Source organism: Streptomyces sp. NBC_00122, assembly GCF_045160845.1.
Taxonomy (GTDB): domain Bacteria; phylum Actinomycetota; class Actinomycetes; order Streptomycetales; family Streptomycetaceae; genus Streptomyces.
Map to the genome: position 1 here is coordinate 6,484,466 of NZ_CP108191.1, position 57,671 is coordinate 6,542,136.

Below are 57,671 nucleotides of genomic sequence, written 5' to 3' on the forward strand. Positions count from 1 at the left end.
GCCACCTCGGGCAGGCCCTCAAGGGCCGCCGGGACCAGGTCGTCCTCGCCACCAAGTTCGGCTTCGCCGGCATGGACATGAAGTACGGGCCCGCAGCCGGCGCCCGCGGCAGCCGCGCCTACATCCGCCGGGCCGTCGAGGAGTCCCTGCGCCGCCTCGGCACCGACCACATCGACCTCTACCAGCTGCACAGCCCCGACCCGGCCACCCCCATCGCCGAAACCCTGGCCGCCCTCACCGAACTCGTCGCCGAGGGCAAGGTCCGCTACATCGGCCACTCCAACCTCACCGGCTGGCAGCTCGCCGAAGCCGCCCACGTCGCCCGCGAGACCGGCTCGGTTCCCTTCGTCTCCGCGCAGAACCAGTGGTCGCTGCTGGAGCGGTCGGCCGAGCGCGAGCTCGTCCCGGCGGCCCTGCACTACGGCGTCGGCGTGCTCCCGTACTTCCCGCTGGCCAACGGCCTCCTGACCGGCAAGATCCGCCGCGGCGCGGCCGTCCCCGCCGGCTCCCGCCTCGAAGGCCGCGACGCGTACCTCACCGAGGAACGGCTCGACGTCGTCGAAGCGCTGGCCGCCCTCGCCGAGAAGTACGGCCGTACCGTCCTCGAACTCGCCATCGGCTGGCTCTCGGCCCAGCCCGGCTGCGCCTCCGTCATCGCGGGGGCCACCTCGGCCGAACAGGTACGCGCCAACGCGGCCGTCGCCGACCGACCGCTCGACGCCGGGCTGCTCGCCGCGATCGACGCCATCCCGGGGGCGCGGAAGCCGGAATGACGCCTCAGACGGGCGCCCCCGTCAGGACGCAGGCGGGCGCTTCCGGCCGCGGCTCCGGGGCCGCGGCCGGTCGGCCGGTGGGCCGCGGGCCGCCGTGCGGACTCAGGACACGATGTCCTTGCGGGAGAACCCCCGGAAGGCGAGGGCGAACAGCACCAGCGCGTACGACACCGACACCGCCGCCCCCTTGACCATCCCGCCCCACTCCAGCTGCGGCTGCAAGGCGTCCGCCCAAGCGAACTGCCAGTGCGCCGGGAGGAACTCGCGCCACGACCCGAGCGCGGTGACCGCGTCCAGCACGTTCCCGACGATCGTCAGCCCGACCGCGCCGCCCACCGCGCCCAGCGGCGCGTCCGTCCGCGTGGACAGCCAGAACGCGAGCCCCGCCGTCACCAGCTGCGACACGAAGACGAAGGCGACCGCCAGCGCGAGCCGCGGCACCGTGTCCCCGGCGGGCAGCGCGCCGCCCGCCGGGAGCTTCAGCGGCCCCCACCCGTACGCGGCCGTGCCCGCAGCCAGCGCGACCACCGGCAGCAGCACCATCGCCGCCAGGCTGAAGCCGAGCGCCACCACCAGCTTGCTCCACAGCAGCCGCGCCCGCGGCACCGGCGACGCCAGCAGATAGCGCAGCGAGGACCAGCTCGCCTCGGAGGCCACCGTGTCCCCGCAGAACAGCGCGACCGGCACCACCAGCAGGAAGCCCGCCGACACGAACAGGCAGGTCGCGGCGAAGTTCGCGCCCGAGGCCGTCGCCGTGTCGATGAGGGTGATCCGGCCGTCTCCGCCGCTGCGGCTGCCGGGCCCGCCGCCCACCGCGAACGCGATGATCAGGATGAAGGGCAGCGCGGCCAGCACCCCGCCCATCACCAGCGTCCGCCGCCGGCGCCACTGCCGCAGCGCCTCCACGCGCAGCGGCAGCGTACGGTTCGCCCGGTAGCCCGGGGCCACCTCCTGGACGGTCCCTGCCTCTACCGTGCTCATGCCGAACCTCCGATCAGGGTGAGGAACGCGTCCTCGAGCCGGCGGTGCGGCCCGACTCCCGCCACCGGCACCTCCAGCCGTACGAGTTCGGCGATCAGCCCTGCGGCCGTCGCGCCTTCGAGCCGTACGAGGAGCCCGTCCTCGGCGGACACCACGGAACCCACTCCCTCCAGCGCCGCCACCTTCTCGACGGCCGTCTCGTCCACCGGCTCCGCCAGCGTCACCAGCAGGGTGTCCCCGCCGCCGGTGATCTCCGCGACCTCGCCCGCCTGCACCAGTCTGCCGCGGTCCATGACCACCAGGTGCGTACAGGTCTGCTCCACCTCCGACAGCAGGTGGCTGGAGACGATGACCGTCCGTCCGCCCGCCGCGTAGCGGATCATCACGTCCCGCATCTCCCGGATCTGCGGCGGGTCCAGACCGTTCGTCGGCTCGTCGAGGATCAGCAGGTCGGGCATGCCGAGCATGGCCTGCGCGATCGCCAGGCGCTGCCGCATGCCCTGCGAGTAGGTGCGCACCGCGCGCTCCAGCGCGTCGCCGAGCCCAGCGATCTCCAGGGCCTCCGCCATGTGCGAGTCCCCGGCCGGACGGCCGGTGGCCTGCCAGTACAGCTCCAGGTTCGCCCGGCCCGTCAGGTGCGGCAGGAATCCGGCGCCTTCCACGAAGGCCCCGACCCGCGACAGCACCGGCGCCCCGGCCCGTACCGCGTGCCCGAACACCCGGATCTCCCCGGCGTCCGGCGAGATCAGCCCCATCAGCATCCGCAAGGTGGTCGTCTTGCCGGCGCCGTTGGGCCCGAGGAGCCCCAGCACCTGCCCCTTCTCCACCCGGAACGACAGGTCCCGTACCGCGTACCGGTCCTCCGCCTTCGCGTACCGCTTCGTCAGTCCGGTGATCTCCAGCGGTACGTCGGCCAGCGCGGGCTCCGGCTGCGGTACGCCGCCCCGCGCCCCTGCCGGCCCCCGCCCGGTCCGCCGGATCCCCAGCAGCGCCGCGGCCAGCGCCGCCGCGCCCAGCGGCAGCCACCACGTCCAGGCGGGCAGCCCGGCCGAGGCGGTCCGCACGTCCGCGGCCACGGGGACGGCCAGCGGACCCTCGGCCGAGACCGTGTAGGTGGCGGGCGCGGCCGGGGTCGCGTAGCCGAGATCGGTCGCCGCGACCACGAGCCGCAGCCGGTGCCCGGCCTCCACGGCGTGGTCGATCGCGGGCAGCCGGAGCTCGACGGACCTGCCCTGCTGCGCGTCCTCCACCCGCACCGGGGCGACCAGCTGACTCGGCAGCACCTGCTGGCGACCGTCGGGCCCGACGTCGTACACCTTGCCGAAGAGCACGGCCGAACCGTCCTGCGCCGTCGACCTCACCTTCAGGGTGACGGTCGGAGTCCCGGTGATCCGTACGTCCTCGGTCAGCGGCTCCGACTCGAAGCGGGCGCTCTGCCCCGGGAAGTCCAGCGAGAACCCGGCTCCGAAGGCGGCGAGCTGCCCGCCGATGCCGGGCAGCGAGGACAGCGCGGGGGGCGCCCCGCCCGCCGGATTGGCGAAGCCCTGCTCGCGCCCGGTCAGCGCGAACCGCTCCGGGCCGGAGGTGAGTCCGGGGTACCGCTCGCCGCTCGCGCCGCGCAGCTGTACCCGCCCGTCGGTGGAGTCGATGCCGCCGGAGCGCGAGACGCGGAACGCCGGGCCGGTGTCCGTGTTCTCGCCGGCCCCGCCCCCCTTGAGGTAGCGGTCGAACCAGGCGGCGACCCGGGCCTCGGTCCGGTCCGCCTCGCGCATGCCGCCGTCGTGCCCGCCGGCCGCCCAGTCCACGGAGACGGGCGCGCCGTTCGCCGCGATGGCCTTGGCCATGGCGTCGGCTTGGTCCAGCGGGAAGAGGGAGTCGTCCTGGCCCTGCACGATGAGGGTCGGCACCTTGATGCGGGCACCGACGGCCGACGGACTGCGCTGCTCCAGCAGCGCGCGGGCCTCGGGGTCGGGCTTCCCCGCCACCGCGACCCGCTCGTACATGGAGCAGAGTTCGGGCTGGAACCGCCCGCAGCCGGGGGCGGACCGCGCATCGGGCGCCTGCGGCCCCGGCTGGGCGGGCTGCATGCCGCCGACGGAGCCGGAGGTGAAGAAGATGCCCGCCCACAGCTTCTTGAAGACGCCGTTCGGGAAGAGGGAGTCCGCCAGATTCCAGTAGGTGATCTGCGGGGCGATCGCGTCCACCCGCCGGTCGTACCCGGCCGCGAGCAGGGAGACCGCACCGCCGTACGAGGCGCCGGACACGCCGACGCGCGGATCGCCGTCCGCGTCGAGCTGCACCTCGGGCCGGATGGCGAGCCAGTCGATGAGCCGGGAGACGTCCTTGACCTCGTACTCCGGGTCGTTCAGCCCGATCCGGCCCCCGGAGCGGCCGAAGCCGCGCGCCGACCAGGTCAGGACGGCGTACCCGTCGCGGGCCAGCCGCTCGGCCTGCGCGCGCACATCGTCCTTGCTGCCGCCGAAACCGTGCCCCAGCAGCACGGCGGGACGTTTCTTCCCCTCGCCGTCCCCGCCGCCGGCCGTGAAGTACGAGGTGTCGATCGCGGCGTCGGGCATGTCCAGCACGGCGTCCTGGCGGTGCACGGCCGGAGCGTCACCGGCGGCCGAGGCCGCGGCCGTCCACGTGCCGGCTCCCGCGACGACAGCGAGCGCGGCCGCGCCGGCGAGCAGGCGGTCCCGGCGTCGCCTGGGCAGTCGGAGCTTCATATGGGAACCCTAAACGCCAGGTGCCCCCCGGCCCGAGCGCCCACAGGGGGATGTCCCCACCTTCCGGGGGAGTACACGGACCGCCCCCCTGTACCGCACCCGCGGTATGCGGCCACCCGGCTCCCGACCTGCGGGGCGCTCCGCCCGGCGGGAGGATGGCCGCATGCTGCTGGCCGAGGTCGCGCGCGTGTCCCAGGAGGTCGCCGACACCTCCGCCCGGTCGCGGAAGACCGCCCTGCTCGCGGAGCTCTTCGCCGCCGCACCCCCGCAGGAGGCCGCGCTGGTGATCTCGTACCTGGCCGGGCGCCTCCCACAGGGCCGCCCCGGCATCGGCTGGCGCGCCCTCGCGCAGGAGGTGGAACCGGCGCCGGAGCCCGGCCTGACCGTCCGGGCCGTGGACGAGGCGGTCACGGAGCTGGCCGCCGTCGCCGGCCCGGGATCGCAGGCCCGGCGCCGCCGGATCCTGGACGGCCTGCTCGGCGCGGCCACCGAGGCCGAGCAGCGGTTCCTGCGCAGCCTGCTCTCCGGCGAGGTACGCCAGGGCGCACTCGACGCGGTGGCCCTGGAGGGCGTGGCCGCGGCCGCCGGAGTTCCGGCCGAGGACCTGCGCCGCGCCGTGATGCTCGACGGGTCGCTGCCGCGCGTGGCCGCCGCCGTCCTCGCCGACGGGCCGCAGGCGCTGCGGGACGTCACCCTGCGCGTCGGGCAACCCGTACAGCCCATGCTGGCGGCCACCGCCAAGACGGTCGCGGAGGCCCTCGCCGCGCTCGGGCCCTGCGCGGTGGAGGAGAAGCTCGACGGGATCCGGGTCCAGGTCCACCGCGAGAGGGACGAGGTACGGGTGTACACGCGCTCCCTGGACGAGATCACCGACCGGCTGCCGGAGGTGGCCGCGCTGGCCCGGTCGCTGCCGGGGGAACGGTTCGTCCTCGACGGAGAGGTCATCGGCCGGGCCGCGGACGGCCGTCCGGTGCCTTTCCAGGAGATCGCGAGCCGGGTCGGCTCGCGCGTCGACGTGGAGGCCGCCCGGCGGACGCTCCCGGTGGTCCCCTTCTTCTTCGACGTCCTGGTCGCCGGGGACGACGTGCTGCTCGACCTCCCGGTCCGCGAGCGGTACGAGATTTTCGCCGCGCTCGTGCCCGAGAGTGCCCGGGTCCGCCGCCTCGTGGTCGAGGACGCGTCGGCGCAGGCCGCCGAGGCGGAGGAGTTCTGGGCCGAGACCCTGCGCCGCGGCCACGAGGGTGTGATGGTCAAGGGTCTCGGCTCCGCCTACGCGGCGGGCAGGCGCGGCAGGAACTGGCTCAAGGTGAAGCCGGTGCACACCCTGGACCTGGTCGTCCTCGCCGCCGAGTGGGGCCACGGACGGCGCACCGGGCTGCTGTCCAACCTGCACCTCGGCGCGCGGGCCGCCGACGGGACGTACGCCATGCTCGGCAAGACCTTCAAGGGGCTCACCGACGAGATGCTGCGCTGGCAGACCGGGGCGCTGGGCGCGCTGGCGACCTCGGACGACGGCTTCACCGTCCGGGTGCGCCCGGAACTGGTCGTGGAGGTCGCCTACGACGGTCTGCAGCGTTCCCCGCGCTACCCGGCCGGGGTGGCGCTGCGCTTCGCGCGGGTGCTCCGGCACCGCCCGGACAAGCGCGCGGACCAGGCCGACACGGTGGACACGGTGCTCGAACAGGGCAGGGTCCGGTGAATTTGCCTCAGAGGCAAGACGCATTGCCGGAAAGGCAAATCTCTGGCTCAATCGGGGCATGACATCCGGTCCTGCCCCCGGTCCCGAAGACCGGACCGACCCCGCAACCGGCCCCGAAGCGGTGGCCGACCCCGCCGAGCCCGCCGACGAGCTGCCCGCCGTGGCCCCGCAACTGCGTGACCTGCGCCGCCGCGCCGGACTCACCCTGGAAGCCGCCGCGGCGAGGGCCCGGCTCTCGCCCGCGCACCTGTCCCGGCTGGAGACGGGACGGCGTCAGCCCTCGCTGCCGCTGCTGCTCGCGCTCGCCCGCACCTACGGTACGACCGTCTCCGAGCTGCTCGGCGAGACCCCGGCCGTCGCCGATCCCATCGTACGGGCCGGCGGTCCGGGTGCCCGGGAGGCCGACGGGTGGACGTACTGGCAGGCCGGAGGCTCCGGGCGCGGGATGCAGGCCTTGCGCGTGCACGTCCCTCAGGGCCGCAGCCAGGGCGAGCTGGTCCGCGTACATCCCGGCGAGGAGTGGTTGTACGTCCTCGCCGGGAGGCTGCGGCTGCACCTGGGGGAGGCCGAGTACCTGCTGGAACCGGGGGACAGCGCGCACTTCGACTCGCTCACCCCGCACCGGATCGGCGCGGCCTCCGCGGGCGGAGCCGACCTGCTGTTCGTCCACACCCTGCTGCAGAGCAGCCTCGCCGGGCTGTGCCTCGGCGGAGCCACCACGTCCACGCACCCCCGATAGCCCCCCTGCGCCACAGACAGCCGAGGAGTCCCAGCCATGTCCCAAGGAGAGAACCCCGTCACCATGCGGGCGCGCATCGAATCGAAGTTCCCGCGCGGTCTGCTGATCCGGCTGATCGCCTACTTGTTCGTCGGCCACCTCTTCGCCTTCTTCGTCTACCTGCTCTTCGTCCTGGGCGGCCAGAACCAGTAACGCTCTGGGCCGCACGGCTCTGGAAAGGTGCAGGTCCTGTAGCTACCCTCCGCGCATGATTTCCACGGTTGTCTGGGGTACCGGCAACGTCGGCCGTTTGGCCATCCGCGCCGTCGAGGCCCATCCCGAGCTGAAGCTCGCCGCAGTCATCGTCCACGATCCAGCCAAGGTCGGCCGCGACGCGGGCGAACTCGGCGGACTCGGCCACCCGTTGGGGGTCGAGGCCACCGACGACATCGAAGCCGTCCTGGCCGGACGCCCGCAGGCCGTCGTGTACGCGGCCTCCGGGGACGTCCGTCCCGACGACGCCCTCGCCGACATCACCCGGGCGATCCGGTCCGGCGCGGTGGTCGTCAGCCCCGCGCTGTACCCGCTCTACGACCACCGCAGCGCACCGCCGGAGTTCCGCGATCCGGTGCTGGCCGCCATCGCGGAGGGCGGCGGCTCGCTGTTCGCCTCCGGAGTCGACCCCGGCTGGGGCAACGACGTACTCCCGCTGCTGCTCAGCGGACTGGGCGCCACCATCGACGTGATCCGCTGCCAGGAGATCTTCGACTACTCCACCTACGACCAGCCGGACTCCGTCCGTCAACTCGTCGGCATGGGCCAGCCCATGGAGCACGAGCCGATGATGCTCATGCCCTCGATCCCGACCATGGTGTGGGGCGGCCAGATACGCATGATGGCCCGGGCCCTCGGGGTCGAACTGGACGAGATCCGCGAGACGTCGGAGCGCCGCGCGCTCGACACCACCGTGACCACCAGGACGATGGGCGCCTTCGAGGCCGGCACCCAGGGGGCGATCCGTTTCGAGGTGCAGGGCATCGTCGAGGGCGAGCCCCGCATCGTCATCGAGCACGTCACCCGCATCCACGCCGCGTGCGCTCCGGACTGGCCGTCGCCGCCGAACGGCGGCGACGGCGCCCACCGCGTCGTCATCGAAGGCCGTCCCCGCATCGAGGTCACCATCGAGGCCACCGACGAGGGCGAGAACCGCTCGGCCGGCGGCAACGCCACCGCCGTCGGGCGCCTGGTGAGCGCCATCGACTGGCTCACCGAGGCCAAGCCCGGACTCTACGACGCCCTCGACATCCCGCTGCGCCCCGCCGTCGGCAAACTCGGAAGGAAACAGTCATGAGGATCGACATCCCCGAAGGCCAGCACCCGATCGAGTACGTGTGGGGCGACATGGTCCCGGGCATCGGCATGGCCGCCGCCAACTTCTCCCTCTCGGTGTACGCCCACACCACTCTGGGCCTGCGCGAGTTCGAGGCCGCCCGGCTGCGCGTCGCGCAGATCAACGGGTGCGTCTTCTGCCTGGACTGGCGTACCGAACGGGAGGGGGAGAAGGTCGAGGAGGAGTTCCCCGACGCGGTCACCGAGTGGCGCACGACGAAGGCCTTCGACGACCGCACCCGGCTGGCGGCGGAGTACGCCGAGAGGTACACGCTCGACCACCACGGACTCGACGACGAGTTCTGGGACCGGATGACCGCGCACTACAGCCAGCTGGAGATCGTGGAGCTGACGATGAGCATCGGGTCCTGGCTGGCCTTCGGCCGGCTCAACCACGTGCTCGGCCTCGACAGCGTCTGCATGCTGCCGGGTCACTGACATGGATCCGGGGCCGCTCGGTGGATCCGGTCGGCCCCGGCTTCGGTGTGCCCGGCCCCGGCTACAGGTCGGTGGCGATGATCTTCTCGATGTTCCGCTCGGCGAGGGCCGTGATGGTGACGAACGGGTTGACGCTGGTGTTGCCGGGGATGAGCGAGCCGTCGATCACGTACAGGCCGGTGTAGCCGTGCAGGCGACCGTAGTTGTCGGTGGCCTTGTCGAGGACGGCGCCGCCGAGCGGGTGGTAGGTGAGGTGGTCGCCCCAGATCTTGTTGGTGCCGAAGAGGTCGGTCCGGTAGATCGTCCCCTCCTTCGAGTTGATCTTGTCGAAGATGGTCTTGGCCATGTCGATGGACGGCTGCTTCCACGCCGTCTGCCAGTCGAGTTCGACCTTGCCGGCCGCCGCGTTCCAGGAGAACTGGGCGCGGTGCGGGTTCTTGGTGATGGAGAGGTAGAAGGACGCGTAGGTCTCGATCCCCGTCGGGAGCGGGGCGACCTCGGCGAAGGCACCGCCCGCCTCCCAGTTGTCGATGCCGCCGCAGGGGATCGCGGCCTGCACCTTGCCCGTCGCGTCCCACATGTGGTTGGCGCGGCCGCACATGACGTTGCCGTTGTCGCCCCAGCCCTTGCCGATCTCGTCGTTCAGGTTCGCCAGGGCGCCGGTGGCCTTCAGCTTGACGAGCAGCTTGCTGGTGCCGACGCTGCCGGCGGCGAAGAACACCCGGTCGGAGGTGACGGTCTTGGTCGCCGTGACGGTGCCGTCGGTGGCCAGCTGGCTGATGCCGACGGTGTAGCCGCCGCCGGGGGCGGGCGCGACCGAGGTGACCTGGTGGAGGGGGGAGATGGTGACCTTGCCGGTGGCCTTGGCCGCGGCGATGTAGGTCTGCTGGAGCGACTTCTTGCCGTGGTTGTTCCCGTAGAGGATCTCGCCGTCGACCGCGGACTTGGGTACGGTGCCGGCCGCCTCCTGCTTCATGTAGTCCCAGTCGTACACGTCGGGGACGAAGACGAAGGGGAAGCCGGAGCGCTGGGCGTGCTTGCGGCCGACGCGGGCGTACTGGTAGCAGGCGACGGTGTCGAACCAGGCCGGGTCGACGAGGCCCACGCCGAGTCCGGCATTGGCCCGGGGGTAGTAGGTGTCGTACATCTCGTCGGCGTTCACCGAGGGCAGGACGGCGCTGAAGTTCTGCCGCTTCGGGGTGACGGCCATGCCGCCGTTGACGAGCGAGCCGCCGCCGACCCCGCGGCCCTGGTAGACGATGATGCCGCCCATTTCCTCGGCGTCGAGGATGCCCGTGTACTTGGGGACGGTCTTGTCGATCGGGAATCCGAGGAAGTTGCTGAGCGGCGCCTTGGTCTTGGTGCGCAGCCAGTAGGAGCGGTAGTCCGGGTTGGTGGTGTGGGCGAAGATCTTGCCGTCGCTGCCGGGGGTGTCCCAGGCCATGCCCATCTCGACCATGTGTACATCGACGCCGGCCTGAGCCAGGCGCAGGGCGGCGACGGATCCGCCGTATCCGGTGCCGATCACCAGGACGGGGACGCGGGCTCCGTCGCCGATCGGGGCGGCGGAGGTGGCGGCCTGCGCGGCTGAAGCGGGGGTGACGTGAGCAGAGAGGGCCACCGCCCCCAGAATAGAACCTGTTCTTGCGAGGAATCCGCGTCGGGAGAATCCGTTGGGACCGTTTCTGGGCACGCCGTTCTCACTCATGTGACGTTCCTCACTCTTGGCTGAATGAGAACGAGTTCTACTGCTATGGGCGTGTGAAGTCACTACATACTTGTGAGTAACTTGGCGACTTCAGGCCGGTCATGTCATCGGCTCGGTGGGCTCCGGGCGGCCCGTCCAGCCCAGGACCAGCAAGGACGGGACCGCGGCGAACGCGCACCAGGTGGAGGCGAATTCAAGCCTCCACAGGGCCGCGCAGGCCACCGCCCCGGCGGCCGTCACGGCCCCCGAGCAGCCGCAGCCGGCGGTCGCCCGCGAGCAGCAGGGCGCCGAGGGTGGCGAAGAGGTAGCCCGTCACGAGGAGCGGCGCGTACGGGACGTCCATGCCGTAGCCGACCGTGTGGCCGCGGATCTCCGCGGTGACCGGCCGCGTCGCGAGGGCGCACGAGAGGACCGCGCCGGTGGCGAGGCCGACGGCGACCGGCCCCCACAGGCGGCGCCCGACCGCGGGCGCGGCCGCGCACAGCACGCCGAGCGGCACTCACACGGCCAGCAGGGGCAGGGCGATCACCGCCCAGGCGGTGGTGGCGGGGGAGCGGCCGCCGTCCGAATCCCAGACGGCGGCCTCCACCAGCTGGTGCGCGCCCAGCAGCAGGGGCAGCGCGGCGACCGGAAGATCCCGGGCGCGTCGTGCGCGTACCGTGCGCGCCACGCATACGACTCCGACGGCGGTGATGGCCGTGCCCGCCGCCAGATCGGCCGTGGCGCTCCAGCACGTGGCGCTACGTCACCGGGCGGCCGGCCGCCGCGCCGTCGGGCAGTGCGGGCTGGGGCATCGACTGATTTCGGTCAAGCTCCGCTCTCCTCTCGCGGGGGTTCGAGCGGCGGAGCGGTCATGGCGCACTGGGTACGGCACTGCGGGTGCGGCGCCCAGGGCGCGGGTGTGCGTACGGTCGTCCAGGCCACGGCCGCCCCGAGCAGCAGCAACCCCGCGCACCAGGGCATGGCCCGGCCGAAGGCCGCGTCGAACTGGTCCGCCGAGAGGTACGCCTCGGGCCCCATTCCGGCCAGCAGTGGCAGCGCCGCCACCGCGAGCAGCCCGGCCACCCGCGCCGCGGCGTTGTTGATGCCGCTCGCCAGCCCCGCCCGGCCCGGGTCCACCGAGGCCAGCACGGTCGCCGTCAGCGGGGCCACCAGGGTCACCATGCCCATGCCCATCACGACCATCGCGGGCAGCACGTCCGCCGCGTACGAGGCGCCCGGCCCCACGCGCAGCATCAGCAGCGTCCCGGCGGCGCAGAGCAGGGGCCCCACGGTCAGCGGGATCCGCGGCCCGATCCGCTCCGCGAGCTGCCCCGAGCGGGCCGAGAGCAGCAGCATCAGCACCGTGGTCGGCAGCATCGCGGCCCCGGCGGCCAGCGCGGAGTATCCGGCCACCACCTGGAGCTGGAGCACGACGAGGAAGAAGAAGCCGCTGAAGGCCGCGTAGACGCACAGGGTGACCAGATTGACGGCCGTGAACTGCCGGGAGGCGAAGATCGACGGCGGCACCATCGGATCGGCCCGCCGCCGCTCGACGTAGACGAACGCGACGGCCAGCGCCACGCCGCCCACGGCCGCGGCGATCACCGGCGCGCCCGCGGCCTGCGCCTCGATCAGCGCGTAGGTGATCAGCGCCAGGGACGTCGCGCACAGCGCCGCGCCGAGCACGTCGAACCGCCCGCGCGCGTCGGGATCCCGCGATTCGGGTACGTGGCGCAGCGCGACCGGGACGCACAGCGCGGCCAGCGGCACGTTCAGCAGGAACACCCAGCGCCAGCCGGGCCCGTCCACCAGCCAGCCGCCGAGGAACGGGCCCACGGCGGCCCCGACCCCGCCCAGTCCCGACCACAGGCCCACCGCCCGGGACCGGTCCCCGGACCGGATCGAGCCCTGGATCAGCGCGAGGGAGCCGGGGGTCAGGAGGGCGCCGCCGATGCCCTGCAGGGCCCGGGCGCCGATCAGGATCCCGGCGTTCGGCGCGACGCCGCAGAGCAGGGAGCCCACCGCGAACCACGCGACGCCGAGCACGAAGATCCGCCGGCGCCCGAAGCGGTCGCCGAGCGCCCCGCCGACCAGGATCAGCCCGGCCAGGGTCAGCGCGTAGGCGTTCACCGTCCACTGGAGCACGGCCAGATCGGCGTCCAGGTCCTGCCCGATGCGCGGGAGGGCGACGTTGACCACCGTCGAGTCCAGCATGGCCATGCTCGACCCGAGCACGGTGGTCAGCAGGATCCAGCGGCCTCGTGCGGACGCGAGCGGGACGCCTGGCTCGGGCGGTTCGGCGGGGGAGGTCATGCCTTCAGGCTGGCCCCGGCCGGGGGGAAGGGCCAGCGGGCGCGACGGGCGGCTCATTAGGCCCTCTTGTAATGAACATGGCACTCAATCACCATGACCCGCGCACATCCCGCACATCTCGCACGTCTTTCCCGCACAACCCGCACCCGGTGTACGAGGAGACAACACGTGGCCCAACGCAACAGGCGATACTTACGCACGGCGCTCGCCGCCCTCACCTCGGTCCTGCTCCTGCCCCTCGGCGCGGGCGTCGCCGCCGCCGCGCCGAGGGCGGACCCCGCCCGCGGCGTACCCACCCCGGGTGCGGCCGAACGCAAGATCGAACCCAAGCTCCGCACCCAGCTCGACGGCTCGGCGAAAGCCGTCTTCTGGGTCTACCTCGACAGCGCGGCCGACCTCGGCGCAGCGGCGAAACAGCAGACCCGCGCCGCCAAGGCCGAGACCGTGCTCCGGGCCAAGAAGGACCACGCCGCGCGCAGCCAGGCCGAACTGGTCAAGGCCCTCGACGGCGCCAAGGCCGAGTACACCTCGTACTGGATCGTGAACGCGCTGCGCGTCGTCGGCAGCGAGAAGCTCGCCGGCACCCTCGCGCAGCGCCCCGAGGTGTCCCGGATCGACGCCGACGACAAGGTCGACCTGCCCAAACCCGCCGAGGGCAAGCGGGAGCAGACCGCGGCCGACGCCGTCGAGTGGAACATCGACCGGGTCAAGGCGCCCCAGGTCTGGGAGCAGGCCGGGGTACGCGGCGAGGGCATCGTCGTCGCCAACATCGACAGCGGGGTGGACTACACCCACCCGGCCGTCAACAACCAGTACCGCGGCAAGAACGCGGACGGCAGCTACACCCACGCCTACAACTGGTTCGACCCGGCGGGAGTCTGCGCCGCCGCGGCCCCCTGCGACAACAACGACCACGGCACCCACACGATGGGCACGATGGTCGGCGACGACGGCGGAGCCAACAAGATCGGTGTCGCCCCGGGCGCCAAGTGGATCGCCGCCAAGGGCTGCGAGACGAACTCCTGCTCCGAGGCCTCCCTGCTCGCCTCCGGCCAGTGGATCGTCGCCCCGACCGATCCGAGCGGCCAGAACCCGCGCCCCGACCTCGCCCCGCACATCGTGAACAACTCCTGGGGCAGCGCCGCGCACGACGACTGGTACCAGCAGATCGTCGACACCTGGCGCGCCGCCGGCATCTTCCCGGCCTTCTCGAACGGCAACGCCGGGCCCGGCTGCGCCACCAGCGGCTCACCCGGCGACTACGCGAGCTCCTACAGCTCCGGCGCCTTCGACATCAACAACGCCATCGCGCCGTTCTCCTCGCGAGGCGCCGGGCCCGGCGGCATCATCAAGCCGAACATCGCCGCACCGGGCGTGAACGTGCGCTCCTCCGTCCCCGGCGGCCGGTACGAGGCCTTCTCCGGCACCTCCATGGCCTCGCCGCACACCGCGGCGGCCGTGGCCCTGCTCTGGTCCGCCGCGCCCGCCCTCGAAGGCGACATCGCGCAGACCGAATCGCTCCTGGACGGCACCGCCCAGGACACCGACAGCGGCCAGTGCGGTGGCAACGCCGCCGACAACAACGTCTTCGGCGAGGGCAGGCTCGACGTCCTCGCCGCCGTGAACGCCGCCCCTCGCGGCGCGATCGGCGCGCTCGCCGGCACCGTCCGCTCCGGCAGCGGCGAGCCCGTCGCGGGCGCCAAGGTGACCGCCGACGGCCCGATCGACCGTACGACGACGACCGCCGCCGACGGCACCTACAAGTTCGCCGCCCTGTCGGTGGGCGACTACAGCCTGACCGCCGCCAAGTTCGGCTACGGGCCGCAGAACGCGACGGTGGCGGTCGCCGAGAACGCCACCGCCACCGGCGACTTCACCCTCACCCAGGCCCCCTCCGGCAAGCTCAGCGGTACGGTCTCCTCCGCCGCCGGACCCGCGGCGGGCGCCTCCGTCACCATCGCGGACACCCCCGTGACCGCGACCGCCGATGCGCAGGGCCGCTTCGAGGTCACCCTGCCGCACGGCACCTACGACGTGAACGCCACCCACTCCTCCCGCTGCGTCACCGGCGGCACGGCCAAGGCCACCGTCGCCGGCGACACCACCGTCTCCGTCGCCCTGCCCGAGCGCACCGACGGCTACGGCTACGCCTGCGCCACCGCGAACGGCCGCCCGTACACCCCGGGCAGCCGCCAGCTCGCGCTGACCGGCGACAACACCACCGAGCGCGTCGACCTCCCCTTCCCGCTGCCGCTGTACGGCAAGACGTACGGCCAGGCCTGGATCGGCACCAACGGCACCGTGAGCTTCGGCGGCAACAACACCGCCGACGTCAACGGGGACCTGCCGAGCGCGGCCACCCCGAACGCCGCGCTCTACCCCTTCTGGGACGACCTGGTCGTCGGCGCGGCGGGCAGCGGATCCGGCGTCTTCACCGCCGTCACCGGCACCGCCCCGCACCGCGCCTACGTGATCGAGTGGCGCGAGGTCTCCCACTGGTCGGCGCAGGCGGAGAAGTTCTCGTTCGCCGCGGCCATCGGGGAGGACGGCACCGTCTCGTACTCCTACAAGGGGACGGGCGGCACCGGAATCAAGGGCGGGTCCACGGCCACGGTCGGCGTGGAGAACGCCACCGGCACCGACGCCTTCAAGTACTCCTTCAACACCGCGGTCATCACCGACGGTCTGTCCATCGCCTTCCGCACCACCAAGAGCGGTGTGGTGGCGGGCCGGGTCCTCGACGCCAACGACGGCAACGGCGTCGCCGGTGCCACCGTGACCGTCGGCACCGGCGATTCGGCGGTCTCCGCGACCACCGCGGCGGACGGCGGCTACGTGGTCCAGAGCCCGTCCGGCTCGCGGGCCGTCTCCCTCGCCGCGCCCCAGTACGAGTCCGCGCAGGCGACGGTCGACGTCAAGGCGGCCGACGTCACGACGGTGACGCAGTCGCTGCGCACCGGCAGGGTCACGGTCTCCCGGCCCTCCGTGGAGATCGTCCTCCCGGCGGACCAGCAGCGGACCCGGACCCTGGACCTGACCAACCCGGGCCTCGGCACGGCCTTCACGGTGGCCGAGGACGCGGCCTGGCTGACGGCCACACCGGGGAACGGCAGCCTCCCGACGGGCGGGAAGACCTCGCTCACGCTCGCGGTGGACACGGCCGGACTGACCCCGGGGGCGGTCCTGACCACGGACCTGAAGATCTCGTCGGCGAGCGGCCGGACCCCGGTGCTCACGGTCCCGGTCAAGGTCGTCGTCCCGCGCTACCAGGTCGCCCTGGACGCGGGCTCCGGATCCGCGAGCACGGACGCCCTGGGCGACGGCTGGTCCCCGGACCGCAAGTACACCGCGGGCTCGTACGGCTACCAGGGCAACTCCTCCGTCCAGTCCACCGGGCGCACCATCACCGGCACGGACGAGCAGCGGCTGTTCCGCAACGCCCGTGAGGGCATGTACGAGTACCGCTTCGACAACGTGCCGAACGGCACCTACACGGTGGAGCTGGGCTTCGCGGAGCTCTCCTCCACCAGGCCGAACAAGCGCGTCTTCGACGTCCTGGCCGAGGGCGCCCAGGTCCTGCCCTCCCTGGACATCTCCCTGGAGGCGGGCACGTACAAGGCCCTGACCCGTACGTACACCGTCACCGTGACGGACGGGGTGCTGAACATCCGCTTCGTCACGCACACCGGATTCGGCAAGCCCCTGCTGAACAGCCTGCGGGTGACCGACCGCCCCGACAAGAACCAGTAGCGGCCGCGCTCCACGGGGCGGGGCGCCCGCGGGCGCCCCGCCCTCCGCGGCGCATTCGGGTGGGCGGGTCCCGATTCCGCTCCGACGCGCCGCGCAACCCGCGGCGGGCTCGTTAACGTGAGGAACCATGACGCTCCTGAGCGACCAGGCAGACGACATCCGGGCTCTCGTGGGCTCCGCCGATCCCGGGGCGGTCTGGGCCGTCGGCGGCCCCGAGGGCGTCGAGGCGGCCTCGCATTCCACGCGTTCCACGGATTCCGCGTACCTCGCTGACGCCGGGGACGCCGGGGACGCCGGGGACGCCGACCTCGACGTCGGCGGGCTCACCGCCGTCCTCGCCCTGTGGCCCGCCATCGGCAGTCTCGTCGAGGAGGGCGCGCTGCGGCTGCACACCCCGCTCGCCGCGTACGGGGACGAGGCCGCCGCCGGAGCCGAGGCCGGCACCACCGCCCACCACCTGCTCACGCACGCCGACGGAACCGCCGCCCTCGCCCGCCTCGCCGAGGTCCTGTCCGGCAGCCCCCTCGCCGAACTCGCCGCCACCCGCGTCTGGCGACCGCTGGGCATGACCCGCACCCGGTTCGCCGACGACACCCTCCGCGCACCCCTCACCGACCTCGTCCGCTTCCTGCGCCACCTCCTCTCCCCGGCGGACCCGGACGGCTCGGGCGGCCCGGGCAGTCCGGCGGGCATCACCCGTGCCTGGACCACCGAGTCCCTGCGCATCCGCACCGGCGAACTGACCCCCTCCCGCGGCCTCCTCTGGCACCCGGCCCCGCACGGCGTCTGGACCCACCCCGCCCCGGCGCCCGGCGGACCGGCCCTGTGGATCTCCCCGCGCCACCACCGCTGGGCCCTCCTCCTCCCGACCAGCCCCGCCACCCAGCTGCGCACCGCGTTCCGCACCGCCGCCTTCGCCCTGCCGTAGCACTCGGAGCGCGGGGTCCGCGGGGGCGACGTACGGTGAAGCCGATGTCACCGACCGTTGTCGTCCCAGCTGCGGAGGTACACGGATGCGTACGGTGCAAGGGGCCGCCCTCGACGGGCTCCGGGCCCGGGTACGGGCCCTCGCGGAGCGGACCGGGCTGCCGGTGCGGACCGCGCCGGGCGCCGCTCGGCTCAGCGTCGCACCGGCCGCCGGATACCGGTGGCCCCGCCCGGTCGCCGGGGGAGCCGGCCGGCCGCCCCGCGCCGGGACCCCGCTCGCGGACCGTGGGCCGGCCGTGCGAGGCCTGCGCGCGGAATCTCCCGGCCGGCTGACGTCCGTAAAAGAATCGTTTCCGCGAACCGCCGCCCTCGTCCGCGACTTCGTCACCGCCCGGCCCCGCCCCGGCACGGCACGCGCCTCCGCCACCGTGCTCCGCGCGCTGCGGGCCCGCTACGGAGACGCACCCGTGCTCGTACGGGACCGGTCGGGCAGGGCGGTCCTGGTCCTCCTCGCCCCCGACGACGTCTACCGGTTCTACGCCGAACCCCAGAGCGTCCTCGCGGCGGATCAGCCGCAGACCGCCGGCCTCGGCTGCGCCCACGCCGAACCCGGCCCGGAACAGCGGCAGACCGCCGCCGAGGTGCTGGCCGCCGGCGTCCCCGTACACCCCGCGTGCGGGCCCTTCCTGGCGGCCGTCACCGAAGAGGCCCTGCACCTGACCGCCTCCGGCACCCTCGAACTCGCCCGCGCCCGGTACGCGGTCGGCCGCGCCGCCCGCCGCATCGTGCTCGGCGAGGCGGCCGCCGCCGACGAGGAGCTCGCGGGCTGGCTCGGGCAGTCCCGCGCCAAGAGCAGGGCGCGCGCCGCGCGCCGCATCCAGGAGTACGCCCGCCACGCCGGCGCGGACACGCTCCTCGGCCGGGCCGCCCGCCACGCCGGGCCGGCCGGCGTCCCGGACCCCTCCGGCCAGGCCCACCAGTGGCTGCAGGCCCTGGACTCCCTCCCCGCCACGCTGCTGCGCACCCTGCTCCTGCTCGGCGCGCACCCCGCCGAGCAGGACGCCACCGCCGCCGAGGCGGCCGGGGGCGCGTCCCGGGGCGAACTGCCCCGGCTGCGGTCCTGCGTACGGGAAACGCTGCGCCTGTACCCGGTGGTGCCCGACCTGATCCGGGTCACCCGTACCGAGACCGAGTGGCAGGGCGTGCGCTACCCGGCGGGCACCTCCGTGCTGCTGCCCGCCGCGTTCCACCAGCGCGACCCCGAACGGGTACCGGCCGCGCACGTGTTCGTGCCGGGCCGGTGGAAGAACCCGGGTGCGGACCAGGACACCCGGATGGCGCCCTTCGGCCACGGCGGCTCCCGGTGCCCGGGCGACCAGCTGGGCCTGCTGCTCACGGCCGCGTTCTGCGCCGAGGTGCTGCGGGACCACCGGGTCGCGAGCGGGCGGCCCGCCCTGGACCCGGTCGGACCGCTGCCCGCGACGCTCGACCCGCACGGCATCCGGCTCACCCTCACCCGACGCTGACGCCCCACACCCCCCCCACACACACCACCCCACCAGGAGAGGACGCCATGCCCGACGCCGCGACCTCCGCGTCCAGCGACGCGGACGTCGACCTGCTCGACGACCTGTGCCGCGAACTCGCCGCCGCCGCCGACGCGGTCGGCGAGGCCGCCCGCTACGCCTCGGGGCTGGCCCTCGGCGGCCGCCTGCCCGCGGCCGCCCTCACCCGGGGAGGCCATCGCCGGGTCGGCTGGCGCACGCTGCTGCGCACCCTCACCGACCCGGCGGGCCTCGGCTGGGCCCCGCGCGGCCGGGGAGTGGCGCGGGCGGGGCGGCTGGCGGGGATGCTGGCGGGCCGTGAGAGCCTCGCGATCAGCGTCGCCGTGTGCGGGCTGCGGGTCCGGATCCGGGCCGCGAGCGCCGCCCGCCCCGAACTCCTGCGTGATCCCGGCGCGGCGGCGGTCCTCAGAGCCGTCGAGGAGGGCCGGCAGTCGCAGGCCGCCCGCCTGTTCCGCGGCATCATGCGCGACCGGGGCGCCGGGCACGCCTTCTCCCTGCTGGCCCCGGCGTTCGCCGACGTCCTGGCCTGGAAGGCCCTGACCGACGCGAATCCCTTCAACGACCACGCCGGCTGGCAGGTCGCCACCGGCCGGGCCGTGCCGGCCGAACCGCTCCTGGGACTCGGCGCCGCCTTCTGGGCCTTCTGTGACCGAGGGCCCTCACTGCCCGCCGACGAGGCGGGGCGGGCGCCGCGGTCCGATCAACGCGCTCAAGGCCGGCCGGCGCTCCGGCCGTGGGCGCCGCACCCGCACGTCCGCCCGCACGCGCACCCGCACCGGCCCGCCAGTCTGCGCGGCCACGCCACCGCGCTGCGCTCCCACGCGGTACGGCTGCGGGCGACGACGGCCGGACCGGTCTGGCGGGGCCCCCGGTCCGAGGCCCTGCGCGCGGAGGTGGAGACCCTCGCCGGCCGCTGCGCCACCGCGGCGACCGGTCTCGCCCTGGCGGCGGCGCAGCTCGGCGACGAGCGCTGATCCGGCGGATCCGGGAGGGTTCGGGAGGACGCCGCAGGACGTCAGAGGACCAGCGACAGCAGCAGGACGCAGCCGAGGCCGACCACCGAGATGATGGTCTCCATCACCGACCAGGTCTTCAGGGTCTGGCCCACGGTCATCCCGAAGTACTCCTTGACCAGCCAGAATCCGGCGTCGTTGACGTGGCTGAAGAACAGCGAGCCCGCCCCGACGGCGAGGACCAGCAACGCCGTCTCGGTGGTGGACATGCCGGCGGCCAGCGGAGCCACCAGTCCGGCCGCCGAGATCGTCGCCACCGTTGCGGAGCCCGTGGCGAGGCGGATGGCCACGGCGATCAGCCAGGCCAGCAACAGGGTGGGAATGGCCCAGTTCTTCGACAGGTCCAGGATCATCTGGCCGACACCCGCGTCGATCAGGGTCTGCTTGAAGCCGCCGCCCGCGCCGACGATCAGCAGGATGCCGGCGATCGGGGCCAGGGACCTGTCGACCGTCGTGGCCAGGCGGTCCTTGGTGAAGCCCGCCGCCCGGCCGAGGGTGAACATGCCCACCAGCACCGCCGCGAGCAGCGCGATCAGCGGGGAGCCCGCGACGTCGGTGACGCGCTGCAGCGGGTCGGCGGGGTCGTTGACAACGATGTCCACCAATGCCTTGACCAGCATCAGCGCCACCGGGAGCAGCACCGTGAAGACAGTGGCCCCGAACCGGGGACGGTGCTCCGGGTCCGCCGAGGGCCGCTGCGCGATCATGTTCTCCGGCGCCGGGATGTCCACCCACCGCGCCGCGTACCTGGAGAACAGCGGCCCGGCGATGATCACGGTCGGGATGGCGACGAGGATGCCGAGGGCGAGGGTGACGCCCAGGTTCGCGTGGAGCGCGTCGATGGCGACGAGCGGCCCGGGGTGCGGCGGGATCAGCCCGTGCATCACGGACAGGCCGGCGAGTGCCGGTATGCCGATCCGCATCAGGGAGCAGTTGCCGCGCTTGGCCACCAGCAGCACCACCGGTATCAGCAGCACGATGCCGACCTCGAAGAAGAGCGGCAGCCCGATCACGGAGGCGATCAGCACCATGGCCCACGGCATGGCCCGGCCCTTGGCCCGGGCGAGGATCGTGTCGACGATCTCGTCAGCGCCGCCCGAGTCCGCGAGCAGTCGGCCGAGGACGGCACCGAGCGCGATGAGTACGCCCACGCCCGCGACCGTGGCGCCGAGTCCGGAGGTGAAGCTGGAGATCGTCTTGGCCAGCGGTGCGCCGGCGAAGACCCCGAGGGCCAGCGAGCCGACCGTCAGCGCCAGGAAGGGGTGCAGCTTGAGGCGGGTGATGAGCAGGACGATGACGGCGATGCCCGCGAGGACGGCGATCCCCAGCTGGGTGTTCCCGGCCGAGGTGATCGGTCCGGTGCCGGCCGCTGCCAGGGTCTCGACGCTGAGACTGGTCAAAGTGACGTTTCCTTAGTTCGCGGGTGTCTCGGGTGTCTTGGGTGACTTGGGTGTCTATGCGGTCTCGGTCGTCTCGGACGTGGGGATCCGGCGCAGGGCGGCCAGCGCCCGTTCGGTGATCTCTTCGGGGGAACCGGACACGTCGACGACGACGCCGGCCTCGTCCTCCTGGAGCGGTTCCAGCGTGGCGAACTGCGAGTCCAGCAGGGTGGCGGGCATGAAGTGGCCGGTGCGGTCCGCCATCCGCCGCTCGATCAGGGGCCGTTCACCGGTCAGGTGGACGAACACCGCCCCGGGGGCCGCGGCGCGCAGCCGTTCGCGGTAGGCGCGCTTGAGGGACGAGGCCGAGACCACGCCGCCGCCGAGTTCGGCCCGGCCGCGGATCCACTCGCCGACGGCGTCGAGCCACGGCCACCGGTCGGCGTCGTCCAGCGGGACGCCGGCCGACATCTTCGCGACGTTGGCCGCGGGGTGGTAGGCGTCGCCTTCCGCGTACGGAAGGGCGAGCGCCTCCGCGAGCAGCCGGCCCACGGTCGTCTTGCCCGTGCCGGCCACGCCCATCACCACAATGACGCGCTGGGTGCTCACGCCTACCTCGCTGTCCTCGTCGACATCGGTTCGTGCGGGCATCACTGAAGCCCATTAAGTAGTACTTATTCAAGGGTCTGATGGAAAACGTCACATCTTTGGGTCGCCCGGGGCGTCACCGTACGCTTACGCCATGACCACCGACGGCAGCTCCGGGCAGGGGCTCCACTCCCACGTGCTGGACACGCTCGGGCTCGCGATCACGGCGGGGGAGTACCTGCCGGGCAGCGTGCTGCGCACGGACGAGATCGCGGAACGCTTCGACGCCTCCCGCACGGTGGTGCGCGAGGTCGTCCGCGTGCTGGAGTCGATGCGGCTGGTCGAGTCCCGCCGGAGGGTAGGGGTCACCGTGCGCCCCACCGCCGAGTGGAACGTCTACGACCCGCGCGTCATCCGCTGGAGGCTGGCCGGCGCCGACCGCCCCCGCCAGCTGCGTTCCCTCACCGTGCTGCGATCCGCGATCGAGCCGGTCGCGGCCGGGCTCGCGGCGGCCCGGGCCACCCCGGAGCAGTGCGCCGAGCTCACCGAGGCGGCCCTCGGCATGGTCAGCACCTCACGGGGCCACCAGCTCGACGTCTACCTGCGCCACGACATCGCCTTCCACCGCGTCGTGCTCAACGCCTCCGGCAACGAGATGTTCGCCCGCCTCGGGGACGTGGTCGCCGAGGTGCTGACCGGGCGCACCGAGCACGCGGTGATGTTCCACGACCCCGACCCGGCGGCCGTCACCCTGCACGTCCAGGTCGCCGAGGCGGTACGGGAGGGCGACGCGGCCCGCGCCGAGGCGCTGACCCGGCAGATCGCGGTGGGCGCCCTGGAGGAGCTGGACGTACTCGCCCCGTAGGCGGTGCCCGCCCCGAGGGCGGAGGCGGACACCCCGGCCGGTCAGGCGTCGAGTGCGGCGATCTCGATCTCGCGCAGGCGATCCGGTTCCGCGATCACGTCGATCCCGGTGATCAGGCCGTCCTCGATGGTGAAGGTGAGTACCAGGAACAGCCGTCCCAACGGGGCCATCGCCAGGCCGACGACGCCGTCGACCAGAGCCGGCTGCGTGGACTGCGCCCGCCGCATGGCCGCCATCGCGCCCCGCGCGACGGTGACGGCGCCGCTGATGAGGAGGGGAGCGGCGGTGGGTCCGACGGCCTTGTCCGCCCGCAGCACCACGTCGGGATCGAGCAGCGCGACCAGCGCGTCGAAGTTCCCGCCGCGGGTGGCGGCCAGGAAGGCGTCCACGACGCGGCGCTGACGGGTCAGATCGGCCTCGGGCACCAGCGGGGCGCCCTTGACCCGGCGGCGGGCGCGGCTCGCGAGCTGCCGGGTCGCCGCCGGGGAGCGGTCGATCATCGGGGCGATCTCGTCGAACGGCACCGCGAACAGGTCGTGCAGCACGAACGCGATCCGCTCGGCCGGCGTCAGCGTGTCGAGCACCACCAGCAGGGCCAGCCCGACCGAGTCGGCGAGCACCGCCTCCTGCTCGGGATCGACCGTGTCCTCGCGGCTGACGACCGGGTCCGTGGCATACGTCTCCATGGAGTCCTCACGCCGGGACTCGCGGGAGCGCAGCATGTTCAGGCACACGCGCGCCACGACCGTGGTCAGCCACCCGCCGAGGTTCTCGATGTCGCCGGTGTCCGAGCGGTTGAGGCGCAGCCACGCTTCCTGGACGGCGTCGTCGGCCTCGCTGAGCGAGCCGAGCATCCGGTAGGACACCGCTCTCAGGTGAGAGCGGTGCCCTTCGAAACGTTCCGTCAGCAATGAGCTGTCGTTCACCTGTCGCAATCCCTTCCCCACAGCAGGTTCTCAAGATAGATCACCGGGAAAACGCCACGGTGAACGGGGCGTTGGAGCCGTGGTCCCGGGGTCCCACGCCGGTTCGGTCCGGGGCGAGGGGCTGCTGGATAATGGCGGTGCACAGCTGAAGCACTGAGGACGCCGGGTACGCATCGTGGTCCGGCAGAAGAGGGAGCCCCCGATGGACGTGCAGCACTTCGAGCGGATCACCGCCTTCATCGAGGCGCGGCTCACCCCGCTGTTCGACGCGGAGACGGGCAGCGAGTACGGCTTCGGGATGGACGACACCTCCCGTGCGCTGCGTGCGCTGCGCAACGCCGTCCTCGAAGCCTCCGCCGTCAAGGGCCTCATCGAGCAGCGCAAGTCGGCCGAGCCGGCCACGCGCCGCGTCATCGACCAGTCGGTGGAGCACAACTGGGACGTACTGCGCGGCATCGCCCGCCAGTGGGAGGACCACGAGGACTTCCGCCACGAGTTCAAGCACCACGCGTGGGAGCTCGACCACCACCACGCCGCCGCGGCGGGCTGAGCCCACGGATCCGGGACCCCGCCCGCAGACGCCGCCACCGTGCCCCGCCGGGCAGGTCCCCCCGGGGCGGCGGTGGCGGGCCGGGGGCCGTACGGTGCGCTACTCCGACGCCTTGCGGGGCGTGGTCTGCTGGACCGCCCAGCCGTTGCCGTCCGCGTCGGAGAAGTACACGAAGGAGCCCCAGGGCAGGTCCTGGATCTCCGTCACCTCGATGCCCCGGCCGCGCAGGTCCTCGTACGCCTCCTCGATATCGGTGACGACGACCTGCAGGTTGTCCAGCGATCCCGGGGTCATCCGGGTCAGCCCCTTGCCGATCGCGATCGAACAGGCCGACCCCGGCGGGGTCAGCTGTACGAAGCGGATGTCCTCGCTGACGGTGACGTCGTGGTCGGCGTTGAAGCCGAGCTTCTCGTAGAAGGCCTTGGCCCGGTCGACATCGGTGACGGGCACGGCGACGAGTTCCAGCTTGATGTCCATCCCGGCATCATGCTCCCGACGCCGCTGCCGCGCCGTCCGACGCCACGTCGGCGGGCGTGTCCGCGGCCGCGAACTGGGTGCGGTACAGCTCCTCGTACCGGCCGCCCGCCGCCAGCAGCTCGGTGTGCGTGCCGCGCTCCACGATCCGGCCGTCCTCGACCACCAGGATCAGATCCGCCGCCTGTACGGTCGACAGCCGGTGCGCGATCACCACGGCGGTCCGTCCCGCCAGAGCCTCGCCCAACGCCTCCTGCACCGCGGCCTCCGAGGTGGAGTCCAGGTGCGCGGTGGCCTCGTCGAGGATCACCACCCGCTGCCGGGCCAGCAGCAGCCGCGCGATGGTCAGCCGTTGCCGCTCGCCGCCCGACAGGCGGTAGCCGCGCTCGCCGACGACCGTGTCCAGCCCGTCGGGCAGCGAGGCGACGAGTCCGTCCAGGCGGGACCGGCGCAGGGCCTCCCAGATCTCCTCCTCGGTGGCTCCGGGCCGGGCCAGCAGCAGGTTGGCCCGTACCGACTCGTGGAAGAGGTGCCCGTCCTGGGTGACCATGCCGAGCGTCTCGCGGATCGAGTCGGCGGTGAGGTCCCGTACGTCGATCCCGCCGATGCGGACGGCGCCCGCGTCGGCGTCGTACAGCCGCGGCAGCAGCTGCGCGATGGTCGACTTGCCGGCGCCGGACGAGCCGACCAGCGCGATCATCCGGCCGGGTTCCGCCCGGAACGACACCTCGTGCAGTACCCGCGTACCGCCCCGGGCGTCGAGGGTGGCGACCTCCTCCAGGGAGGCGAGCGAGACCTTGTCGGGCGAGGGGTAGCCGAAGGAGACCCGGTCGAACTCGACGGCCACCGGCCCCTCCGGTACGCGGCGCGCGTCCGGCTTCTGCGTGATGAGCGGCTTCAGGTCGAGGATCTCGAAGACCCGCTCGAAGCTCACCAGCGCGCTCATCACCTCGACGCGGGCGCCGGCGAGCGCGGTCAGCGGGGCGTAGAGCCGGGTCAGCAGCAGCGCGAGGGCGACGACGGATCCGGCGTCCAGGGTCCCGCGCAGGGCGTAGTACCCGCCGAGCCCGTAGACCAGGGCGAGGGCCAGCGCGGAGACCAGGGTGAGGGCGGTGATGAAGGCGGACTGGGCCATCGCCGTACGGATCCCGATGTCCCGCACCCGGGCCGCCCGGGCCGCGAACTCCGCGGACTCGTCGGCGGGCCGCCCGAACAGCTTGACGAGCGTCGCGCCGGGAGCGGAGAACCGCTCGGTCATCTGGGTGCCCATCGCGGCGTTCAGCGCCGAGGCCTCCCGCTGCATGGCCGCCATCCGCGCCCCCATCCGGCGAGCGGGCAGGACGAACACCGGCAGCAGCACGAGCGCCAGCAGGGTGATCTGCCAGGAGATGCTCAGCATCACGGCGAGGGTCAGCAACAGGGTCACGGTGTTGGCGGCCACCCCGGACAGGGTGTTGCTGAACGCCCGCTGGGCGCCGATCACATCGTTGTTGAGCCGGCTGACCAGGGCTCCGGTCCGGGTCCGGGTGAAGAAGGCGACCGGCATCCGCTGCACGTGGTCGAAGACCGCCGTCCGCAGATCGAGGATCAGCCCCTCGCCGAGGGTGGCCGACAGCCGCCGGGTCAGCAGACCCAGGCCCGCCTCGGCGACCGCGATCAGCGCGATGAGGAGGGCGAGCCAGGTCACCGTGCCGCTGTCCCGGCCGTCCACGATGGCGTCGACGACCCGGCTGGCGAGCACCGGCGTGGCCACCGCCAGCAGCGCGGTCACCACGCTGAGCAGGAGGAAGAGGGCGAGCCCGCGGCGGTGCGGGCGGGCGAAGGCGGCGACCCGGCGCAGGCTCGCCCGGGAGACCGGGCGGCGGTCCTGCTGCGCGTTGATCGCACTGTGCAGCGATGTCCAAGCGGTGACTTCCATGTCCATGGCGGAAACGGTAGGACCTCAACCGAAGTCGAGGTCAACCTTTCGGCCGGCCCTCGCCCTCCCGGGTCTCCAACTCCCGTTCGTACGGGGGATTTCCGCGACTCGCGGCCGCTGTCGGTGCCCGGTGTCATCATCGGTCCATGACGCAGGGATCCGAGTCCGTACGCTTCGGCAAGAGCACCACCGACACCGTCCTGCACCGCTTCGAACAGTGGGCCCGCGACACCCCGGGGGCCCGCGCCGTCACAGCCGGCTCGGAGAGCCTCACCTACGGGCAACTCGACACGCGGGCCAACCGGTTGGCGCACCACCTGCTCGCCTCCGGCCTGCCGCCCGGCGGCCTCGTAGCCATCGGCACCACCCGGCAGACCGAGCTGGTCGTCGGTATCCTCGCCGTCCTCAAAGCCGACGGTTCCTACGCCGTCGTCGACGCGCAGACGCCCCGCAACGGCCGCCGGCAGCTCGCCGCGCTCGCGCCCCTCGCACCCTTCGCGCTGCTCACCCACGCGCCGCACCGCGCCGCCCTCGACACCGGTACGGGCCTGCGCACGATCCGGACCGACGACGACACCGCCGCGATCGTCGCCCGGCCCGGCTACGCGCCCGATTCCGCCGGGGCGTTCGGCCGCGCCGCCGTCCTGTTCACGGCGAGCCCCGAGCAGCGCCCCGTGGCCGTCGGCCACGCCCTGCTGCTCGCCGCCCACGAGGGCTGGGCCGAGCTGGCACAGCTGACCCCGCAGGACCGGCACCTGATCACCGCCCCGCCGGACGTCACCGCTTTCGCCGCAGGCTGGACCCGTGCCCTGTGCTCGGGCGGCAGCCTCGTCCTCCCCGCGAAGGCTCCCTGGCAGGCCGAGGGAACGGAGCGGGCCCGTCGGGCCATTGCCGCCGAGCGGGTCCGCCAGGCGGTCGCGGCGGAGCGGGTCAGCGTGCTGCACACGGACCCGGCCGGTGCCTGCGCCCTGCTGATCGACGGCCGCAGGCCCGCCGCCGAAACCCGCAGGACCGGTCCTCCGGCGCTGAGGTCGCTGCGGCTGGCCACCGTCACCGGGGACCGCCTGCACCTCGACGAACTGGACGCCCTCAGCGGCCGGCTGCGTCCCGGCGTGCGGATCCTCAACGTCTACGGGCTCACCGAGACCGCCGGTGTGGGCACCTGCTTCGAACTCCCGCAACTGACCGCCCCCATCGACGCACCGGAGCTGCACTCGCTGCTCGGTACCCCGTTCGCGGGCTGCCAGGTCCACGTACTGGACGGGGAGATACACCTCACCCCGCCCGGCGGCGGCGACGCCGTGCCCACCGGGGACCTCGGACTGATCCGCCCCGACGGGCTGCTGGAGTACGAGGGCCGGGTCCGGCACAGGATCGCCGTCCCCGGAGGCTCCCTCGACCCGTATCCCGTCGAGGCAGCGATCCGTACCCACCCGGGGATCGGCGCGGCCGTCGTCACCGGCGTCGACAAGGACGGCGGCCGGCGGATCGTCGCCTACGTGTCCCCGCCGCCCGGCGATCCGGCCTGGGACGCGACCGCGCCGCTGCCCGAGATCTGGGGCCTGCGCAACCACCTGGCCGGCGTCGTCCTGAAGGACGAGATGCCGCACATCCTCGTCCGGCTCTGGGCCCTGCCGCGCGGCCGGGCCGGCCAGGAGGACCGGACGGCCCTGCCGCTGCCCACCCAGCCCCCCTCCGAGCGGCCCGCCGTGCACGGCAGCAAGTTCTCCCGGGCGGCGGGCAAGGGCGACCGGCGCGGCTCCAGCCTGGCCGTCGGCGGATGCCTGTCGGTCGTCCTGGCCCTCTTCACCCTGCTGCTGACCAACGTCCTGTGGCCCGGATCCACGGACCTCTCCGCCGTGCCCCAACCCTGGGCGTTCCTCTTCTTCGTCCTCTACCTGTTCGAATGCCTGTCCTTCGGCGTGGGCCTCGCCTTCCTCTTCACCGGGCACTGGATGATGCAGAGCCGGGAGCGACCCCGCTCCGACGGACTGCCCCGCATCGGTACCCGGGTCGCCCACATCGCCGCGAGCTACCTGCTGCTGGCCTGGTGGCCGCAGGACAACGCCTACCGGCTGGCGGCCAAACAGGAGTGGGCGCTCCAAGCCCTCCTCGTCTACACCTTCAACATCCCCCTGATGATCGCGGCCGTCATCGTGGCCCGCTACCTCACCCGGAAACCGGACTCACCCTTCGACTTCGAGGACAGGACCTGAGCCCGCCCGGCCGAACATCGCGCCGACGGCCTCCGCCTCGGACCGCACCAGCGCCTCGGCCGCGTCCAGCACCTCCCTGCTGCGCGCGGCCACCAGCACGCCCAGCCAGGGCGCCGGATCGAAGGCGCCCGTCGGGATCGCGGGGACGAACACCGCCCCGAGGTCCGCGCAGCCCCGGGCCAGGGCCGCGCACAGCTCGTCCAGCTGCGCCTCGGGCAGCCGCGCGCCCAGCTCCACCCGGTCGGCGATCCGTACGAGGTGACCCGCGCCCCGCAGCGCGTCGAGCCGGGCCGCCACCATGAAGGCGATCGACGGCCCGGTCAGCCGCAGGTTCGTCTCGGTCGGCGCGAGCCGCCCCGCGCCGTCGGTGACGAAGTCCACGTCGAACCAGCCCCGGTAGCCGGAGTCCGCCAACTCCCCGCCCACCGCCCGCCCGAAGGCCAGCAGCGGCTTCTCCGCCCACCCGGGCACCGCCCCGTGGCCCACCGTCGCCCCCCGGTAGCAGCCGGCCCGCACGTCCATGAGTGCCGCGCCGGCCTCGTGCAGCCTGCCCTCGGCGTCGACGAAACCGTCGTACGTGAGGTCGCGCGGGGCGTCGTCCTCCTCGGGACCGGCCGGGGCGCCGACGAACGCCTCCACCAGCAGCGGCCCGCGCGGCAGCCGCCGCAGGGCGGCGCGGGCCCCGCCCGCCGCCCGGACCTCGCCCGGGGTGAGCACCGTGGTGCCCGAACCCCCGACACCGTGCTCCGATTTCAAAACAGTGCTCTCGCCCGCCTTGGCCCGGGCCGCGACGAGGCGGACCGCCGCCCGCCGCGAGCCCGCCCGCCACTGCGCGGGCAGCACGATCCCGGGATGCCCGCCGTCCGCCAGGATCCGGGCGAACAGCTCGTGCGCCGCGGACTTCGACTCGTACCGCAGCTCCCCCTCCCGCCACGGCCGGTCCGCCAGCATCCCGAACGACCGCGTCCGCCCCCACGGCACGAGGGGCAGCCCGGCCCCGGTCAGCATCTCGGCCAGCGCCGGCCGGGCCCGTACGGCGTCCGACAGGCCCGGTCCCCGCTCCACCAGGCCGTCGTACACCTCCACCCCCGTCCAGCCCAGCTGCCGGCAGACCAGCTCGGTCCAGCCCCGCGGCACGGCCCGGGGCAGCACCAGCGCCGCCGGGTCCGGACTGTAGAAGGCGGCCAGGCAGGCGTAGTCGTGCGCGGCCCGCTGCTCCCGGTCCAAGGAGGCGTCGGCGAACTGCGCGTTGAACTCCGCGACGTTGCCCACGTGCACGGCCCGTCCGCCCCCGGTCCACGCCCGCGCCCAGTCGGCGAGCGGGACCGGGGACACCTCGAACCGCACCAGCCCCTCGGGGCCGCCCGGCGCGCCCACCGCCTGCACCGCCTCCACCGCTCCCATCGCCCGGTAGAACCCGGCCGCGTGCGGATCGGCGTCGATCACCAGGGCGCGCACCCCCAGCTCCACGGCCCGGCGCAGCGCGTCCTGGTACAGCAGCCGCCCCACGCCCCGGCCGATGGCCGACGGTTCCACGAAGAGCAGCCCCAGCGAGGCGCGCGGGGCGGGCCCGTCCAGGGACGCGAGCCCGAGCACCGTCCCCCGCTCGTCCTCGGCCACCACGATCCGGCGGGCCGTCACGTCGAGGGGCCGGATCCGCAGGTCCGGCGCGCAGGAGGCGAGGAACTCCGGCCCGTACCCCCAGTGCGCCTTGGAGCGCATCACCAGCTGCGTCAAGGACTCCGCCTCGGCCGGCCGCGCGGCTCTGACCTTTACCATTTCCTGGTCTCCCCATGGTCTGCGCCAAGGCCGTGAGATAGATTCGGCCTCCCCACGGCCCATCCTTTCCCACCCACGCGGAGACAGGCTTCTCAATGAGCGACATCATCAACGGACTTGGCCGCACCAGCGCCTTCGGCGCCCTCGGCCTGGTGCTGCTGATCCTCGGCATCGTCCTCGTGGACGTGCTGACGCCCGGGAAGCTTCCGAAGCAGATCTGGGAGGAGCGCAACCGCAATGCCGCCCTCCTGCTCAGTTCCGCGCTGCTCGGCATCGGCGGCATCGTCTTCACCTCGATCTGGACCACCTACGACGACTTCGGCAAGGGCCTGCTGTCCACCGCGGCCTTCGGGGTGCTCGGCCTGGTCCTGATGGCGGTGGCCTTCCTGGTGCTCGACCTGGTGACCCCGGGCAAGCTCGGCGCGATCGTCGTCGACCCGGAGCCCCACCCGGCGGTCTGGGTCACCGCCTCCTGCAACCTCGCCGTGGCCGCGATCGTGGCGGCCTCGATCGCCTGACGCCCGGACAGGGCGTGGCGTAGCACCCCTGGATGACGAGCGCGCCGCTCCCCGGTGGGAGCGGCGCTCTCGTCGTACTCCGGTGCTACGCCAGGCCCAGCGCGAACACCGCGAACCCCGCCGCCAGCAGTCCCGCCACCGTCCGGCGCACCGCCGTGGCCTTCCGCCCCTCCACCGGCGGACCCTCGAACCGCCGCGCGTACCGGGCGATGCCCACCAGCAGCGCCGCGAACACCGGAATCCACGCCAGCCGCGCCGCGATCCAGCCCAGACTGTCCGGCGCCGTCGTCAGCCCCGCCAGCTCCCCCACGAACGAACCGGGAACGGCCGCGGCCAGCATGGCCGTCTGGTGCCAGCACAGGATCGTCATCGCGCACAGGTTGATCACGACCACCGGCGCCCACAGGGCCGGCCGGGCCAGCAGCCGCGCCAGCCGGTCGCGCAGCAGGATCGCCGCGCCCGACTGGGCCGCCGCCAGGGCCAGTACGAGCAGCGACGGCGGGTGGGAGTTGGTCCGCTCCGCACCCGGCACCCCCACCATCGACGCCGGGTAGTGGAAGACCGCCAGCAGCGCCGCGAACAGCACCGTCCCGCCGGCCAGCAACAGCCAGGCCCCGCGCCGCCCGATCCGCCCCTCGCCCCAGCTCACGCCCAGCTGGTACGCGAACAGCCACCCCGGCAGGATGTTGATCAGGGACAGCCAGGACGGCACCGAGTCGGCGAGCGGTCCGTAGCGCAGGAAGTCCACGACGGCGACGGACACGAGCAGCGGAGCCGCCGCCCAGCCCCCGAGGCGGCGCGCCGCCCGCACGCAGTACGGGGTCAGCGCGGTGACCACCACGTACACCCCGACGAACCACAGCGGCTGGATCACCAGCGTCGCCCCGGTCCGCAGCGTCGCCTCCGGCACTCCGGCCGCGTAGAGCACGGGCGCCGCCAGCGCCCACACCGCCGTCACTCCCAGCACGGGCCGCCCCAGCCGCACGACGCGGCCCTTCAGCCACGCGCCCGTCGACCCCTTGTGGCGCCGGAAGGAGAGCACCGAGGCGTACCCGCCGACGAGGAAGAAGATGCCGAGCATCTGGAGCACCCAGCTCGCCGGGGCCAGCCCGCCGAAGGCCGACAGCGGGCTGGCGTTGTGCAGGCCGCCGTCGGGGTCGAGGGCGAACCCGCCGAGCAGCCAGTGCCCGGTCGGCACGGCCAGCAGTGCCAGGGCGCGCAGCCCGTCGACCGCCCGGTCGCGATGGGCGGGCGTCTGCCGCTCGATCCGGTCGGCCGCGCCCTTGAGCAGCGTGAGCGTACGGGGCGTCGTCATCGGAACTCTCCGTTCGCGATCGCGGCGAAGGCCGCCAGGGACTGGGTGCCGGGCGCGAAGTAGCCGGTGTGGCCCTGCACGTCGGCGGCGGGCACGCGGCGGGCGCCGAAGCCCGCGGAGGTGGGGTCGGCGCCGTGGCCGATCCCGGCGAACTCGACGTTCGGCACGTCGGCGATCCAGTCGGAGGGACCCCGGGCCGCCCACACCCGGGCACCGGTGCGCAGACCGGCAGCGGTGGCGGCGCGCATGCCGGGGGAGCCGAAGGCCACGACGTCGACGGCGTCCGTGTGCCGCGCCGCCAGCCCGCAGACCACCGAGCCGTAGCTGTGGCAGAACAGCACCGGATCGGGCGCGCCGACGGCGTCGAGGCCCGAGGTGAACCGGGCCAGGCGGACCGCCCCGGCCTCGGCCAGCCGGCCGTCGGCCACGTCGAGGCCGACCCCGACCGGGGTGGTGTAACCGGTCCAGGAGATCACCGCGGTGGAGCCGCCGGCTACGGCGCGCAGCGCCCGGGCCATCCCGGCCGGACCGGTGGCCGGTTTGCGCCGGGCGTCGTGGTTGGCGGCGTCGTTGTCCGAGCCGGGCACGATCACGGAGACGTGCGCCGCGTGCTCCAGGTCTCCGAACACCTCGGCGACCTGGCCCCGGCCGCGCGGGTCGAAGGCAAGGATCTGCCGGTCCGGCGCGCCGAGCGAGGCGTAGCGGGCCTCACCCGTGGCGGCGACGGCGATCCGGTTGGCCTCGTACCGCAGGGGGAGCGGCGCCCCGTCCAGGTTGCCCACGACCAGCGGGTGGGCCCCTGCGAGTTCCCGCCGCGCGGCCTCGTCCAGCCCGGCGAAGAACCGGGCCACCTCGCGCGGCGTCGCGCTCGCGGGATCGGGCAGCGCACGGCCGGACACCGCGTCGGCCCGCCAGGCGGCGGTGCCGGGCGGCGGCCCGGTGACCGCCCGCTGGCTGTCGCCGGAGGCCCATCCCGCGGTCCCCCCGACGACGGCCACCGCCAGCGCGGCCGTGACCATCGTCCTTCCGAAGCGGCGCATGCCCCTTCTCCTCTCCTCGTGACGAGGAGGAAGGTAGGAAGGAGGTGCCCGCGCGGACGTCCGACCGTGGAGCCAAGTCGGATGTCATACCCCGGTAGGGGGTGGAGGAGAGGGGGTCAGCCGGCGTCGCCCGGGCGCACCAGGCCCGCCTCGTAGGCGAAGATCACCGCCTGGGCCCTGTCCCGCAGGTCGAGCTTGCCGAGCACCCGCCCGATGTGCGTCTTGACCGTCTGCTCCGCCAGCACCAGATGGCCGGCGATCTCCTGGTTCGACAGCCCGCGCGCGATGAGCTCCAGTACCTCGGTCTCACGCGGGGTGAGCCCGTTCAGCCGCAGCGCCGGGTCCTTGCGCGGCGCCGGCCGCTGCTGGACGAAGTCCGCGATCAGCCGCCGGGTCACCGAGGGCGCCAGCAGGGCCTCGCCCGACGCGACGACCCGTACCGCCGCGATCAGATCGGCCGGCGGGGCGTCCTTCAGCAGGAACCCGGAGGCGCCCGCGCGCAGCGCCTCGTACACGTAGTCGTCGATGTCGAAGGTGGTCAGCATCAGCACCCTCGGCCGGTGCACCACTCCGGGCGGGGGGTCGAGGATCTCGCGGGCCGCCGTGAGCCCGTCCATCTCCGGCATCCGCACGTCCATCAGCACCACGTCGGGATGCGTGGTGCGGGACACCTGGACGCCCTGCCGCCCGTCGGGAGCCTCACCGACCACATCGATGTCGGCCTGCGCCGACAGCAGCGCGGCGAACCCCGCCCGCACCATGGCCTGGTCGTCGACGATGATCACGCGGATGGTCAACTCGGATCCTCGCTGCTGGAGTTCAGGGGCAGACGGGCGGCGACCCGGAAGCCGCCGTCGGGCAGCGGACCGGTGTCCAGCGTCCCGCCGGTCAACCGTACGCGCTCCCGCATCCCCACCAGACCGTGCCCCGTGCCCGAACTCTCCAGCACCACCACGGCGTCCCGGGCCGGACCGTTGACCACGAGCACGAGCACCTCGTCCTCGTCGACGGTCACCGACACCCGGGTCCGCGCCCCGGGCGCGTGCCGCACCACATTGGCGAGCGCTTCCTGCACGATCCGGTACGCCGACAGGTCCACGGCCGGCGGCGCCGCCCCGGCCGCTCCGGCCGCCAGGGACAACTCCACCGGCTGGCCGGCCCGTACGGTCGCCTCCACCAGCTGCTGCAGCCGGTCGATCCCCGGCTGCGGGGCCCGCTCGCCGTCCGCGCCGCCGCCCGCGCCGTCCCCGCGCAGGACGGTCAGCAGCCGCCGCATCTCGCCCAGCGACTCGCGCGCGCCGGCCGCGATCGCGGCGAACTCCTCCCGTACCGGCTCCGCCATGCCCGGCAGCCGGTACGGCGCGGAGTCGGCCTGGACGGTGATGACCGACATGTGGTGGGCCACCACGTCGTGCAACTCCCTGGCGATCCGGGCCCGTTCCTCCAGCAGCGTCCGCCGGGCCCGCTCCGCCTCGCTGATGCTCTCCTGCTCGGCGATGCGCTGCTGCGCGTCGCCCAGCCCGCGCACCGCGCCCGTCAGCGCCAGCATCACCCCGCCGAGCACGAAGAGCAGCGCCGCGGTGTTCATGGTGTCCGCCGGCTGGAAGAAGCCGAGCACGGCCCCGACCCCGCCGGTCACCAGCCACACCCCGACCAGGGTCCGGATGGACTCGCGCAGCCCCAGGCAGGCCATCAGCACCAGGTAGCCGACGATGGCCATCGGTGTCCACGGCCAGGCGTGCCCGGCCACCTTGTCGGCGTGGATCAGCAGCACCCCGCCGATCGTGTCCGCTGCCAGGACCACGGCCCAGGCGTGCAGCGGGCGGGTCACGGCGAGCATCAGCGGTACGGTCTGCGCCACTCCCAGCGCGCCCGCCCAGCCGCCGCCCAGCGCGTAGTCGTTGGTCAGCACCGCGATGGTCACCGGCAGCAGCGTCACCACGAACACGCCGACGACGGCGAACGGCAGCACCCGCTGCCAGGCCTTGGGCGCCTGTGCGAACAAGGGCTGCGCCGCGCGCGCGGGCGTGCGCATCACCACGGCGAGCTGCGCCAGCGCGCCGGGCACCCGGGCACCGGCGGACGGCTCGGCGGTGCGTTCGCGGGTCCGGCGGGGCAGGCGGGGCAGGCGGGTGCGGGCTCTGTCGCTCATGATCGGTCCAGCCTATGTGCCGCGCGCCGTGGAGGTAGGCTGCATCCCGGTCGATCTGGGGGAGCCGGTACACATGGGTGGGGCAGCCGCACTGGAGAAGCTCGTGCCGGTGCTGCTGGCCTTCGGCGGCGGGGTGCTGCTCGCCCGCCGCAAGGTCGTCCCGGCCGAGGCCTCGAAGGCCTTCTCCGACTACGCCTTCCTCTTCGCCGTGCCCTGCTACCTGTTCGGCAACATCTACGCCGGTGATCTCGCGGCCCTCTTCGACTGGCAGGCGATCGGCGGCTACGCCGGTGCGGCGGCCCTCGCCGTGGCCGTGGTCGCGGCGGCGGCCGTGGCCCACGGGATCCGGGAGCCCCGCGCGGTCGCTCTGCGCGTGATGGCCGGGGTCCAGGTGAACACCGCCTACTTCGCCGTCCCCGTCTTCATCACCGTGTTCGGGACGGCGGCCCCGATCTTCCCGATCCTGCTGTTCCAGGTGTGCGTCCTGTCCCTGGTCGTCATCTCCCTGATGGAACTGGGCCGTGCGGGACCCGAGGCGGGCGGTCCCGGCCGGCGCCTTGCCCGCGCGGTCGGTGCCTCGCTGGCCACGCCGCTGGTCCTCGCCTGCAACGCGGCCATCGTGCTCAACCTGCTGTCGGTGCACATCCCCACGGTGGTCCTGGACGGCGCCGCCTTCGTGGGGGACAGCGCCTCCCCGGTGGCCCTGTTCGCCCTCGGCCTCCACCTCGGCGGCCTCGGCCTGGACGTGCGGGGCACCACGCGCGAGGAGATGGCCCTCATCGCCTTCAAGTGCCTGGCCTTCCCGCTGCTCACCTGGGCGGTGTGCGGGGCGGTGTTCGGGATCCGGGGCGAGTGGCTCGCGTACCTCGTCGTGATCGCCGCGATGCCGACCCCGCAGAACCTGTTCATCTTTGCCCAGCGCTACGACGTCGGCGTCGCGCTCTCCGCGTCCGTCGTGATCAAGAGTTCGGTCGTTTCCCTCCTGTTGCTGCCGGTGTGGCTGCAGACTGTTGCCTCCTGAACACATCTCGACCCGCCGCGGTGGCCTCGCGGGGCGTGCGGATGACGGTGACCTGCGTCCTCACGGCGGGCCGGAGACGCCGAAGCGGGGGTCGGGCACGGGGCTCTGCGGGGTGTGGGCGGGCGGCTCACCGGATGGCTGCCGACGGCCGCGGCCGTGGTCCAGGCGTCGACCTCGCTGGCGCGCTCCAGCAGGGCCGCGGAATCCATGGAGAAGGTCTCGCGGAGCCGTTCCAGCAGGGCGTCGAGGGAGTCCTCTCCGCGCAGGACGCTGCCGGCGAGGAAGGAGAGGATCTCGGACTCGGCCCGGAGCCGGGCGGCCTGGTGGGTGCGGCGGGCCGCGAGGTCGACCACGGACGCCACCGAGACCGCCACCCCCACGAAGATCGCGATGGCCACGATGTTCTTCGGGTCGGCGATGGTCAGCTGGTAGAGCGGTGGCGTGAAGAAGTAGTTCAGGAGCAGCGATCCGAAGGCCGCCGACGCGAGCGCCGACAGCAGCCCGCCCAGCAGGGCGGCCGCGACCGTGCACGTCAGGAACAGCAGCATGTCGTTCGCCAGCCCGAGTTCGGGGACGACCTGGCTGAGCAGCAGGGTCAGCAGGGCCGGGCCGGCGATGCCCGTCACCCAGCCCCAGATGATCCGGGACCGCCCCAGCCGCGCCCTGCGGGCGATCGGCAGGCCGCGGCCCTTGGCCGCGGCGTCGTGGGTGACGATGTGGACGTCCAGGTCCGGCCCGGACTCGCGCGCGACGGTCGCGCTGACCCCGGGTCCGAACACGTACTGCCAGGAGCGCCTGCGGCTCACACCCAGGACGATCTGGGTGGCGTTCACCCCCCCCGGGGCGAACTCCAGCACGTCCGCGTCCCATGATTGCGACTCTGTTCCTGTTCCTGTTCAGGGTTCGAAGCGGTAGCCCATGCCCGGTTCCGTGATCAGGTACCGGGGGTGGGAGGGGTTCGCCTCGAGCTTCCGCCGGAGCTGGGCCATGTAGACGCGCAGGTAGTTGGTGTTCTCACCGTAGGTCGGGCCCCAGACCTCGAGCAGCAGCCGGCTCTGGGAGACCAGGTGACCCGGGTGGGTGACGAGGATCTCCAGCAGGTGCCACTCGGTCGGGGTGAGCCGTACGGCGCGGTCGCCGCGCTGGACCTTCTTGGCGAGCAGGTCGATGGTGAACCCGTCCGTCGTGACCAGCGTGACCTCGCCGGTCCGCTGCTCCGGATCCGCCTGGCGCCGGGTGGCCGCCCGGAGCCGGGCCAGGAGCTCGTCCATGCTGAAGGGCTTGGTGACGTAGTCGTCGGCGCCGGCGTCCAGCGCCCGGATCTTGTCCTCCGAGGTGTGCCGGGCGGACAGGACCAGGATCGGGACCCGGCTCCACCCGCGCACCCCCTTGATGACGTCGATGCCGTCCATGTCGGGCAGCCCGAGGTCGAGGACGATGACGTCGGGCTTGCGGGCCGCGGCGAGCCGCAGGGCCGAGCCGCCGTCGGGAGCCTCCTCGACGTCGAACTTCCGCGCCTGGAGATTGATCTTGAGCGCGCGGACGAGCTGGGGATCGTCCTCCACCACCAGCACCCGGGGCATCGGTGTGCAGCCTTCCTTCGTCGTGAGCGGAGCGGTGAGGAGCCGGCGGGGTGCGAACGGTGCGCACCCAGCCGGCTCCCGGTTCGGGCGAACCGTCAGTTCCCGGTCAGTGCCTTGAGCGCGGTGTTGAGCTCCAGGACGTTGACGCGGGGCTCGCCCATGAAGCCGAGGGTGCGGCCCTCGGTGTGGTCGGCGACGAGCTTCTCGACCCGCTCGAGGTCCAGGCCGTTCTTCTCGGCGACCCGGTGGACCTGCAGTTCGGCGTACGCGGGCGAGATCTGCGGGTCCAGGCCGGAACCGGAGGAGGTGACGGCGTCGGCCGGCACGTCCTCGGGCCTGACCTTGTAGGTCGCCGTGGAGTTGTCGGCGACCACGGCCTCCTTGGTGTCCGTGACCAGCTTGACAAGGTCCGGGTTGTCGCCGGCCTTGTTGGTGGCGCCGGAGAGGATGAGGGAGTACTGGGTGTTGACGCTGTTGGTGCCGAGGCCGCCCGAGAGCCGGGGCTGGAACCACTTCAGGTCCGGCTTCGCCGCCTCCTCCGGGTCGTCCGGGTCCTGCTTGGGCAGGTTGTAGGTCTGCCCGATGAGGGAGGAGCCGACGACGTTGCCGCTCTTGTCCTTGATCTCGGAGCCGTTGGCCTTGTCGTGGAACAGGGCTTGGGCGATCCCGGTGACGGCGAGCGGGTAGAGCACGCCGCACACGATCGTCAGGACGAGCAGGGCCCTCAGACCCGCACCGATCAGACGTGCTGTGTTGCCTACGGAGTTGTTCATGGCTCAGCCGATTCCGGGGATGAGGGAGATGAGGAGGTCAATGATCTTGATGCCGATGAACGGGGCGACGAGGCCGCCGAGTCCGTAGATGCCGAGGTTGCGGCGGAGCATCTTGTCGGCGCTGGTCGGCTTGTACTGCACGCCCTTGAGGGCGAGCGGGACGAGCGCGATGATGATCAGCGCGTTGAAGATGACGGCGGACAGGATCGCGGACTCGGGGGAGGCCAGGCCCATGACGTTGAGCTTGTCGAGGCCCGGGTAGACCACGGCGAACATGGCCGGGATGATCGCGAAGTACTTCGCGACGTCGTTGGCGATGGAGAAGGTGGTCAGCGCGCCCCGGGTGATCAGCAGCTGCTTGCCGATCTCGACGATCTCGATGAGCTTGGTGGGGTTGGAGTCCAGGTCCACCATGTTCCCGGCCTCCTTGGCGGCCGAGGTACCGGTGTTCATCGCGACGCCGACGTCGGCCTGGGCGAGTGCGGGCGCGTCGTTCGTGCCGTCGCCGGTCATGGCGACGAGCTTGCCGCCCGCCTGTTCCCGCTTGATGAGGGCCATCTTGTCCTCGGGCGTGGCCTCGGCGAGGAAGTCGTCCACACCGGCTTCTTCCGCGATGGCCTTGGCGGTCAGCGGGTTGTCGCCGGTGATCATGACGGTCTTGATGCCCATGCGGCGCAGCTCGTCGAACCGCTCCCGCATGCCCTCCTTGACGACGTCCTTGAGGTGGATGACACCCAGGACCCGGGCGCCCTTCTCGTCGTCGACGGCGACGAGCAGCGGGGTGCCGCCGGCCTGCGAGATCGTGTCGGTGAGCGTCTGCGCGTCGTCCGCGACGTCGCCACCGCGCTCGTTCACCCACGCGATGACCGACCCGGTCGCACCCTTGCGGACCAAGCGGCCGTCGACGTCCACACCCGACATGCGGGTCTGGGCGGTGAAGACGATCCATTCGGCGTGGGCGAGCTCGCCCTGGTGGCGTTCGCGCAGTCCGTACTTCTCCTTGGCCAGGACCACGATCGAGCGGCCCTCGGGGGTCTCGTCCGCGAGCGAGGACAGCTGAGCGGCGTCGGCCAGTTCGGCGTCGGTGACGCCCTTGACGGGTACGAACTCGGAGGCCTGCCGGTTGCCGAGGGTGATGGTGCCGGTCTTGTCGAGCAGCAGTGTGGACACGTCGCCGGCGGCCTCGACCGCGCGGCCGGACATGGCCAGGACGTTGCGCTGGACGAGCCGGTCCATGCCGGCGATGCCGATGGCCGAGAGCAGCGCGCCGATGGTCGTCGGGATCAGGCAGACCAGCAGCGCGGTGAGGACGATCATCGACTGCTTGGCGCCGGCGTAGATCGCGAAGGGCTGGAGGGTGACGACGGCGAGCAGGAAGACGATGGTGAGGGACGCGAGCAGGATGTTGAGCGCGATCTCGTTCGGAGTCTTCTGCCGGGCGGCGCCCTCGACCAGGTTGATCATCCGGTCGATGAAGGTTTCGCCGGGCTTGGTGGTGATCTTGATGACGATCCGGTCGGAGAGGACCTTCGTCCCGCCGGTGACGGCGCTGCGGTCGCCGCCGGACTCCCGGATCACGGGCGCGGACTCGCCGGTGATGGCGGACTCGTCGACCGAGGCCACGCCCTCGACGACGTCGCCGTCGCCGGGGATGGTGTCTCCGGCCTCGCAGACCACCAGGTCGCCGATGCGCAGATCGGTGCCGGGGACCTGTTCCTCGCCTGTGCCGTCCTTGGTCAGGCGGCGGGCGACGGTGTCGGTCTTGGCCTTGCGCAGGGTGTCGGCCTGGGCCTTGCCGCGGCCCTCGGCCACGGCCTCGGCGAGGTTGGCGAAGATCGTGGTCAGCCACAGCCAGGCGGTGATGGCCCAGCCGAACCAGTCCGTCGGGTCCTTCAGCGCCAGCACGGTGGTGACCACCGAGCCGATCAGGACCACGAACATCACCGGTGACTTGACCATCACGCGGGGGTCGAGCTTGCGCACGGCGTCCGGGAAGGACTTCAGCAGCTGCTTGGGGTCGAACAGCCCCCCGCCGACGTGGCGGCCGTCCGGCTTGTGGCCGGTGGGTACGTCCTGGTGCGGAGCGCGGGTCGGAGTCACGGTCGACATGACGTCCTCTTGATTCCTGGTGTCGGAGGTCATGACGCCAGCCCTTCGGCGAGCGGACCCAGCGCGAGCGCCGGGAAGTAGGTCAGACCCGTGATGATGATGATCGTGCCGACGAGCAGGCCGGCGTAGAGGGGCTTGTCGGTGCGCAGGGTTCCCGCCGTCTCCGGTACGGGCTTCTGCTCGGCGAGCGATCCGGCCAGCGCGAGGACGAACACCATCGGGAGGAACCGGCCGAGCAGCATCGCGATGCCGATGGTGCTGTTGAACCACTGCGTGTCGGCGTTCAGGCCCGCGAAGGCGGAGCCGTTGTTGTTGGCGCCCGAGGTGTAGGCGTAGAGGATCTCCGAGAAGCCGTGCGCTCCCGGGTTGGCCATGGAGGTGACCGGGGTGGGCAGGGCCATCGCCGCGGCGGTGAAGCACAGCACCAGCGCCGGGGTGATGAGGATGTAGCAGGCGGCGAGCTTGATCTCGCGGGTGCCGATCTTCTTGCCCAGGTATTCCGGGGTGCGGCCGACCATCAGACCCGCGATGAACACGGCGATGATCGCCATGACCAGCATGCCGTACAGACCGGAGCCCACACCGCCGGGCGCGATCTCGCCCAGCTGCATGCCCAGCATCGCGATACCACCGCCGAAGCCGGTGTAGGAGGAGTGGAAGGAGTTGACCGCGCCGGTGGAGGTGAGCGTGGTCGCCACGGCGAAGATGGACGAGCCGCCGACGCCGAAGCGGGTCTCCTTGCCCTCCATCGCCCCGCCCGCGATGTCGAACGCGGGACCGTGGTGGGCGAATTCGGTCCACATCATCAGCGCGGTGAACCCGAGCCAGATGACGGCCATCGTCGCCAGGATCGCGTAGCCCTGCTTGACCGAGCCGACCATCTTGCCGAACGTGCGGGTGAGCGCGAACGGGATGACGAGGATGAGGAAGATCTCGAAGAGGTTGGAGAAGGGGGTGGGGTTCTCGAAGGGGTGGGCGGAGTTGGCGTTGAAGTAGCCGCCGCCGTTCGTACCCAGTTCCTTGATGGCCTCCTGCGAGGCGACCGCACCGCCGTTCCACTGCTGCGTGCCGCCCAGGAACTGTCCGACCTCGTGGATCCCGGCGAAGTTCTGGATCGCGCCGCAGGCGACCAGGACGATCGCGCCGATCACGGAGATCGGCAGCAGGATCCGGACGGTGCCGCGCACCAGGTCCGACCAGAAGTTGCCGAGCTCACCGGTACGGGAGCGTGCGAAGCCCCGTACGAGGGCCACCGCGACGGCCATGCCGACCGCGGCCGAGACGAAGTTCTGCACGGCGAGGCCGCCGGTCTGTACGACGTGGCCCATGGCCTGCTCGCCGTAGTACGACTGCCAGTTCGTGTTCGCGACGAAGGACGCGGCGGTGTTGAAGGCCTGGTCCGGGTCGATCGACTGGAAGCCGAGCGAGCCGGGCAGGCTGCCCTGCAGGCGCTGCAGCAGGTAGAGGAACAGGACGCTCACGGCCGAGAAGGCCAGGACGCCGCGGAGGTAGGCGGGCCAGCGCATCTCGGCGTTCGGGTTGGCACCGATGGCCTTGTAGATCCACTTCTCCGGCCTGTAGTGCTTCTCGGAGGAGTAGACCCGGGCCATGTAGTCGCCGAGCGGACGGTACGCCAGCGCGAGCGCGGCGATCAGCGCGAGCAGCTGGAGCACACCAGCGATCTGGGGACTCATGTCAGCTCAGAACCTCTCCGGGTACACAAGGGCGAGGACGAGGTAACCCAGCAGGGAGACGGCCACGGCGAGGCCGACGATGTTCTCGACGGTCACAGCTTGGCCACCCCTCGGGCGATGAGAGCCACCAGCGCGAAGACCGCGACCGTGGTGACGACGAAGGCCAGATCGGCCATCGTGAGCTCCTGATGAAGTGATGAAATGGAATCGGCCGGTGTGGCCGAGACCGAGCAAACCGCGCGTCGCCCCCCGCGTTAAGAGGCTTTGATGACCTCCATACGGGCACACGGGAACCTTTAACGCCCCCCATACGCGGACCGCCGCCGACCTCCCGTGAAGTGCGGCTTTCATGCCTTCCGGGCCAGTCCGGCGGTGTCCAGGGCCGCGCCGGCCTGGGCGGCGAGGGCGACGGCGACCAGGCGGGCCTCCTCCGGGGGCAGGGGACCCGGAACCGGGTCGAGGAGGAACGGGCCGTAGTAGTGCCCGCCACCCACGACGCGGAGTTCGGTCTCGCCGTCGGGCCAGGCGTCGTAGTCGACGATCCGGCCCCGTGGCGGAGCCAGACCCCGGCGCCGTGTTCCAGACGGGGGCGGTGCCCGATCAGGCTGCCGTACTCGAAGCGGCAGCCGCGCAGGCCCAGCAGGCCGACGAGTTCCCTGCGCACGTGCTCGACCACGGCCTCGGGCGAGCCGCCGTCCTCGGCCAGGCGGGCGGCCGCCTGGAGGCGGGCCAGGTGCCCGGCGTCGGTGACGACCACGGCCTGGAGCCGTCGGACCCGGACGGCGAGTTGGGAGACGATCAGGCCGAAATGCGGTACGCCGGGACACCGATGCGGTGATCTGCCGACTGCGGTTCCGCATCACTGCCGACGCCCGCTGACGTGCTCTTGACGGCCGTTTGGCGCGTCCCGTGCGCCGTCGTCAAGATGCCGCCAATTCCCCTCCCCGTACGACCGGTTGACCCAGAATCGGCAGTAGGTTCCTGCCTGTCGCGCTGCCGGAGGCCCCGATTTCGCATACGACGGCCGAGGGGGTCCCATGTGCGGGGCCGCCGGCAGCGCTCCTTCAATCCCGTGCCCCTGCCCGCCGTCGTGCGGGCAGGGGCCGCCCTGTCGAATCCGCTCCTCAGAAGGTCATCCGATGTCTTCCGCTGCCACGCGGCACGTTCCCCCGGGTCTCGGGAATCCTCCGCAGCCCCCGGTCACCCGGCCGCCCCGCAGGCGCCCCGGACCGGCGAACATGCTGGAGCCCGGCCAGCTCGCTGCCTCGGCCCGGGAGGCCGCCGCCAAGCTGCACCCGCGCGAACTGGTCGGGAAGCCGGTGCTGTTCGTCGTCGCCGTGGGATCCGTACTCACGACGCTGTCCGCGCTCATCCACCCGTCGGTGTTCACCTGGGTGATCAGCGTCTGGCTGTGGCTGACCGTACTCTTCGCCAACTTCGCGGAGGCCGTCGCCGAGGGCCGCGGCCGTGCCCAGGCCGCCTCGCTGCGCAAGGCCCGGACCGACACGGTCGCGGTCCGCCTGAAGCACTGGACGTACGGGACGAACCTGCGTACCGCGGAGACCGAGGTGGTCACGCCGGCCGAACTCCAGCCGCTCGACTTCGTGCTCGTCGAGGCCGGGGAGCTGGTCCCGGCGGACGGTGACGTCGTCGACGGTGCGGCGATGGTCGACGAGTCGGCCGTCACCGGCGAATCCGGCCCGGTCCTGCGGGAGTCGGGTGGCGACCGGTCGGGCGTCACCGGCGGTACGACCGTCCTGTCGGACTCGGTCGTCGTACGGGTCACTTCCCGTCCCGGCGAAAGTTTCATCGACCGGATGATCGCCCTGGTCGAGGGCGCCTCCCGGCAGAAGACCCCGAACGAGATCGCGCTGAACATCCTGCTGGCCGCGCTCACGGTCATCTTCATCCTGGTCGTCGTCAGCCTGGAGCCGATGGCGGGCTACGCGAAGGCCGCCCAGTCGACCACCACTCTGGTGGCCCTGCTGGTCACCCTGATCCCCACCACCATCGGCGCCCTGCTCTCCGCCATCGGCATCGCCGGCATGGACCGGCTCGTCCAGCGCAACGTGCTCGCCATGAGCGGCCGCGCGGTGGAGGCAGCCGGAGATGTGAACACCCTCCTCCTCGACAAGACCGGCACCATCACCCACGGCAACAGGGAGGCAACTGCCTTCATCCCCCTGCCGGGAGTCGACCACAGCACGCTGGCGGACGCCGCCCAGCTCTCCTCCCTGGCCGACGAGACGCCCGAGGGCCGGTCGGTCGTCGAGCTCGCCGCCCGGTACGGCCTCACCCCGCCGGCCGAACACGAGCTGGCCAACCCCCGCTTCACGGAGTTCAGCGCCCGCACCCGGATGAGCGGGATCAACCTGAGCTGGGACAACGGCGTCGGCCTCGCCATCCGCAAGGGAGCGGCGGCCCAGGTGATGGACTGGGTGGCGATGCGCGGCGGAACCGTGCAGGCGGAAGCCGCCAGCTGGTCCGCGCAGGTCTCGCAGTCCGGTGGCACCCCGCTGCTGGTCGCCGTCCACGACTGGGACGGGCCGCGGGTCCTCGGGATCATCCACCTCAAGGACGTGGTCAAGGACGGCATCCGGGAGCGGTTCGCGGAGCTGCGCGCCATGGGGATCCGTACGGTCATGGTGACCGGGGACAACGAGCTGACCGCCCGGGCGATCGCCGCCGAGGCCGGCGTCGACGAGTACCTGGCGGAAGCCACCCCCGAGGACAAGATGGCCCTCATCAAGCGGGAGCAGGCGGGCGGCAAGCTGGTCGCGATGACCGGCGACGGCACGAATGACGCCCCCGCTCTGGCCCAGGCCGATGTCGGCGTGGCCATGAACACGGGTACGTCGGCCGCCAAGGAGGCCGGGAACATGGTGGACCTGGACTCCAACACCACCAAGCTCATCGAGATCGTCGAGATCGGCAAGCAGCTCCTCATCACCCGAGGCGCGCTGACGACCTTCTCGATCACCAACGACGTCGCGAAGTACTTCGCGATCATCCCGGCCATGTTCACCGCCGCCTACCCGGGCCTGGAGGCGCTGAACATCATGGGCCTGCACAGCCCCCGGTCCGCGATCACCTCGGCGATCATCTTCAACGCGCTGATCATCATCGCGCTCATCCCACTGGCCCTGCGCGGCGTCCGCTACCGGCCCGCCTCAGCCCACGACCTGCTGCGCCGCAACCTCGCCGTCTACGGCCTGGGCGGGCTCGTCCTGCCGTTCGTCGGGATCAAGCTCATCGACCTCCTCGTCTCCCACATCCCCGGCATCGGATGAGTTCCGTCAGAGGCTCGTCGAACGTCCGGTGGCCTCGGTGCAGGCCGCCCCCGCCGCCACCGGGAGTACGTCCACTACGCCACCGGAAGGAAAGGCGTTAAGGGCGCGTCAGGATTTCGTCAGATGAGGATATGGACGTATTGGCTGTGTTCTCGCTGCGTACGCTGGCCCAGCCGTCGACGACGATGGCCGAATCCATGCCGTACGACAGGAGCGCCCACGATGGCCACCCCTGCCCGCTCCTCGCGCCTGCGCGCGTGGCTGCTGGAAGGTTTGACCGACCGCCGCCACAAGCAGCAGCAGCACCCCGAGACCGCGCACGAGGGCAAGACCTGGTGGCGGGTGATGTGCCTGACCGGCCTCGACTACTTCTCCACCCTCGGCTACCAGCCGGGCATCGCGGCGCTCGCGGCCGGTCTGCTCTCACCTGTGGCGACGATCGTGCTGGTGCTGCTGACGCTGTTCGGCGCGCTGCCCGTCTACCGGCGTGTGGCGGAGGAGAGCCCGCACGGCGAGGGCTCGATCGCGATGCTGGAGCGGCTGCTGTCGTTCTGGAAGGGCAAGCTGTTCGTCCTGACCCTGCTGGGCTTCGCGGCGACCGACTTCCTGATCACGATCACGCTGTCGGCGGCCGACGCGACCGCTCACATGGTGGAGAACCCGCATCTGACCAGCACGCTGAACGGCCACCAGGTACTGATCACCCTGATCCTGATCGCCCTGCTCGGCGGGGTGTTCCTCAAGGGGTTCAGCGAGGCCATCGGCGTGGCGGTGGTCCTGGTCTTCTCCTACCTCGCGCTCAACGTGGTCGTCATCGGGAACGGCCTGTGGCAGGTCGCGAGTGAGCCGCAGGTCATCGGCGACTGGAAGCAGGCGCTGATCGCCGAGCACGGCAACCCGTTGATGATGATCGCCATCGCGCTGGTGGTCTTTCCCAAGCTGGCGCTCGGCCTGTCCGGGTTCGAGACGGGCGTCGCGGTGATGCCGCACGTCCAGGGCTCCCCGGACGAGACGGACGAGAAGCCCGCCGGCCGGATCCGGGACACGAAGAAGCTGCTGACGACCGCGGCCGTAATCATGAGCGTCTTCCTGATCACGAGCAGCTTCGTCACCACGCTGCTGATCCCGCCCGCCGCGTTCCAGCCGGGCGGCGAGGCCAACGGCCGCGCCCTCGCCTACCTGGCCCACGAGAACCTGGGCTCCGCGTTCGGCACGGTCTACGACGTCTCGACCATCCTGATCCTGTGGTTCGCGGGCGCCTCCGCGATGGCCGGCCTGCTCAACCTGATGCCGCGCTACCTGCCCCGCTACGGCATGGCCCCGCACTGGGCCCGCGCCCTGCGCCCGATGGTCATCGTGTTCACCCTCATCGCGTTCCTCGTCACCTGGATCTTCGACGCCGACGTCGACGCCCAGGGCGGCGCGTACGCCACCGGTGTCCTCGTCCTGATCACCTCGGCCGCCGTCGCCGTGACCATCGCCGCCCGCCGGGCCGGGGAGCGCGGCTGGACCATCGGCTTCGGCGTCATCTCCGCGGTCTTCGTCTACACCACCGCCGTCAACGTCGCCGAGCGCCCCGACGGCGTGAAGATCGGCGCCTGCTTCATCGCCGGCATCATGGCCCTCTCGCTGCTCTCCCGCCTCGCCCGCGTCTTCGAGCTGCGCGTGACCCATGTGGAGCTCGACGACATGGCCCAGCGCTTCATCCGCGACACCGCCAACCGGACGATCCGCTTCATCGCCAACGAGCCCGACAGCCGGGACCTCGAGGAGTACCGGCAGAAGAAGGCCCAGATCCGCGAGGACAACGACATCCCGTCCGAGGACGACGTCATGTTCGTCGAGGTGACCGTCCTGGACGCGTCCGAGTTCGAATCCGGGCTGTGGGTACGGGGCGAGGTGCTGCACGACCGCTACCGCGTCCTCACCCTTGAGTCCTCGTCCATCCCCAACGCGCTGGCCGCGCTGATGCTCTACGTACGGGACGAGACCGGCCAGCGCCCCCACATCTACTTCGAGTGGACCGAGGGAAACCCGATGGCCAACTTCCTGCGCTTCTTCCTCTTCGGCCAGGGCGAGGTCGCTCCCGTCACCCGCGAGGTGATCCGCGAGGCCGAACCGGACCGGGCCCGCCGCCCGCACGTGCACGCCGGCTGACCGTTCCGTTCGGGAAACGCAAGAAATCCCGCCGGTCCCTCGCTATGGCGGGGCACCGGCGGGATTCTTCTACGGTGACCGCTACCTGGGGCCCCGACCGTGCCGTTCGCCGAACCATGCTGGCCCTCGGCGCGGCCGGCCTGGCCCTCATCGCCGTCGGCGCGATCCTCGACGCGCTCTGGCTGCTGGGCATCGGCGCCTGGGCGGTCATCGGCGCGATGCTGATCGAGCTCGTCTACCGTCCGTAGCCACGGTCGCTGCGCGCCGATGTCGCGCCGGCGCAAGGCCTTCCAGGGTTTCGCGGCGGACAAGGAGCCGGACAGCGCCGTCGTGGACCGCGCCGCGCACCAGCGCCCTTGTGGCCTGCCCCTGACGGGACCTTGACGACGACCGGCGGTGGGAGGCGTCAACAACGCGTCAGAATCGCGGGCGGCAGCGTCAGAAGCCCGTCAGCGAACCGGCCTCATGGCTCATCTCTGCCGTTGGATGAGTCACCCGAACGGAGCGGAGGGAGGAACGCGTGCCGAAGGTGGTCGTCGGTGTCGGCGAAAGCCTGGGCAGCCTGGCGGCACTGCACCGGGCAGCCGCAGAGGCCCGGCTGCGGCGGGTGGAGCTGTGCGCCGTGCTGGCGTGGCAGGCTCCAGGCGGTGGGTTGGTAAGCCGGAACACGTTCGGAGGCCCGGGCCCGGTCCTGACACTGTGCCGGTCGGCCGCCGTGGAGCGGCTGCGCGAGGTACTCGACAGCGCGTTCGGAGCCGAGTGCCCGGGAGTTGCCCTCGCGGCCTTCACGGTGCGGGGCACGGCGGGCGCGGCACTCGTCGACGCCGCCCGTGACCCGGACGACCTGCTCGTGGTGGGGGGGCTCGCGAGGACCGCTGCGCCGCCTGGTCCGCCCCCCGGTCGCCCGTTACGTCCTCGCGCACGCTGCCTGCCCCGTCCTGACCGTGCCCCCGTCCCCGCTCCAGGCCGCATACGACGTGGCCCATCGCCGCAACTCCTGGCGGCTGCCGCTCGACGTGCGAGAACTCGCGTGACGCGGCGATCGATGCCGCGGGGCCGCTTCGGTTCCGCCAGAAGGGCGTAGGCGTCCCGTCAGGATCCGCAGAACGGCCCGCCTGCGCCTTTAGCGTCCTGCACATGGAATACGGATCCGGCGGTTCGGGACCACGACGCGCGCGGGGCGGCACGGAGCCTCGTGCGGTGCCGACTGCCTCCGGCACCATCGCCGTACACGACGCCCACTGGGCCGGTGAGCGCCGTACGGCGATCCTCGCGGCCGGGCTCCTCGTCTCGGCGCTGCTGATCGTCGACGGGGCCGCCGGCTCGGCCACCTGGCCTCGGGCCGCCCTGTGGACCGGCCTCGGCCTGCTGCTCTTCGTCGTCCTGCGCCCGCCCCTGGTACGGGTTTCGCCCGGCCGCCTGACCGTCCGCACGCTGTTCGCCGAGCGCACCGTACACACCGACGCCCTGCTCTCGGTCCACTGGTCCGACGGGGTGGCCCAGCGCGTGATCCTCCGCGACACCGAAGGCCGGCATGTGGAGATCGACCCGGGCGTTCTGGTCCGCAACCCCGCCCTGTGGCACCGCTTCGACGCCGACGCCCGGACGTCGTTGCGGCACGACACGCTGCGGTCCGGGGCGAGCGCCCTGCGACAACTGGCTGAGCGCATCGACCGGGAGGCGGCCCGATCCGTGTTCAAGGTCTCCGGTCTGAGCACCGTGGCCGGCCGGTGAGCGCGCGCCTTCGGCCTGCCCGAGCGTTCGCGGTCCCCCTGCGCCCGGGCAGCCCCGATGGACTCCTGCTCCGGCGCCCTCAGCTGTGAGCAGGTATGTGCAGGGCGAAGTGGCGGAACACGCCTTACTTCCCCGAGGCCACTTAGGCCTCCGGAGGCATCCGCTCGTACCCCCGGGCGGGATCGGCTCGTTGACCAGGTATGGAACTGCCGACCATCGCGGTGCCGGGCGTCGGGGAACGGGCCGACGCCGTGGCCGATGCCGCCTGCCACCTCTACGACACCGTCGCACCCTGGGGGATCCTCCCGGCGGTGGCGGGGGGCGGCTGGAGCCGGACCGCCGCCGAGGACGCCGCCGAGGCCATCGAGACCACCGCGCACGCCCTCGCGTACGTCGACCCGGGCGCCGAGCTCGTGCTGGCGCCCGTCCACGCCGCCCTCGCCGAACTGCGCCGACGGCTCGGCCTCGCGCCCGCCGACCCGCTGACCGCTGCCGGGCTCCCGGCGACCCCGCGCACCGTCGGCAACCCGCGCCGGACCCGCCGGGTCCGGGCGCTCACCCCGCCTTCGCCCCGGCAACCGCCTTCTCGTACAACTTCCTGATGTCCGCGCCGAAGTAGGAGCTGTAGGAGGTGTCGGCGGTGTCCCCGCCGGTCTTCCAGCCGCCGATGACCCCGACCACGTCACCGGTTCCGGTCCGCGTGTCGTACCGGTTCAGGAAGGGGCCGCCGCTGGTTCCGCCGGGATAGCCCGTGCAGTCGATCCGCAGGAACGATCCGGGGATCCGGGCGTCGGTACTGGTGAACTTCGTCGTGCGGTTGACGCACAGGCGCGGGCGGGCGGCGGAGGCCGGGTACCCGATCAGGGTGACCTGCGCGTGCGCGTAACCGGCGCCGGTGACCAGGCGGTTCCCGCCGACCACGTCCTGCACCGGGAACCCGTGGGAGTCCGGCCCCACCTGCGCGAAGGCCACGTCGAGCGTGGCCGCGCGGTCGGGGCCCTGGGACCGGTAGCGCGGGTCGATCCAGATCTTGGAGTGCCCGCCCGCGTCCCGCAGGACCGGGAAGATCCCGTACGGCTGCGGGTTCGCGCGCGTGTACAGCGGTACGAACGCCACCTGCCGGGTGTCGGAGCCGAGCAGGCAGTGCGCCGCGCTGAGCACCAGGTTGCGCCCGGGGGAGGCGACCACGCTCGCGGTGCAGAAGTAGGCCCCGCCGTCCTTGACCGCGAACATCCGCCCGACGACCGGGACGCCGCCGAAGTCCTGGCCGATCCCGGGACCCGCGGGGGCGGGGCGCGCGGGAACCGGTCTCACGATCGCGGCCGGAGCGGGTGTCGGCGTCGGGGTCGGCGTCGGAGCGGGCGTCGGAGTGGGGGTGGCGACCGGAGCGGGGGCCGACGGGGTCCCGGCCGGGGTCAGGGACAAGATCTCCGAAGGGACCGCGGAGGACACAGGCTGTTCCCCCGCCACCGGGGACGGGGACGGGCTCGCCGCCGGCGGCGCGGGCTCCACCGGGGGCAGCGGAAGGGCCGAGGCCATCCGCTCGGCGGTCCAGAAGGACTGGGCCTCCCGGGCGGACCAGCGGCCCACGGCCGCCTGCGCGGCGCCGCCCGCCTCGGCGACGGGCAGCGGCCCGGCCGCCAGCAACAGGGCGGCCGCCGCGGCGGCGAGGGTCAACGTACGTCGCATGCGGGACTCCTAGAGGGCCTGGGGGAAGCGGAAGAGGCGGTCGGGGTCGTAGGTACGGCGGACCTGTTCCAGCCGGGCGAGGTTCGGTCCGTAGTAGGCCTCGCGCCAGCCGTCGAGCTTCGGGTCGGTGTAGTTCTGGTACGCCCGGCCGCTCGCCCAGGGCCGCAGGTCCTGCCAGAGACCGTCGAGCCAGCCCTGGTGCCGGGCGACCTCGGCGGCCGTCGCGGACTCGGGCCAGTAGGCGAGGTACTGGGCGAGGAAGGCGCTGTCACGGTGGACGAACGCGGTGGCGGCGGCCGCGACCCGGTTCACGGCGCCACCGCAGACCCCGTCGAACTGCACCACCCCGAGGCCGCCGCGCGGAACCGCGGATCCGTAGCGCCGGACGGCGGCCAGCACGGCGCCGACCGCCGCGTCGGGCAGCCCGGCGCCCGTCCAGAAGTCGGAGCGCGCCGCGTACGAATCCCGGCCCAGCCGCCCCCGCGGGTCCCGGCCGGGCAGCGTGCCCGGCAGCCGGCACTGCTCCGCGGTCCGCTCCAGACAGCCCGACATGGCCCGTACGGTGTCCCCGTAGCTCCGTACGACCGTCCAGCTGTCCGACGCCGGCCGGCCGACCAGGTCCGAGAGCCGGGTCAACTGCCCTTCCAGCTCGGCGCGCCCGTCGAGGCACACGACCCGGACCGCCGGGGGTGGCGCGGTGGTACCTGATTCGACCGTGAACTCCACCTGGCTCCAGAACGGGTCCGAGAGCCCGGCCAGCCAGCGCTGCCAGCCGCGCAGCACCGCCGCCGAGTCGGCGGCGGCCCAGTGGAGTTCGGCGAAGGCGCAGTCGCCCACCGGGTGGGTGCGGAAGCGGAATTCGGTGACCACCCCGAAGTTGCCGCCCCCGCCGCCCCGCAAGGCCCAGAACAGCTCGGCGTCCCGGTCGGCGGAGACCTCGCGGACGGCGCCGTCGGGGGTGACCACGCGGGCCCCGGTGAGCCGGTCGGCGGTGGTGCCGTGGGCCCGCGCGGCCAGCCCCAGACCGCCGCCGAGGGCGAGTCCGGCGATGCCGACGGAAGGGCACAGTCCGGTCGGGACGGCGAGCCCGCGTGCGGCGAGGGCGGAGTTCACGTCCCCGAGCCGGGCTCCCGCTCCGATCCGTACGCCGTCCCCGTCGGCGGCCACCGCAGCCATGGCTCCGGCGTCGACCACCAGCCCGCCCGCGCGCGTCGACCACCCGGCGTAGCCGTGCCCGCCGCCCCGCGCGACCACCGGCACGGCGGAGCGCCGGGCGAAGTCCAGACAGACGGCCACGTCGCCGGCGTGCGCGGGATAGGCCACCGCGCCCGGAGCCACGGCGTCGTACCGCGGCTGGAACAACTGCCGCGCCTCGGCGTAGTCCCGGTCGCCCGGGAGCACCACCCGCCCGTCGATCCCGCGGGCGAGCGCGCCGTAGTCCGGACCGCGGACGGTCGCCGCGACGGAGGCGAGGACGGCCGCGGCCACGCTGCCCAGGACCCGGCGCCGGTGGAGGCTCATGCCTCCTTCCTCCCACCGCCCGCGCCGATCGCCGTGAAGGCGGGCCCACAGAGGCCGGGTTGACCCCCGAACGGCCCACAGCCGAAACGATCCGGCTTCTCATATATCCCGTTCGGGCCCGGCGGCGATCACCTTAGGCTGCGCCCCATGCCTCTTACCGACATGACCGCACACGCCGAAGAGTTCAACGCCGACCCCTATCCCTTCTACGCCGCACTGCGCTCCGTCGGGCCCGTCCACCGGATCGTCATCGCGGGCGACCGGACCTGGCTGGTCGTCGGCCACGACGAGGCCCGCCAAGCCCTGGCCCACCCGGCCCTGTCGAAGAACTGGCTCGGCCAGGAACTGTTCGCGAACACTCCGGTGACCGCCACCGCCGCCAACATGCTCGACTCGGATCCGCCCCAGCACACCCGGCTGCGCCGCCTGGTGGCGGGCGAGTTCACCTCCCGCCGGGTCGAGGCCCTGCGCCCGCGCGTGCAGCAGGTCACCGACGAACTGCTGGACGCGATGGCCGCGGCCCCGGACCGCCGGGGCGACCTGATCCGGTCCTTCGCCGCCCCGCTGCCGATGACCGTCATCTGCGAACTCCTCGGCGTACCCGACCTGGACCAGGAGCGGTTCCGCTACTGGTCCGGCGAGATCGTGGCCCCGCTGGACCCGGCCAACCCGGACCCCAGGGTGATGGAGGAGATGACCGCCTACCTGTACGAGCTCGTCGAGGCCAAGGCCGCGGACCCCGGCGAGGACCTGCTCAGCGCGCTGATCCGGACCAGGGACGAGGACGGCGACCAGCTGTCCCCGGAAGAGCTGATCGGCATGGCCTTCCTGCTGCTGGTCGCCGGGCACGAGACCACGGTCAACCTGATCGGCAACGGCGTACGGGCCCTGCTCGCCCACCCCGACCAGCTGGCGGCCCTGCGCGCGGATCCGGACGGGCTGATCGACGGCGCGGTGGAGGAGATGCTCCGCTACGACGGCCCGGTGCAGCACGCCACCTACCGCTTCGCCCGTGCCGACCTGGAGATCGGGGGCACCCTCATCGAGGCCGGTTCCTCCGTCATGGTCGGGCTCGCCGCGGTCGGCCGCGACCCGGCCCGGTTCACCGGGCCCGACGACTTCGACATCCGCCGCACCGGGCCGAGCCATCTCGCCTTCGGCCACGGCATCCACTTCTGCCTCGGCGCCCCGCTCGCCCGCATGGAGGGCCGCATCGCGGTCCGGTCCCTGCTGGAGCGGTTCCCCGACCTGGCCGAGGACCCGGACGCCGGCCCGCGCGACTGGCTTCCGGGCACCCTCATGCGGGGCGTGAGCCGGCTTCCGCTGCGCTGGTAGCCGGGGCTCCCGGCCGCCGGCCGCTGCGGCCGCCGGGGCTCAGGCCTTGCGCGCGAGCAGGAACCCCTGCGGACCCTTCTCGTCGCCGTCGGGTTCCCGCACCAGGCGGCCCACCTCGGCGAGGCCGGCCCCGGCGAGCAGCCCGGCGATCAGGTCCGGCGGGGTCCAGTACACGTCGAGGTCGACCGGATGCCCGTACGCGTGCTCCAACCGGATCTTGCGGTCGCCCGCTTTGAAGCCGATCAGCACGTAGCCGCCCGGGGCCAGGACCCGTGCGAACTCGGCGAATAACGTGGGCAGTCGGGACGGCGGGGTGTGCACCGTGGAGTACCAGGCCAGCACCCCGCCGAGTACCCCGTCCGCCACGTCCAGCGCGGCCATCGAGCCCACCTCGAAGCGCAGCCCCGGATACGTCCGCCGGGCCACGGCCACCATCGCGGGGGACAGGTCGACGCCGAAGGCCCGTACGCCGAGCGAGTCCAGATGCGCCGTCACCCGGCCCGGACCGCAGCCGAGGTCCGCGACGGCGCGGCCCGGCCCGCCCCGGTCGCCGCGCACGTACTCGGCGAACGCGGCCAGCATGGACCGGTCCAGCGGCTTGCCGGACAGTTCCGTGCCGAGTATCCGGGCGTAGTCGGTGGCGACGGTGTCGTAGGAAGTCTGTACGGAGCTCAGGTTCCAGGTCTCTGTCATGCCCCTGGACAGTATCCTCCGGACTCCGTCCGGAGGGAATCCCGTCCATGTGCTCCGGCTCACCCTCCGGTCAGGGGATTGGGCAGCTCCGCCCACTGATCACCCGGGACACCGGGGCTCAGCCGCATCAGCGTGAGCGCCTTGGTGGGCAGCGGGCCGGTCAGCAGCGCTTCGGTGTCGGCGGTCGCGGGCAGGCCCGCCGCCTCGGCGAAGGCGTCGGCGAAGGCCCCGGCCGAGCCCGCCGTGGCACCGAGCGCACCGGTCAGAAGCGACCCGAACAGCTTGCGCCGCAGCGCGGCCACGTCGTCGGTGATCAGCCTGCCGGACAGGGGCGGCACCGGCAGCCCGTACCGGACCAGCCGGGCCGGGCTGATCCGGATGTCGGCGAGGTCCCGGTAGACCAGCCGCATCGGGGCGCCGGTGGCGGAGAGGACGACCAGGAGGTTCTGGCCGTGGGCCTCCAGCGCCACCCCGAGCTCCAGCACGCGCAGGCACACCGAGAGCGCGAGACGCGCGAACTCGGCGCGCCAGGCGGCCGAGCGCGCCTGCGGGAACGAGGCCAGGGCCGCCACCGGCAGCACCCGCTCACCGGCGGCGGCGTCCGCGTAGACCTCCGGCGGCTCGCGCAGCACGGCCGCCAGGTCCGGGCTGTGCGCGGTCGCCGCGCTCAGGGTGCGGGTGAAGCGCAGCCGGCCGTCGAGGCGCTCGGACAGCCTCTGGGCGAAGTCGGACACGGCCGCCGCCGTTTCGACGGAGTAGCCGGAGATGTCCCGTACGGAGGAGGTCAGCCGGGTGCTCAGCGCCGTCTTGACGTGCGCGCCGCCCGCCACCGGGGCGAGGGTGCGCAGGGCCATCAGCGGATGCGCCGCGAAACCGTCCCGCACCCGCTCGTGCTTGAGGGTGTGCGCCGCCTGCCAGGGATGCACCGGGACCATGATCCGCCCCGCGTCCCGCAGCTCCGCCGGCCAGTCACCGGTGACCAGGCACTCCTCGGCCCGTACGGGGACCAGGCCGAGCTCCACCACGGGGCGGTGCTCGGGGGCGTACGCCAACTGCTCGGCCACCGAGAAGCCGGGCCGGGAACGGCAGTTCGGGTGGTACGGATGCCCGTCGACCACCCGCTGCTCCCACTGCCAGGTGGTGAGCGCGGCGACGTCCGGGTCGGCGGGCGCCTGCCCGGCCCGGGAGAGCGCGAGGGAAGCCGTGCTGCCGTCCAGCTCGGCGGCGAACTCCTCGCCGTGCGGGACCCCCAGCGCCGCCACCAGCCGCGCGGCGTGCCGGTAGGGCTTGCCGTCGAGCAGCAGCTCCGTCACGTACGCGTCGGTGGCGTAGGCGTCCGGCGGCGGGCCCTCCAGTCGCCCGCCGCCCGCCAGCAGCAGTTCCAGGCCGGTGCGGCCCCGCTCGCGGGCCGCCACCCACGGCAGCGGTTCGAAGGCGAGCGCCCGCCACAGCCGGGTCAGCACGGCCGCCCGGGCGCCGTCGAGCGCGGCGCTGTACGCGGGCCCGAGCGCGGGCCGCACGGCGGCCAGTTCCGCGGCGACGGCCTGTTCGGCGGGGGAGACGGGAAAGTACATCGGAGGCTCCGCGGATCGGGTTGTCGCTTGACCGGATGATCACCTCATCATCGCGGATACTGAAGATCACGACCGGAGGTCGCGTCCCGCGATCCCGGCGCACCGGATGGACCGAATGGAACCAGTGGACCTCAACGCCGCCGCCGACACCTATGCCGCCACCCCGCTCCTGAACTGCCTGCTCCGGGAGGCCGCCGAATCCGCCGAGGAGCACGGTGCGGGCGTCCACCGGCTGCGCGGCAGCGGGCGGCTGCTCCGGGTGCGGGGCGGCCGTCGGCCGGTGCGCCCCGAACTGCGCCTGGCGGGCGGCTGGCGTCTGCTCAGCCACTCCGAGCTGGTCAAACTCACCTCCGACGAACTGGGCCGGTACACCGGGGTTCCGAACGACGAACTCCCGGTCGAGATCACCGACAGCCGGGACGCGGTCGCCGCACTGCTGGCCGCCCGCGCCACCGCCGAGCCCCCGGTGGACCCGTACCTGCTCTCCGAGCAGTCCCTGGTCATGGGCCACCCGAACCACCCCGCCCCCAAGGCCCGGGGCGGGGCGCCGGTCGGCAGCTGGCTCCCGTACGCGCCGGAGGCCCACGCCCGCTTCCCGCTGGCCTTCCTGGGGCTGCGCGAGGACCAGGTGGCGGAGGAGGGCGGACCGGCCGCCGCCGCGGCGATCGACTCCCTGGCCGATGCCCTCGACGGGCCGCGCCCGCCCGCCGGCTACCGGCTGCTGCCCGCCCATCCCTGGCAGCTGGACCTGATCGGCTGCCGGACGACGGTGCGCGAGGCCTTCGCCGACGGGCGG

General features: G+C 72.9%; 48 protein-coding genes and 2 pseudogenes (2 of these 50 running past the window's edge). 24 read left to right on the forward strand and 26 right to left on the reverse strand.

Annotated elements, in window-relative coordinates; genetic code table 11:
- Positions 1–773 carry the 3' portion of an aldo/keto reductase gene (locus OG737_RS29525; protein ID WP_405922192.1) on the forward strand. The gene continues 181 nt to the left of window position 1, outside the view, so only the last 773 of its 954 coding nucleotides appear in the window; its start codon lies off the left edge, out of view; the stop codon is at positions 771–773.
- Positions 774–875: 102 nt separating this feature from the next.
- On the opposite strand, the gene OG737_RS29530 is transcribed toward OG737_RS29525, so the two are convergent.
- Positions 876–1,754 (reverse strand): ABC transporter permease, encoded by an 879-nt coding sequence (locus tag OG737_RS29530; RefSeq protein WP_328929259.1) that lies wholly within the window; start codon positions 1,752–1,754, stop codon positions 876–878.
- Positions 1,751–4,480: an alpha/beta fold hydrolase gene (locus tag OG737_RS29535; protein WP_405676990.1), complete on the reverse strand. Its 2,730-nt coding sequence runs from the start codon at positions 4,478–4,480 to the stop codon at positions 1,751–1,753. Before OG737_RS29535 ends, OG737_RS29530 begins: the two co-directional genes overlap by 4 nt.
- Before the next feature lie 163 nt (positions 4,481–4,643).
- On the opposite strand from OG737_RS29535, the gene OG737_RS29540 reads away from it, so the two are divergent.
- From OG737_RS29540 to OG737_RS29560, 5 genes are read left to right on the forward strand one after another with little or no spacing between them, the layout of a single operon-like run.
- A complete protein-coding gene (locus OG737_RS29540; protein ID WP_328929261.1) occupies positions 4,644–6,179 on the forward strand; it encodes an ATP-dependent DNA ligase in 1,536 nt (511 codons plus the stop codon).
- Positions 6,180–6,237: 58 nt separating this feature from the next.
- Positions 6,238–6,918: a helix-turn-helix domain-containing protein gene (locus OG737_RS29545; protein WP_328929262.1), complete on the forward strand. Its 681-nt coding sequence runs from the start codon at positions 6,238–6,240 to the stop codon at positions 6,916–6,918.
- Positions 6,919–6,954: 36 nt separating this feature from the next.
- Positions 6,955–7,110, forward strand: coding sequence for a DUF6126 family protein (locus tag OG737_RS29550; RefSeq protein WP_328929263.1), 156 nt, complete (start codon positions 6,955–6,957; stop codon positions 7,108–7,110).
- Positions 7,111–7,165: 55 nt separating this feature from the next.
- Entirely contained in the window at positions 7,166–8,248 is a 1,083-nt protein-coding gene (locus OG737_RS29555; RefSeq protein ID WP_328929264.1) for a dihydrodipicolinate reductase, read from the forward strand.
- On the forward strand, positions 8,245–8,724 hold the full coding sequence (locus OG737_RS29560) for a carboxymuconolactone decarboxylase family protein (RefSeq protein ID WP_328929265.1): 480 nt from the start codon (positions 8,245–8,247) through the stop codon (positions 8,722–8,724). The genes OG737_RS29555 and OG737_RS29560 overlap by 4 nt, the downstream gene beginning before the upstream one ends.
- 61 nt (positions 8,725–8,785) lie before the next feature.
- Here the strand turns inward: OG737_RS29560 and OG737_RS29565 are convergent, their stop codons facing one another.
- The 3 genes and pseudogenes from OG737_RS29565 to OG737_RS29575 form a co-directional block, all read right to left on the reverse strand.
- A complete protein-coding gene (locus OG737_RS29565) occupies positions 8,786–10,432 on the reverse strand; it encodes a GMC oxidoreductase (protein WP_328929266.1) in 1,647 nt (548 codons plus the stop codon).
- 99 nt (positions 10,433–10,531) lie between these two features.
- Positions 10,532–11,144: pseudogene (locus OG737_RS29570) on the reverse strand (DUF6629 family protein).
- A 95-nt stretch (positions 11,145–11,239) separates the two neighbouring features.
- Positions 11,240–12,727 (reverse strand): MFS transporter, encoded by a 1,488-nt coding sequence (locus OG737_RS29575; RefSeq protein WP_328929267.1) that lies wholly within the window; start codon positions 12,725–12,727, stop codon positions 11,240–11,242.
- Between the two features lie 168 nt (positions 12,728–12,895).
- Between OG737_RS29575 and OG737_RS29580 the strand changes: the two genes are divergently transcribed.
- From OG737_RS29580 to OG737_RS29595, 4 genes are all read left to right on the forward strand, one after another.
- On the forward strand, positions 12,896–16,477 hold the full coding sequence (locus tag OG737_RS29580; RefSeq protein ID WP_405676979.1) for a S8 family serine peptidase: 3,582 nt from the start codon (positions 12,896–12,898) through the stop codon (positions 16,475–16,477).
- A gap of 127 nt (positions 16,478–16,604) precedes the next feature.
- A complete protein-coding gene (locus OG737_RS29585) occupies positions 16,605–17,405 on the forward strand; it encodes a hypothetical protein (RefSeq protein ID WP_328929269.1) in 801 nt (266 codons plus the stop codon).
- A gap of 85 nt (positions 17,406–17,490) precedes the next feature.
- Positions 17,491–18,930, forward strand: a complete 1,440-nt coding sequence (locus tag OG737_RS29590; RefSeq protein ID WP_328929270.1) for a cytochrome P450 — start codon at positions 17,491–17,493, stop codon at positions 18,928–18,930.
- 47 nt (positions 18,931–18,977) lie between these two features.
- Positions 18,978–19,943: a hypothetical protein gene (locus tag OG737_RS29595; RefSeq protein WP_328929271.1), complete on the forward strand. Its 966-nt coding sequence runs from the start codon at positions 18,978–18,980 to the stop codon at positions 19,941–19,943.
- A gap of 41 nt (positions 19,944–19,984) precedes the next feature.
- On the opposite strand, the gene OG737_RS29600 is transcribed toward OG737_RS29595, so the two are convergent.
- Together OG737_RS29600 and OG737_RS29605 are read right to left on the reverse strand one after the other, a co-directional pair.
- Positions 19,985–21,382 (reverse strand): gluconate:H+ symporter, encoded by a 1,398-nt coding sequence (locus tag OG737_RS29600; RefSeq protein WP_328929272.1) that lies wholly within the window; start codon positions 21,380–21,382, stop codon positions 19,985–19,987.
- 54 nt (positions 21,383–21,436) lie between these two features.
- Positions 21,437–21,970, reverse strand: a complete 534-nt coding sequence (locus OG737_RS29605; RefSeq protein ID WP_328930516.1) for a gluconokinase — start codon at positions 21,968–21,970, stop codon at positions 21,437–21,439.
- Between the two features lie 133 nt (positions 21,971–22,103).
- Between OG737_RS29605 and OG737_RS29610 the strand changes: the two genes are divergently transcribed.
- On the forward strand, positions 22,104–22,814 hold the full coding sequence (locus OG737_RS29610; RefSeq protein WP_328929273.1) for an FCD domain-containing protein: 711 nt from the start codon (positions 22,104–22,106) through the stop codon (positions 22,812–22,814).
- A 41-nt stretch (positions 22,815–22,855) separates the two neighbouring features.
- Here the strand turns inward: OG737_RS29610 and OG737_RS29615 are convergent, their stop codons facing one another.
- A complete protein-coding gene (locus tag OG737_RS29615; protein ID WP_328929274.1) occupies positions 22,856–23,740 on the reverse strand; it encodes a sigma-70 family RNA polymerase sigma factor in 885 nt (294 codons plus the stop codon).
- A gap of 202 nt (positions 23,741–23,942) precedes the next feature.
- Here OG737_RS29615 and OG737_RS29620 point away from each other — a divergent pair, with 202 nt between their 5' ends.
- Positions 23,943–24,290, forward strand: coding sequence for a hypothetical protein (locus OG737_RS29620; protein WP_328929275.1), 348 nt, complete (start codon positions 23,943–23,945; stop codon positions 24,288–24,290).
- Between the two features lie 99 nt (positions 24,291–24,389).
- On the opposite strand, the gene OG737_RS29625 is transcribed toward OG737_RS29620, so the two are convergent.
- On the reverse strand, positions 24,390–24,767 hold the full coding sequence (locus OG737_RS29625; protein ID WP_328929276.1) for a VOC family protein: 378 nt from the start codon (positions 24,765–24,767) through the stop codon (positions 24,390–24,392).
- A 7-nt stretch (positions 24,768–24,774) separates the two neighbouring features.
- Entirely contained in the window at positions 24,775–26,688 is a 1,914-nt protein-coding gene (locus OG737_RS29630; protein WP_328929277.1) for an ABC transporter ATP-binding protein, read from the reverse strand.
- Between the two features lie 140 nt (positions 26,689–26,828).
- On the opposite strand from OG737_RS29630, the gene OG737_RS29635 reads away from it, so the two are divergent.
- Positions 26,829–28,898: an AMP-binding protein gene (locus tag OG737_RS29635; RefSeq protein ID WP_328929278.1), complete on the forward strand. Its 2,070-nt coding sequence runs from the start codon at positions 26,829–26,831 to the stop codon at positions 28,896–28,898.
- On the opposite strand, the gene OG737_RS29640 is transcribed toward OG737_RS29635, so the two are convergent.
- Entirely contained in the window at positions 28,869–30,677 is a 1,809-nt protein-coding gene (locus OG737_RS29640) for a GNAT family N-acetyltransferase (protein ID WP_328929279.1), read from the reverse strand. The genes OG737_RS29635 and OG737_RS29640 overlap by 30 nt on opposite strands.
- Before the next feature lie 95 nt (positions 30,678–30,772).
- Between OG737_RS29640 and OG737_RS29645 the strand changes: the two genes are divergently transcribed.
- A complete protein-coding gene (locus OG737_RS29645) occupies positions 30,773–31,195 on the forward strand; it encodes a DUF350 domain-containing protein (protein WP_328929280.1) in 423 nt (140 codons plus the stop codon).
- 85 nt (positions 31,196–31,280) lie between these two features.
- On the opposite strand, the gene OG737_RS29650 is transcribed toward OG737_RS29645, so the two are convergent.
- The 4 genes from OG737_RS29650 to OG737_RS29665 all read right to left on the reverse strand — a co-directional run bounded on the left by OG737_RS29650 (position 31,281) and on the right by OG737_RS29665 (position 35,702).
- Positions 31,281–32,510: an acyltransferase gene (locus tag OG737_RS29650; RefSeq protein WP_328929281.1), complete on the reverse strand. Its 1,230-nt coding sequence runs from the start codon at positions 32,508–32,510 to the stop codon at positions 31,281–31,283.
- Positions 32,507–33,550 (reverse strand): alpha/beta hydrolase, encoded by a 1,044-nt coding sequence (locus OG737_RS29655; protein WP_328929282.1) that lies wholly within the window; start codon positions 33,548–33,550, stop codon positions 32,507–32,509. The genes OG737_RS29650 and OG737_RS29655 overlap by 4 nt, the downstream gene beginning before the upstream one ends.
- 116 nt (positions 33,551–33,666) lie before the next feature.
- Positions 33,667–34,347: a response regulator transcription factor gene (locus OG737_RS29660; RefSeq protein ID WP_328929283.1), complete on the reverse strand. Its 681-nt coding sequence runs from the start codon at positions 34,345–34,347 to the stop codon at positions 33,667–33,669.
- The gene (locus OG737_RS29665; protein ID WP_328929284.1) at positions 34,344–35,702 is read right to left on the reverse strand and encodes a sensor histidine kinase; all 1,359 of its coding nucleotides are present in this window, start codon (positions 35,700–35,702) and stop codon (positions 34,344–34,346) included. The genes OG737_RS29660 and OG737_RS29665 overlap by 4 nt, the downstream gene beginning before the upstream one ends.
- 73 nt (positions 35,703–35,775) lie before the next feature.
- Here OG737_RS29665 and OG737_RS29670 point away from each other — a divergent pair, with 73 nt between their 5' ends.
- The gene (locus OG737_RS29670) at positions 35,776–36,723 is read left to right on the forward strand and encodes an AEC family transporter (RefSeq protein ID WP_328929285.1); all 948 of its coding nucleotides are present in this window, start codon (positions 35,776–35,778) and stop codon (positions 36,721–36,723) included.
- 119 nt (positions 36,724–36,842) lie between these two features.
- Here OG737_RS29670 and OG737_RS29675 read toward each other — a convergent pair.
- From OG737_RS29675 to OG737_RS29705, 7 genes and pseudogenes are all read right to left on the reverse strand, one after another.
- A pseudogene (locus OG737_RS29675) lies at positions 36,843–37,580 on the reverse strand (DUF4118 domain-containing protein); the annotation flags it as partial.
- A 39-nt stretch (positions 37,581–37,619) separates the two neighbouring features.
- A complete protein-coding gene (locus tag OG737_RS29680) occupies positions 37,620–38,306 on the reverse strand; it encodes a response regulator (protein WP_328929286.1) in 687 nt (228 codons plus the stop codon).
- Positions 38,307–38,401: 95 nt separating this feature from the next.
- Entirely contained in the window at positions 38,402–39,079 is a 678-nt protein-coding gene (locus tag OG737_RS29685) for a potassium-transporting ATPase subunit C (protein ID WP_328929287.1), read from the reverse strand.
- Positions 39,080–39,082: 3 nt separating this feature from the next.
- On the reverse strand, positions 39,083–41,221 hold the full coding sequence (gene kdpB / locus OG737_RS29690; protein ID WP_328929288.1) for a potassium-transporting ATPase subunit KdpB: 2,139 nt from the start codon (positions 41,219–41,221) through the stop codon (positions 39,083–39,085).
- Positions 41,218–42,882, reverse strand: a complete 1,665-nt coding sequence (gene kdpA, locus OG737_RS29695) for a potassium-transporting ATPase subunit KdpA (RefSeq protein ID WP_328929289.1) — start codon at positions 42,880–42,882, stop codon at positions 41,218–41,220. Before kdpA ends, kdpB (OG737_RS29690) begins: the two co-directional genes overlap by 4 nt.
- Before the next feature lie 6 nt (positions 42,883–42,888).
- Positions 42,889–42,978, reverse strand: a complete 90-nt coding sequence (gene kdpF, locus OG737_RS29700) for a K(+)-transporting ATPase subunit F (RefSeq protein ID WP_037807443.1) — start codon at positions 42,976–42,978, stop codon at positions 42,889–42,891.
- 251 nt (positions 42,979–43,229) lie between these two features.
- Complete coding sequence (locus OG737_RS29705) at positions 43,230–43,376, reverse strand: hypothetical protein (RefSeq protein ID WP_328929290.1); 147 nt, start codon at positions 43,374–43,376, stop codon at positions 43,230–43,232.
- Positions 43,377–43,432: 56 nt separating this feature from the next.
- On the opposite strand from OG737_RS29705, the gene OG737_RS29710 reads away from it, so the two are divergent.
- The 7 genes from OG737_RS29710 to OG737_RS29740 all read left to right on the forward strand — a co-directional run bounded on the left by OG737_RS29710 (position 43,433) and on the right by OG737_RS29740 (position 50,665).
- Positions 43,433–43,720, forward strand: a complete 288-nt coding sequence (locus OG737_RS29710) for a hypothetical protein (protein WP_328929291.1) — start codon at positions 43,433–43,435, stop codon at positions 43,718–43,720.
- 301 nt (positions 43,721–44,021) lie between these two features.
- Entirely contained in the window at positions 44,022–46,172 is a 2,151-nt protein-coding gene (kdpB, locus tag OG737_RS29715) for a potassium-transporting ATPase subunit KdpB (RefSeq protein ID WP_405676967.1), read from the forward strand.
- Between the two features lie 222 nt (positions 46,173–46,394).
- Positions 46,395–48,329, forward strand: a complete 1,935-nt coding sequence (locus OG737_RS29720; protein WP_328929293.1) for an amino acid transporter — start codon at positions 46,395–46,397, stop codon at positions 48,327–48,329.
- A gap of 74 nt (positions 48,330–48,403) precedes the next feature.
- Entirely contained in the window at positions 48,404–48,577 is a 174-nt protein-coding gene (locus OG737_RS29725; protein ID WP_328929294.1) for a hypothetical protein, read from the forward strand.
- Between the two features lie 582 nt (positions 48,578–49,159).
- Positions 49,160–49,363: a universal stress protein gene (locus OG737_RS29730; RefSeq protein ID WP_328929295.1), complete on the forward strand. Its 204-nt coding sequence runs from the start codon at positions 49,160–49,162 to the stop codon at positions 49,361–49,363.
- Between the two features lie 166 nt (positions 49,364–49,529).
- Entirely contained in the window at positions 49,530–50,063 is a 534-nt protein-coding gene (locus OG737_RS29735) for a hypothetical protein (protein ID WP_328929296.1), read from the forward strand.
- A gap of 200 nt (positions 50,064–50,263) precedes the next feature.
- Positions 50,264–50,665 carry a hypothetical protein gene (locus OG737_RS29740; RefSeq protein ID WP_328929297.1) on the forward strand — a complete coding sequence of 134 codons (402 nt, stop codon included), beginning with the start codon at positions 50,264–50,266 and terminating at the stop codon, positions 50,663–50,665.
- On the opposite strand, the gene OG737_RS29745 is transcribed toward OG737_RS29740, so the two are convergent.
- Positions 50,619–51,752: a serine protease gene (locus OG737_RS29745; protein ID WP_328929298.1), complete on the reverse strand. Its 1,134-nt coding sequence runs from the start codon at positions 51,750–51,752 to the stop codon at positions 50,619–50,621. The two genes, OG737_RS29740 and OG737_RS29745, sit on opposite strands and share 47 nt — an antisense overlap.
- 9 nt (positions 51,753–51,761) lie before the next feature.
- Positions 51,762–53,273, reverse strand: a complete 1,512-nt coding sequence (locus tag OG737_RS29750; protein WP_405922193.1) for an FAD-binding oxidoreductase — start codon at positions 53,271–53,273, stop codon at positions 51,762–51,764.
- A 147-nt stretch (positions 53,274–53,420) separates the two neighbouring features.
- On the opposite strand from OG737_RS29750, the gene OG737_RS29755 reads away from it, so the two are divergent.
- Positions 53,421–54,608 (forward strand): cytochrome P450, encoded by a 1,188-nt coding sequence (locus OG737_RS29755; RefSeq protein ID WP_328929300.1) that lies wholly within the window; start codon positions 53,421–53,423, stop codon positions 54,606–54,608.
- 39 nt (positions 54,609–54,647) lie between these two features.
- Here the strand turns inward: OG737_RS29755 and OG737_RS29760 are convergent, their stop codons facing one another.
- Both OG737_RS29760 and OG737_RS29765 read right to left on the reverse strand, forming a co-directional pair.
- On the reverse strand, positions 54,648–55,301 hold the full coding sequence (locus OG737_RS29760) for a class I SAM-dependent methyltransferase (protein WP_328929301.1): 654 nt from the start codon (positions 55,299–55,301) through the stop codon (positions 54,648–54,650).
- Between the two features lie 59 nt (positions 55,302–55,360).
- Positions 55,361–56,875 (reverse strand): IucA/IucC family protein, encoded by a 1,515-nt coding sequence (locus OG737_RS29765; RefSeq protein WP_405922194.1) that lies wholly within the window; start codon positions 56,873–56,875, stop codon positions 55,361–55,363.
- 106 nt (positions 56,876–56,981) lie between these two features.
- Here OG737_RS29765 and OG737_RS29770 point away from each other — a divergent pair, with 106 nt between their 5' ends.
- Positions 56,982–57,671 carry the start of an IucA/IucC family protein gene (locus OG737_RS29770; RefSeq protein WP_328929303.1) on the forward strand. It continues 870 nt past the right edge of the window, so only the first 690 of its 1,560 coding nucleotides appear in the window; the start codon lies at positions 56,982–56,984; its stop codon lies beyond the right edge, outside the window.

Coding starts and splice junctions, on each gene's coding strand:
- OG737_RS29530 (WP_328929259.1), bottom strand. CDS start 1,754: ATGAGCACGGTAGAGGCAGGGACCGTCCAGGAGGTGGCCCCGGGCTAC.
- OG737_RS29535 (WP_405676990.1), bottom strand. CDS start 4,480: ATGAAGCTCCGACTGCCCAGGCGACGCCGGGACCGCCTGCTCGCCGGC.
- OG737_RS29540 (WP_328929261.1), top strand. CDS start 4,644: ATGCTGCTGGCCGAGGTCGCGCGCGTGTCCCAGGAGGTCGCCGACACC.
- OG737_RS29545 (WP_328929262.1), top strand. CDS start 6,238: ATGACATCCGGTCCTGCCCCCGGTCCCGAAGACCGGACCGACCCCGCA.
- OG737_RS29550 (WP_328929263.1), top strand. CDS start 6,955: ATGTCCCAAGGAGAGAACCCCGTCACCATGCGGGCGCGCATCGAATCG.
- OG737_RS29555 (WP_328929264.1), top strand. CDS start 7,166: ATGATTTCCACGGTTGTCTGGGGTACCGGCAACGTCGGCCGTTTGGCC.
- OG737_RS29560 (WP_328929265.1), top strand. CDS start 8,245: ATGAGGATCGACATCCCCGAAGGCCAGCACCCGATCGAGTACGTGTGG.
- OG737_RS29565 (WP_328929266.1), bottom strand. CDS start 10,432: ATGAGTGAGAACGGCGTGCCCAGAAACGGTCCCAACGGATTCTCCCGA.
- OG737_RS29575 (WP_328929267.1), bottom strand. CDS start 12,727: ATGACCTCCCCCGCCGAACCGCCCGAGCCAGGCGTCCCGCTCGCGTCC.
- OG737_RS29585 (WP_328929269.1), top strand. CDS start 16,605: ATGACGCTCCTGAGCGACCAGGCAGACGACATCCGGGCTCTCGTGGGC.
- OG737_RS29590 (WP_328929270.1), top strand. CDS start 17,491: ATGCGTACGGTGCAAGGGGCCGCCCTCGACGGGCTCCGGGCCCGGGTA.
- OG737_RS29595 (WP_328929271.1), top strand. CDS start 18,978: ATGCCCGACGCCGCGACCTCCGCGTCCAGCGACGCGGACGTCGACCTG.
- OG737_RS29610 (WP_328929273.1), top strand. CDS start 22,104: ATGACCACCGACGGCAGCTCCGGGCAGGGGCTCCACTCCCACGTGCTG.
- OG737_RS29620 (WP_328929275.1), top strand. CDS start 23,943: ATGGACGTGCAGCACTTCGAGCGGATCACCGCCTTCATCGAGGCGCGG.
- OG737_RS29625 (WP_328929276.1), bottom strand. CDS start 24,767: ATGGACATCAAGCTGGAACTCGTCGCCGTGCCCGTCACCGATGTCGAC.
- OG737_RS29630 (WP_328929277.1), bottom strand. CDS start 26,688: ATGGACATGGAAGTCACCGCTTGGACATCGCTGCACAGTGCGATCAAC.
- OG737_RS29635 (WP_328929278.1), top strand. CDS start 26,829: ATGACGCAGGGATCCGAGTCCGTACGCTTCGGCAAGAGCACCACCGAC.
- OG737_RS29640 (WP_328929279.1), bottom strand. CDS start 30,677: ATGGTAAAGGTCAGAGCCGCGCGGCCGGCCGAGGCGGAGTCCTTGACG.
- OG737_RS29645 (WP_328929280.1), top strand. CDS start 30,773: ATGAGCGACATCATCAACGGACTTGGCCGCACCAGCGCCTTCGGCGCC.
- OG737_RS29650 (WP_328929281.1), bottom strand. CDS start 32,510: ATGACGACGCCCCGTACGCTCACGCTGCTCAAGGGCGCGGCCGACCGG.
- OG737_RS29655 (WP_328929282.1), bottom strand. CDS start 33,550: ATGCGCCGCTTCGGAAGGACGATGGTCACGGCCGCGCTGGCGGTGGCC.
- OG737_RS29665 (WP_328929284.1), bottom strand. CDS start 35,702: ATGAGCGACAGAGCCCGCACCCGCCTGCCCCGCCTGCCCCGCCGGACC.
- OG737_RS29670 (WP_328929285.1), top strand. CDS start 35,776: ATGGGTGGGGCAGCCGCACTGGAGAAGCTCGTGCCGGTGCTGCTGGCC.
- OG737_RS29680 (WP_328929286.1), bottom strand. CDS start 38,306: ATGCCCCGGGTGCTGGTGGTGGAGGACGATCCCCAGCTCGTCCGCGCG.
- OG737_RS29685 (WP_328929287.1), bottom strand. CDS start 39,079: ATGAACAACTCCGTAGGCAACACAGCACGTCTGATCGGTGCGGGTCTG.
- kdpB (WP_328929288.1), bottom strand. CDS start 41,221: ATGACCTCCGACACCAGGAATCAAGAGGACGTCATGTCGACCGTGACT.
- kdpA (WP_328929289.1), bottom strand. CDS start 42,882: ATGAGTCCCCAGATCGCTGGTGTGCTCCAGCTGCTCGCGCTGATCGCC.
- kdpB (WP_405676967.1), top strand. CDS start 44,022: ATGTCTTCCGCTGCCACGCGGCACGTTCCCCCGGGTCTCGGGAATCCT.
- OG737_RS29720 (WP_328929293.1), top strand. CDS start 46,395: ATGGCCACCCCTGCCCGCTCCTCGCGCCTGCGCGCGTGGCTGCTGGAA.
- OG737_RS29740 (WP_328929297.1), top strand. CDS start 50,264: ATGGAACTGCCGACCATCGCGGTGCCGGGCGTCGGGGAACGGGCCGAC.
- OG737_RS29745 (WP_328929298.1), bottom strand. CDS start 51,752: ATGCGACGTACGTTGACCCTCGCCGCCGCGGCGGCCGCCCTGTTGCTG.
- OG737_RS29750 (WP_405922193.1), bottom strand. CDS start 53,273: ATGAGCCTCCACCGGCGCCGGGTCCTGGGCAGCGTGGCCGCGGCCGTC.
- OG737_RS29755 (WP_328929300.1), top strand. CDS start 53,421: ATGCCTCTTACCGACATGACCGCACACGCCGAAGAGTTCAACGCCGAC.
- OG737_RS29760 (WP_328929301.1), bottom strand. CDS start 55,301: ATGACAGAGACCTGGAACCTGAGCTCCGTACAGACTTCCTACGACACC.
- OG737_RS29765 (WP_405922194.1), bottom strand. CDS start 56,875: ATGTACTTTCCCGTCTCCCCCGCCGAACAGGCCGTCGCCGCGGAACTG.